This is a genomic window from Sinorhizobium sp. KGO-5, from assembly GCF_036245905.1.
GTDB classification, from domain to species: domain Bacteria; phylum Pseudomonadota; class Alphaproteobacteria; order Rhizobiales; family Rhizobiaceae; genus Sinorhizobium; species Sinorhizobium meliloti_A.
In genome coordinates this window covers 1-57,671 of record NZ_BDIZ01000008.1, presented here as the reverse complement: position 1 = coordinate 57,671, position 57,671 = coordinate 1, and the positions used below count along the sequence as shown (strand labels likewise).

Here is a 57,671-nt window from a genome sequence, read left to right as displayed (position 1 = left end):
GCTCGTAAAGCTGCGAGGGCAGCTCCACGAAATCGCGCGCGACGCCGGTACCCGAAACCGAGGGATAGGTGACATTGGAAAGCATGCCGTGCAGCGCATGGCCGAATTCGTGGAAGAGCGTGCGGGCGTCGTCGATCGAGAGGAGCGCCGGCTTGCCCTCGGCGGGCTTGGCGAAGTTGCAGACATTGTACACGATCGGGATTTCGCCAATTGCGCCGTTCTCGAGCTTCAGCCTGTGCTGCGACTGAAAGGAGCTCATCCATGCGCCGGAGCGTTTCGAGGAGCGCGCGAAATAATCACCGAGGAAAAGGGCCGTGAGCCTGCCTGAGGCGTCGCGTATCTCGAAGACGCGGACGTCCGGGTGATAAGCGGGAACGCCATTCTTCTCGGTTGCGGTGATGCCGAAGAGGCGGCCGGCGACGGCGAAGCAGGCGTCGATGATCTTCTCCAGCTGCAGATAGGGCTTCAGTTCGCTTTCCGAAAAGCTGAATTTCCGGGCCCTGAATTTTTCCGCATAGTGTCGCCAGTCCCAAGGCATGACCTCGTGGTTGCGGCCCTCTTCGGCAATGAGCGTGGCGAGTTCCGCCTCCTCTTCCCGGGCCCGCGCCACCGCCTTTTCCCATACCTGCATCAGCAGGCCGTTCACGGCTTCAGGGGTCTTCGCCATGGTGTTGTCGAGCTTCAGCGCCGCATAATTCTCATAGCCGAGCAGTTTCGCCTTCTCCGCCCGGAGAGCGAGCGTTTCGGCGATGATGCCGCGATTGTCGGTCTCGCCGCCATTTTCGCCGCGCGCCGTCCAGGCCCTGAAAGCCTGTTCACGCAGTTCCCGTCTTTCGGAGAAGGTCAGGAACGGCTCGATGATCGAGCGCGACAGCGTGACCGCATATTTATCTTCCTCGCCGCGCTCGCGCGCGGCCGCCGCCATCGCATCTCTCAGGAAATCCGGAATCCCCGCCAGGTCCTCTTCGCTCGACAGGATGAGCGCCCAGTCCTTCTCGTCTGCGAGAACGTTCTGCCCGAACCTGGCGCCGAGGCCGGCGAGCTTCTCCTTGATCGCCGCGAGACGCTCCTGCTCGGGCTTGTCAAGCTTGGCGCCCGCTTTCACGAAGCTCTTCCAGTGCCGTTCCAGAACGCGCATGGCTTCGACATCGAGGCCGAGCTCTTCCCGTTTCTCCCAGAGTGCGTCGATGCGGCCGAAGAGTGCCGGGTTGGTGCCGATCTTCGAATAATGGCGCGACATTTTCGGTGCGATCTCGCGCTCCAGCGCCTGAATCACCTCGTTCGTATGGGCGCCCGCCTTGCTCCAGAAGAGAGCGGAGACGCGCGAAAGTTCATCGCCGGCGATTTCCAGCACGGCGACGGTGTTGTCGAAGGTGGGCTCCTCCGCATTGTTGGCAATGGCCTCGATCTCCGCCTCGTGACTCGCCAATGCCGCATCGAAGGCAGGCGCGAAATCCTCGTCCATGATCGCCTCGAACCGGGGCAGGCCCTCGTGTCCGGTCCAGTTGACGAGGGCGGGATTGAGCGAAGCGCTGTCGGTCATCAGGATTCCTTTCGAATGCGGGAGCGCGGCGAAAACCGCAAAGCAGGTGCTTGAAGTGGTCGATCGGCGCCGGACCGTCAAGGTTTGCGCAGGGCGAAAAGGCCGGGCGCTGCTTGCCAGGCCGCCTGCGGAAAGGCACCGAAAAGAAGCGTTTCCGACATGGTGAAATCCCCGGTTGAGTTCAGCCATTCGAGCGCCGGCGCGCGATTCCGTCAAGCGGAAACAGGGTAGCGGTGACACCGGAGCACGCACAATTCTTTCGCAGACGCAATTTCCCTTGATACGAAGTTGCGCTAAGAACCCGGCCGAGTTTTCACGCGAGAAGGACTATCCATGACTGTGCGCAATCTCTTCCTTCTGCCCGGCGACGGCATCGGCCCGGAAGCCATGGCGGAAGTCCGCAAAATCATCGCTTACATGAATGCCGAGCGAGACGCCGGCTTCGTGACGGACGAGGGGCTTGTGGGTGGCTCGGCCTATGACACCCATGGCGCGGCGATCTCCGAAGCGGATATGGCGAAGGCGCTTGCCGCCGATGCGGTGCTCTTCGGCGCCGTCGGCGGACCGAAATGGGATGCGGTGCCCTATGAGGTGCGGCCGGAAGCCGGGCTCCTGCGCCTGCGCAAGGACCTCGAGCTTTTCGCCAACCTTCGCCCCGCCATCTGCTACCCGGCGCTTGCCAACGCATCGTCGCTGAAGCCCGAGCTGGTCGAGGGCCTCGACATCCTCATCGTGCGCGAGCTGACGGGCGGCGTCTATTTCGGCGAGCCCAAGGAGATCATCGATCTCGGCAACGGCCAGAAGCGCGGCATCGACACGCAGGTCTACGACACCTACGAGATCGAGCGCATCGCCGGGGTCGCCTTCGAACTCGCCCGCACCCGCAACAATCGCGTCTGCTCGATGGAAAAGCGCAACGTGATGAAGTCGGGCGTGCTCTGGAACCAGGTCGTGACCGAGACGCACAAGGCGAAGTATTCCGACGTCCAGCTCGAGCACATGCTGGCGGATGCCGGCGGCATGCAGCTCGTGCGGCAGCCGAAGCAGTTCGACGTGATCGTCACCGACAACCTTTTCGGCGACATGCTGTCCGACGTCGCCGCCATGCTGACAGGCTCGCTCGGCATGCTGCCCTCCGCCTCGCTCGGCGCTCCGGATGCCAAGACCGGCAAGCGCAAGGCGCTCTACGAGCCGGTGCACGGCTCGGCGCCGGACATCGCCGGCAAGGGGGTCGCCAATCCGATCGCCATGATCGCTTCCTTCGCCATGTGCCTGCGCTACTCCTTCAACCTCGTGAAGGAAGCCGACGGCCTGGAGAAGGCGATCGCCAACGTGCTCGATCAGGGCATCCGCACCGGCGACATCATGGCGGAAGGTTGCCGGAAAGTCGGTACGGCCGAGATGGGAGACGCGATCCTCGCCGAGTTCAAGAGCCTCTCGGCCTGACGACTGCGCCTTCGCTCGCGGCCCGAATAGTCGAACCGCACCTCCGGCCTTGCCGGGGGTGCTTCGCGTTTACGGGGTCTTGATTTTGCCGGCCGAGCCTTCACATCCATAAGGCGAAGGAAGGAGCAAAATGAACCGACCGCTTTCACTGACCGTCTGGATCTGGCTGATGACGGTCGTCCTCGTCGTCGCCTTCACCCCGTTCGACCCGCATCTTTCCGAATGGGCGCAAGGTCTGCCGGAGGAGATCGTCGGCTTCAACCGCGCCATCACCGATATCGGCACCTTCGCCTGGATGATCTACAGCTCGGCCCTGCTGCTGCTGATCGCCTTCGTCGTCCGCCGATCCTCCGCGCGCGACACCTTGCGGCAGAGGGCGCGCGCGGCGCGCAATCTGTCCGCCTATTTCCTACTGACGATCGGCACGGCGAGCGCGCTGGTGCACGGCCTGAAATTTCTGATCGGCCGCGCCCGTCCCGAGCTCCTTGCAGATTACGGCCCCTACAGCCTCACGCCCTTTACCGGCGACACGCTGTTCGAAAGCTTCCCGTCGGGACATTCCACGGCGGCCGGCGCCTTCTTCGGCGCCTTCGCGATGGTGATGCCGCAGCTTCGGCCGCTGTTTCTGCTGCTGGCCCTGCTTGTCGGCATCTCGCGCGTCGTGGTCGGCGCGCATTACCCGAGCGATGTCGCCGCCGGCCTGCTGCTCGGGCTCTGGGTCGCGCTGATGATGGCTTTCCTCTTTGCCCGGCAGGGCTGGCTGTTCAAGCGCGGTGCGGCCGGCTGGCCTGTGCTGAGGCATGTGGAGCACGAGGCCGAGGAAAGGGAAGCCGAGTAAATCGAAAAAAAGCCGGCGCGGAAGCCGCGCCGGAGTCAGGAGAGCTGTTGAGTTGGCGGAATGGGAAACACGCTCCCATCCCGCTCCCGTCCGCCGGCTCATTCCATCGTGTGGATATCCCGGTCCTTCGTCTCGGGCAGGAACAGAAGACCGATCACCAGCGTGATGCCCGCGAAAACGATCGGGTACCAGAGGCCGTAGTAGATATCGCCCTTTGCCGCGCTCATCGCGAAGGCCGTTGCCGGGAGCAGCCCGCCGAACCAACCATTGCCGATATGGTAGGGCAGCGACATGCCGGTATAGCGGATGCGCGTCGGGAAGAGTTCGACGAGCAGCGCCGCAATCGGGCCGTAGACCATCGTCACATAGATGACGAGCACGGTCAGTACAGCAATGATCACCGTCCAGTTGACGCGGGCCGGGTCGGCCACCATCGTGAAGGCGCCGCCCTTGTCTATGCTGTAGACCGCCATTTCGGTGGCGCTGCCGACTTCTTCCTGGGTGAGCAGCTTGTCGGCGACGAGCTTGTCGGCCGGCACCATGGCCTTTTCGCCGGCGCGCACGGCAGCGGCGTCGAGGCCAAGTTCCGGATTGGCAGCGACGAAGGCGTCGAGCTTCGATTCCGGAACCTTGGCAACGCCGCGCACCAGCGGATAGCCCGCGGCCTGCAGCGCCATGTTGATCTGCTTACCGAAAGCCGCTTCCTCGGCCTTCGCCTTGTCGCCGGCCGCAACGGCGTCAAAGCTGGTGATCGTCGTTTCGCCGATCTTCACCGTCGCCGGTGTCCCCGCAGCCGCCGTGGTCACGACGTCATAGGGAACCGAGTTCTTGGTCAGGAAGGCGGTGGCGATGTCGCAGGAGGTGGTGAACTTCGCCGTGCCCGTCGGGTTGAACTGGAACCTGCAGTCGCCCGGAGCCGCGGTGACGGTGGCGCGAACGTTCTGCTGCGCTTCCGCAAGCGCTGGGTTGCCGGCCCAAGTCATCGCCTTGAACAGCGGGAAGTAGGTGAGCATGGCAAGCAGGAGGCCCGCCATGATGATCGGCTTGCGGCCGATCTTGTCCGACAGCCAGCCGAAGAAGACGAAAAAGCCTGTGCCGATAAGGAGCGAGGCGGCAACCATCAGGTTTGCCGACTGGCCGTCAATCTTCAGAATGCTCTGCAGGAAGAACAGCGCGTAGAACTGGCCGGAATACCAGACCACGGCCTGGCCAACGACCGCGCCGAAGAGCGCCAGAAGGGCGATCTTGGCGTTGCGCCACTGGCCGAAAGCTTCCGTCAGCGGCGCCTTCGAACCCTTGCCCTCTTCCTTCATCTTCTTGAAGGCAGGAGACTCGTTCATCTTCAGGCGGATCCAGACGGAGACGCCGAGCAGCACGAAAGAGAGCAGGAAGGGTATGCGCCAGCCCCACTCGGCAAAAGCTTCCTTGCCCAGCATGTACTGGACCAGAAGGATAACCACCAGCGAGAGGAAGAGACCAAGCGTCGCCGTCGTCTGGATCCACGAGGTGAAATAGCCGCGGCGGCCGTGCGGCGCATGCTCTGCCACATAGGTCGCGGCACCCCCGTATTCACCGCCGAGCGCAAGACCCTGCAGGAGGCGGAGCCCGATCAGGATGATCGGAGCCGCAATGCCGATCGAGGCGGCACCGGGCAGGACGCCGACGAGGAAGGTCGACAGGCCCATGATCAGAATGGTGACGAGGAATGTGTATTTGCGGCCGACGAGGTCGCCCAGGCGGCCGAAAACCAGCGCGCCGAACGGCCGGACAAGGAAGCCGGCGGCGAAGGCGAGAAGCGCAAAGATGTTGCGCGTGGTCTCGGGATACTGGCTGAAGAAGGTTGCACCGATATAAACGGCAAGCGAACCGTAAAGATAGAAATCATACCATTCGAAGACGGTACCGAGCGACGAGGCGAAGATGACCTTCTTCTCCTCGCCGGTCATCGGGCCGGCTTTTGTGCCGCCCGCTGTCACGACGTTTGCCATTTTGATTCCTCCACTCCAAAATCGGTCTATTGGAGCGCCCATTCCCCGGTCCGGACATTCCTCCCTGAACGTCGGGTCCCCTTTGACATCCGGGCGTGGTGCGCCTCGCAACAAGATGTCAGAAAAGTGGCACGCGAGGCAGGGATGCTTTGGGCTTATGACTTTCGTCTAATGCCGGGGTCACCATGCTCGCGCCCGCACATCACGAAGTCTTCAATCGTGCCGCGGGCAAGCGCTGCCTTGCGTGACGACCACTAGGGAGCCTCCGCGGCTTGACTCTTGCCGAAAAGCCGGTAAGAGCAGCGGCGAACGAGGAAACCGCCATGGGACCGAAGGGTTCGTCCATCGCTGCGCTGAATTTGCCGGCCCATACCGCCGGGCGGATCAGCCATTTCTCGCTCGCGCGCAAAACCACGGCCAAAACGACGACGAAAACCGTCTGACGTCTCTGGCCCTCCGCTCTCTCCCCGGTAAGGCCGGGGACAGGAACTTCGCGGTCGCACCGCGCAGTTTCCCCCTCCACCAAACGAGGAGAGACAGAAAGAGAGCTTAGATCATGGGTTTCAAAATTGCTGTCGCAGGCGCCACCGGCAATGTCGGCCGGGAGATGCTGAACATTCTTTCCGAGCGCGGCTTTCCGGCCGACGAAGTGGTGGCGCTCGCCTCCTCTCGCTCGATCGGCACCGAGGTCTCCTACGGCGACAAGACGCTGAAGGTGACGAACCTCGACACCTATGATTTCTCCGACACCGACATCTGCCTGATGTCGGCCGGCGGCGCCGTCTCGCAGAAATACTCGCCGAAGATCGGCCGCGAGGGTTGCGTCGTCATCGACAATTCCTCGGCCTGGCGCTACGACGCCGATGTTCCACTGATCGTACCGGAAGTGAACGCGGACGCGATCGCGCAGTTCTCCAAGAAAAACATCATCGCCAATCCGAATTGCTCGACGGCGCAGCTCGTGGTGGCGCTGAAGCCGCTGCACGACCACGCCCGGATCAAGCGCATCGTCGTTTCCACCTATCAGTCGGTTTCCGGCGCCGGCAAGGACGGCATGGACGAGCTCTTCAACCAGACCCGCGCTGTCTTCGTCGCCGATCCGATCGAGAGCAAGAAGTTCACCAAGCGCATCGCCTTCAACGTCATTCCGCACATCGACGTCTTCATGGAGGACGGCTACACCAAGGAAGAGTGGAAGGTACTGGCCGAAACCAAGAAGATGCTCGACCCGAAGATCAAGGTGACCTGCACGGCCGTGCGCGTCCCGGTCTTCATCGGTCATTCGGAATCGGTCAATATCGAATTCGAAAACGAGATCACCGCCGACGAGGCGCGCGAGATCCTGCGCGAAGCGCCGGGCTGCCTGGTCGTCGACAAGCATGAGAACGGCGGCTATGTGACGCCTTACGAATGCGCCGGCGAGGACGCGACCTACATCTCGCGCATCCGCGAGGATGCGACGGTCGAAAACGGCCTCAACATGTGGATCGTCTCGGACAACCTGCGCAAGGGCGCGGCGCTCAACGCGGTGCAGATCGCAGAGCTGTTGATCAACCGCGGCCTGATCAAACCGCGCAAGCAGGCGGCTTGATCGGCCTCGGTCGGGCAAACTTTAAGCCCCGCCTGCTTCGTTACGGCGACAGGCGGGGTTCGCAGTTCGTCGGCGGGCAATGGATTCACGTGAAACCATCGTGCCGGCGACGAGCGGATGACGAAGCGGGAATTTCGAAGGCAACAAATTCGGGCAATCGACGGGGTAATCCATGCATAGGGTGAAGAGCGCAGCAGCGGGCCTGGCGGCCCTGATCTCAACCGTAGTTCTTCCGGCGGACGCCTCTGCGGCGCAGTGCGGCAATGACGGCAGCGGCTTCTCCGCCTGGCTGTCGGAATTCAAGCGCGAAGCCGCCGGGAACGGCATCAGCCCTTCGGTGGTCGACCAGGCGCTCGCCAACGTCTCCTACAGCAGGGCGACGATCCGGGCCGATCGCGGCCAGAAGAGCTTCAAGCTGTCGCTCGACCAGTTCATGCAGAAGCGCGGCGGTCAGGTGATCATTTCGCGCGGCAAGAAGCTGCGGGCGCAGAATGCCAGGCTCTTCCAGAGCATCGAGCAGCGCTACGGCGTTCCCGCCGGCCCATTGATCGCCATCTGGGGCATGGAGACCGGCTTCGGCTCGTTCCTGGGCAAGGAACACACGCTTTCCGCCGTCTCGACGCTCGCCTATGATTGTCGCCGCTCGGATTATTTCACCAACCAGCTTTACGCCGCCCTCCAGCTCGTCCAGCGCGGCGACCTCAGCCCGGCCGCCCGCGGGGCGGCGCACGGCGAGATCGGGCAGACGCAATTCCTCCCGGTGAACGTGCTGAAATACGGCGTGGACGGGGACGGCAACGGCCATGTCGACATGGTCCGCTCCAAAGCGGATGCGCTTGCCTCAACCGCAAATTTCCTGCGCGGCCATGGTTGGCAGCCGGGCGGCGGCTATCAGCCGGGCGAGGTCAACTTCGCCGCCATCCAGGGCTGGAACGCCGCCAGCGTCTATCAGCAGGCGATCGCCATCATCGGCGCCGAGATCGACGGCGGGTGACAGCGCTTTTGCCCCTCACCCGCTGCCGCGACTTCTCTCCCGCTAGCGGGGGAGAAGGGACAGGCCGGCGGACGAGGGGCCTGACTGGCGACCGTTACATTCCCGGTCGGGAAAAATCGCCGGTCTTCGCATCCATGACCCAGAGCTCGCCGGTCGAGATGTCGAACCATGCGCCGTGGAGACGAAGCTTTCCCTTCGACTCGAGAACGTTCACGCAGGGGAACGTCCTCAGATTGGCGATCGAATTGCGGATGGAGACCCGCTCGAGCGCACGCTGTCGTTCCGCCGGAGTCATCACGTCATTGCTCTGGATCTGCTCGGCGGCCGGTTTCAGGAGGTTCATCCAGCGGCCGATGAAATCGCCGGGGGAGAGGGGCTCGGCGTCCGGGTCGAGTGCCGCCTTGATGCCGCCGCAGCGCCCGTGGCCCATGACCACGATGTTGGTGACCCGCAGCGACTGGACCGCGAATTCGAGCGCGGCCGAAGTCGAATGATAATGTCCGTCCGGTTCATATGGCGGCATCATGTTGGCGACGTTGCGCACGACGAAGAGTTCTCCCGGGCCGGCATCGAAGATTGTTTCGGGCGCGGCGCGGGAGTCGCAACAGGCGATGACCATCGTCCTCGGTTTCTGACCGCTCTCGGCGAGCGTTTTGTAGCGCTGCTGCTGTTCGGTGAAGCGACCGCTCATGAAATTGCGGTAGCCGGTCAGAAGATGTTCCGGAAAGCCCTGTATATCCATCGATAACCCCGTTTCATCCACTCGTTCCTGCTGCATCGTCCTGGTGCTCCTGTCTTTGATCGGGATTCAAGGAAACATGCGGGTAGCGTGTCTGAAAGACGCACCGGGAACCATGAAGCGTCGAACTGTTACAGCGTGCTCCGGCCATCCGAAAGGGCGAAATGCGCCTATGAGGCAATTCTTCCATATCTGACGCTATTTCTTCCGCGCCTGGCTCGGATGCATGAGGCGGCGCATCTGCACCATTGCCATCGGCGTCGCGAGGCTCGATGCATCCTGTTCGAGCGTCAGTTCGTCGGAATCGCGCTTGCGGCTTCTCGCGATGATCTCGTAGACGCTGGCGGTCGCCATCTGCAGCGCGCGTTCCTCCGGCAGCCCTTCCAGCAGGCGCGCCAGGAATACGGCCGAGAGCAGATCGCCGGTGCCGTTCGGAGGATTGTCGATCAGTCGGTGCTCGGCAAGCAGCGCATGGCGTCCGGACAGGTAAAGATTGCCCGTGCCGCCGCTCATCATCGGTATCGCCGACGTCACCAGCACGCGTGACGGCCCGAGGTCGACCGCCGCATCGAGGATGGCCGCATTCGTCTCGAGCGAAGCACCTGCCAACCAGGAAAGCTCGAACCGGTTGGGCGTGGCGAGCGTCGCAAGCGGCAGCAGCAGGTCGCGGATGGCGCTGGCGATCTCCACCGGGACGTAGAGGCCGCCCGCATCGCCAAGAATCGGATCGCAGGCATAGAAGAGCGCGGGATTGCGCTGGCGCAGCGCCTTCACGAGGCCGGCAACGGCCGCCGCCTGTTCGGGGGAACCCAGATAGCCGGACAGCACCCCGCGCACCTCGCCGATCCAGGGCGCAGCGACGAGATCGCCGATGATCGAGCGGAAGTCCTCGTCCGGCATGGTCACCCGCGTCGACCGACCGTGTCCCGGATGCCAGGGAAGCACGACCGTCGGCAGGGCCCAGACCCGGTGGCCAAGCATTTCCAGCGCGAAGACGGCAGCCCGGTTGCCCACCGCGCCGCGCACCACATGACTGGAAATGACGATGACGGCACCGGGCGCGGCAGGCGTGTCGGACATTGGGAGACCCCGTTATTCGCTTTCGAAGTGTGATCGCCCGCCCCTCACGGACTGTCAACTGCTGCTCGTGCAGACCCCCGTGACAGAATCTTCGGCGTTTTCGTTCGTTTTTGTTGTTTTTCGGGAAATTTTTGCAAAATTGCCTTCGATTTAAATGGATTTAGATCGAATCTACGTGATTTTCTCCGAAATTCGGCTCCATTTTGCCGAAATCCATCATAAAAACGGTCGCCATTGGGCATGGTTCTGCTAGGTTCAACCATCATGAGTGGAGAGCGATTTCATGGGCGTGAAGCATAATCCGAAGCGGGACCGGCACATCGATGCGGCCCGGGCGGCAGGGTCCAGATTCGGGGCCGAGACACTGCCACCGGAAATCCTCTTCGGCGGAGCGAGCAACGACGACCTCGACCGTTACACGCCTGAGATGCTGGCGCTCACCGCTGCCCACGCACGCAGCGAACTCGCACGCTGGGACGGAGGCAAGCCGCAGGTCTCGGTGGAGACGGTAGCAGGGGTCGCACCGGGTGGTATCGAGGTTTCGATCATCGCGATCACCGAACGCAACATGCCCTTCCTTTATGATTCGGTGATGGGAGAGGTGACGAGCACCCACCGCGACATCCACCTGGCGATCCACCCGATCCTGGTGATGGAGCCCGGCAAACCCGTGAAGCTGTTCGATCCGGACGAGGAAAGCGCGCCCGAGCACCGCGTCAGCCACATTCAAATCCACTTGAGCAGGCTGACTCCGCTGGAGGCACGCTCATTGAGCAAGCGCATCTCGGATGTGCTGGAGCAGGTTCATCAAGCCGTACACGACTGGCCGGCAATGACCGCTCTGCTCGACCAGGCAATGCGGGAGCTCGAAGACTACAACGCTTCCCGCAAGAAGAGCGACCGCGACGAAGCGCTGGCGTTCCTTCGCTGGCTAAGGGATAACAACTTCACCTTCCTCGGCATGCGGGAATATACCTATTCCGGCAAGGGCGAACGGGCGACGGTCGAGCGCGGCAAGGGCAGGGGCCTCGGCATCCTGTCCAATCCGGACGTGCGGGTCCTGCGCCAGGGCAAGGATGCGGTGCTGACCACCCCGGAAATCCTCGCCTTCCTCGAGGGGCCTGACTTCCTGATCGTCACCAAGGCCAATGTGAAGTCGGTCGTCCACCGGCGTGCCCACATGGACTATATCGGCATCAAGCGTTTCGACGCCTCCGGCAACGTCGTCGGCGAACTGCGCATCGTCGGTCTGTTCACCTCGACGGCCTACACGCGGCAGGCGTCGGAGATCCCGCTGCTCAGGCACAAGATCGAGAAGATCGTCGATCATTTCGGCTATGATCCGCAGAGCCATTCCGGCAAGACGCTGGCCAACACGCTGGAAGCCTATCCGCGCGACGATCTTTTCCAGATCGATATCGGGCTGCTCGCCGCCTTCTGCGAACAGATCAACGAACTCGGCGACCGGCCGCGGGTGCGGGTGCTGCCGCGCATCGACCACTTCGACCGCTTCGTCTCGGTCATCGTGTTCGTGCCGCGCGAACAATACGATTCCGACGTCCGCGAAAAGATCGGCGACTATCTGAAAACTGTCTATGACGGCCGGGTCTCGGCCTATTACCCGGCCTTTCCCGAAGGCGGGCTTGCACGCGTCCATTTCATCATCGGCCGCTCGGGCGGCAAGACGCCACGGGTTCCCCAGGCGAAGCTCGAAGAGGCGGTCCGCGCCATCGTCACCCGCTGGATCGATCGGTTCAATCTGCTCGCCCGCAAGGAGGGCACGGAAATATCGGTCGGTGAGGCCTATCAGGCGGCCTTCACGCCCGCGGAAGCCTATGCCGACCTCGGAGACATCGCCGCCTGCACGGCCGGCGACCCGATCCGCATCTCCTTCTACCACCGGCACCAGGAGCGGCCGGATACGCTGGAACTGAAGATCTTCCATGCCGACACGCCCGTTTCGCTGTCGCGCCGCGTGCCGCTTCTCGAAAATCTCGGCTTCCGTGTCATCAGCGAGCAGACCTACGACATCGGCGTGCACGTCCATGGGGACGAGCCCCGCGAGGTCGTCCTTCACGACATGGAGCTGATCCATCGCGACGGGCACACGCTCAACCTCGCCAGGATCGGCCCGGCCCTGGAGGAGGCCTTCCTGGCGGCCTGGAACGGCACGACGGAGGACGACAACTTTAACCGGCTGGTCCTGCTCGCCGGGCTCACCGCCCGCGAAATCACGGTGCTGCGCGCCTATGCGCGCTACCTGCGCCAGGCCGGCATCACCTATTCCCAAGGCTATATCGCCGATACTCTGAACAAGTATCCGACGATCGCCGCCGACATCTTCCGCCTCTTCTCCACGCGCATGGATCCGACGACGGAGGGGAAAGCGCGCACCAAAAAGTGCAACGCCTTGCTGTCGGGCATCGAGGAGGCTCTGTCGGCCGTGCCCAGCCTCGACGAAGACCGGATCCTGCGCCGCTACGTCAATGCGGTCCAGTCGACGCTCCGGACGAACTATTTCCAAAAGGACGCCGAAGGCAGGCCGCGCGCGGTTCTTGCCTTCAAGCTCGATCCGAAACAGCTCGAAGGCCTGCCGGAACCGCGGCCTTTCCGCGAGATTTTCGTCTACGGCACGGAAGTGGAAGGCGTCCATCTGCGCTTCGGCAAGGTGGCGCGCGGCGGCCTTCGCTGGTCCGACCGGGCGCAGGATTACCGGACCGAGGTGCTCGGCCTCGTCAAGGCGCAGCAGGTGAAGAACGCCGTCATCGTTCCGGTCGGCGCCAAAGGCGGCTTCTATCCGAAGCAGCTGCCCGTCGGCGGCAGCCGCGATGAGGTCTTCAAGGCGGGAACGGAAGCGTACAAGACCTATATCCGCACGCTGCTCTCCGTCACCGACAATATCGTCGGTCAGGACGTCGTTCCCCCGGAGGACACGCTGCGGCTCGACGGCGACGACCCCTATTTCGTCGTTGCCGCCGACAAGGGAACGGCAACCTTCTCCGACACGGCGAATGCGCTCGCCCAGGAAGCGGACTTCTGGCTGGACGACGCCTTCGCTTCAGGCGGCTCCGCCGGCTACGACCACAAGAAGATGGGAATCACCGCGCGCGGCGCGTGGGAGGCCGTCAAGCGGCACTTCCGCGAAATGGACGTCGACATCCAGACGACGCCCTTCACCGTCGCCGGCGTCGGCGACATGTCGGGCGACGTCTTCGGCAACGGCATGCTGCTTTCGGAAAAGATCCGGCTGATCGCCGCCTTCGATCACCGCGATATCTTCATCGATCCCGAGCCGGATATCGATCTCTCCTTTGCCGAGCGCAAGCGAATGTTCGCGCTTTCGCGCTCCAGCTGGCAGGACTATGACCGTAAGACGCTCTCGCCCGGTGCGATGATCATTTCGCGTTCGGAAAAACTGGTGACACTCACCCCCGAAGCGATGGCGGCGATCGGCATCGACAAGCCGAAGGCGACGCCCTTCGAGATCATGAGCGCAATCCTGAAGAGCCCGGTCGACCTGCTCTGGTTCGGCGGCATCGGCACCTATGTGCGCGGCACCAACGAGACGGATGCCGAGGTTGGCGACCGTGCCAACGACGCGATCCGCGTCTCCGCCGAGGATGTGCGGGCGCGCGTGATCGGCGAGGGGGCCAATCTCGGCGTCACCCAGAAAGGCCGGATCGGCTTCTCGCTCAATGGCGGGCTTTGCAACTCCGATGCCATCGACAACTCGGCCGGCGTCAATTCCTCCGACGTCGAGGTCAACATCAAGATCGCGCTTGCCTCCGCCATGCGCGAAGGCCGCCTGACCCGCCCCAAGCGCAACACGCTTCTGGCATCGATGACGGACGAGGTGGGACATCTCGTGCTGCGCAACAACTACCAGCAGTCGCTAGCGATCTCGCTCACCGAGATGCAGGGCCTCGCCAACCGCACGCCGCTGGCGCGGCTGATGGCGCGGCTGGAGGCCGACGGCCACCTCAACCGCAAGGTCGAGACCCTGCCGACCGACCAGGCGATGAGCGAGCGCTACCAGGCGGGCCGGCCGCTCACGCGCCCGGAGATCGGCGTGCTGCTCTCCTATGCGAAACTGGTGCTCTTCGACGAGCTGCTCGTCAGCGAGCTTCCGGACGACCCCTATTTCACGGCGACCCTGGAGCGCTACTTCCCCGCAAAGATGCGCAAGGCCTATGCCGGCGACATTCACGGGCACCGGCTGCGCCGCGAAATCATCGCGACCGTACTCGCCAACGAAACGATAAACCGCGGCGGCCCGGCTTTCGTTTCGACGCTGACGGATGCCACCGGCTTCCTCTCCGCCGATGTCGTGAAGGCAGCGGTACTGGCCCTGGATGGCTTCGATCTGCCGCGCATCTACGGCGAGATCGACGCGCTCGACAACAGGATCAGCGGCGTGATCCAGAACCGGCTCTATCACGAGGTGGGGCGTATCTTTGCGCTCGTCGCCGAACGGGCGCTGCGCACCCGCGCCTCCGAGGGCTCCGTGGCCGAAGCGGTTGCCCGGCTTCGCGACGGGCTGCAGAAGCTGCGCGGCACCATGCGGGCGGCGATATCCAGGGAGGGTGCCGAGGAAGCTCGCCTGAGGGCCGCCGGCTTCATCGAAAACGGCGTGCCGGCAAAGCTTGCCGAGGAAATCGCCGAACTGTCGCTCATGACCCTGGTCCCTGAGATCATGCAGATCGCCACGGTAACCGGCGAGCCGCTGAGCCGCACCGCCCAGGCCTATTTCACCGTCACCGAGAGCCTGAGGATCAACCGCCTGCTGGCGGCCGCCGACCGCGTGCCCGCCACCGAGCAGTTCGAGTCGATGGCGCTCTCGCGGGCGGTCGGCGATATCGGCACCGCACGCCGCGATATCACCATCGCCGCCCTGGTCGAGCATAAGGGCGAGCGAAACCCCGTTCTCGCCTGGCAGGATCGCGATCGCCAACGCGTCGCCACTGTCGGCGACCAGCTGAGGCTCCTGACCGAAAAGGGCGAAACGACGCTCGCCAAGGTCACTGTCGCAGCCGGTCTCCTCAGCGATCTTGCACGCGGCTGGACGAAATGACACAGTCCCTCCGGCCATAACTCGGCCGGAGGGACCAATTCCGCCCCGGTCGAAGGTTGTTCTTCATTGCCCTGCCCGCCGCCCACGAACGCGGCGCGCTTGCGCAAGTGCCGGGGAGGGATGAAGTGGATATCGCGGCTGGGCGAATGGAGGAGCGGCCTCGGACTTCCCGTCTCGGCATTGCCGGCTGGATGCTGTTCGACTGGGCCGCGCAACCCTTCTTCACCGTGATCACCACCTTCATCTTCGCGCCCTATTTCGTTTCCCGGCTAACGGCCGATCCCGCCCATGGGCAGGCGGTCTGGGGCTATACGCTGACCATTGCGGGGATCGTGATCGCTCTACTTTCGCCGGTCCTCGGCGCCATTGCCGATGCGGCCGGCCCGCGAAAGCCGTGGATCGCCTTTTTCGCGGCCGTGAAGATCATCTCGCTCGCCCTGCTCTGGAACGCGGCGCCGGGCTCGTCCCTGATCTATACGGCGGTCTTTCTTGCGCTGGCGACGGTGGCCGCCGAATTTTCCATCGTCTTCAACGATTCGATGATGACGCGGCTCGTCAGCGAAAAGGAAGTGGGGCGCATCTCCAACATCGCCTGGGGCCTCGGCTATCTCGGCGGCATGATCGTGCTGATCGCCGTGGTCGCGCTGATTGCCGGGAACCCGCAGACCGGCAAGACGGCGATCGGACTCGAACCTCTGTTCGGGCTCGATCCGGCAAAGGGCGAAGACGCCCGCATCACCGGCCCCATTTCCGCCGCCTGGTACATGGTTTTCATCCTGCCGATGTTCCTCTTCACGCCGGATGCGACCAGGGCAACGATGTCGATGGCGAAAGCAACCGCTCGGGGCTTCGAGGAACTGAAGGGCACGCTTGCCGAACTCAAGGAGAGGGCCGGCATCTTGCGGTTCCTGATTGCCCGAATGATCTTCCAGGACGGCGTCAACGGACTGCTCGCGCTCGGCGGCACCTTCGCGGCCGGAATGTTCGGATGGCAGACGATGGAACTCGGGCTATACGGCATCATCCTGAACGTCGTGGCGATTTTCGGCTGCCTTTATGCGAGCAGGCTCGATGCACGGCTCGGCTCCAAGACGATCGTCGTCGCAAGCCTCGTCTCATTGACGATCGCCACGCTCGGCATCGTCTCCACGCGGCCCGGTTTCACGCTCTTCGGGCTTGTCCCGCTTGGCTCGACGGACTCGGGCGGCCTCTTCGGCACCGCCGCCGAAAAGGCCTATATTCTTTACGGCCTGCTCGTCGGCGTCGCCTTCGGGCCGGTCCAGGCCTCGTCCCGATCCTACCTCGCGCGCAGTGTCTCGCCCGACGAAGCCGGGCGCTATTTCGGTCTTTACGCCCTTTCCGGCCGCGCCACCTCGTTCCTGGCGCCCGCCTCGGTCGCGACGATCACGCTTATGACCGGTTCGGCCCGGATCGGCATGATGGCGCTGGTGGCCTTTTTCGCCGTCGGTCTCGTGATCCTCCTGCGGACCCCCTATCCGGCGCACCGGCCGCGATAGGAATGTCGAGCAGGAGGCCGGAGCGGGATGTGGTTTTCCTCCGCATCCGGCGTCTTAACGTCTTGGAATAGATCACGTTCATGTTTCAGGTCGAAACGACCTAAGGAGGGTTGCAATCTCTCCTCATCCTCATTCCTGTACTTGTCACAGGGATGAGAGCAGCGCCGCGTCTGCGGCGCGGGAAGCGTTCTTTCAGCCCAAGAACTTGGTCTGGCTGGATTTCTGTGACGGGCACAGGAATGAGGAAATCAAATAAGCCGCGGCGGTATCTTAAGGCGTTAGAGCACTTCCAGGTGTCACGGTTTTCCGCCCGGAAGTGCATTAGACAAAAGGGCTCTAGTGCCGGAAATGCCGCATGCCTGTGAAGACCATCGCGACATTGTGTTCGTCCGCCGCCGCGATCACTTCTTCGTCGCGCATCGAACCACCCGGCTGGATGACGGCGGTTGCGCCGGCCGCGATGGCTGACAGAAGACCGTCGGCGAAGGGGAGGAAGGCTTCCGAGGCGACGGCCGAACCGCGCGTCAGCGGCTCGGCGAGGCCGAGCGCCTTGGCCGCTTCTTCTGCCTTTATGGCAGCGATGCGGGCGGAATCGACGCGGCTCATCTGGCCGGCGCCGATGCCCGCCGTCTGGCCGTCCTTGGCATAGACGATGGCGTTGGACTTGACGTGCTTCGCCACCTTGAAGGCGAACTTCATGTCTTCGAGCTCCTGTGCCGTCGGCGCACGCCTGGTGACCACCTTGAGCTCCAGGTCCTCTACCATACCGTTGTCGCGCGTCTGGACGAGCACACCGCCGGCGACCGTCTTCGCCGTCAGGCCGGGCGTGCGCGGATCCGGCAGGCCGCCGGTCGCAAGCAGCCGCAGGTTCGGTTTGCGGGCGATGACGGCTTTCGCGTCGTCGCTGACCGACGGCGCGATGATGACCTCGGTGAAGAGTTTGACGATCTCTTCCGCAGTCTCGGCGTCCAGTTCCTGGTTGAGCGCGATGATGCCGCCGAATGCCGAGGTCGAATCGCAGGCGAGCGCCCGGCGATAGGCTTCCGCGAGCGAGGGCGCGGTCGCAACGCCGCAGGGATTGGCATGCTTGATGATGGCGCAGGCCGGTGCCTTTTCCGGCAGGAATTCCGCCACCAGTTCGAAGGCGGCATCGGTATCGTTGATGTTGTTGTAGGAGAGCTGCTTGCCCTGCAGCAGCGCCGCCGTAGCCACTCCCGGCCGTTTCTCGCCGGTGACGTAGAATCCGGCTTTCTGGTGCGGGTTTTCGCCGTAGCGCATCTCCTCCCTGAGCACGCCGCCGAGAACCCGGTGGCGCGGCATGGGCGTGTCGAGCACCTCGGCAAACCAGTTGGAGATCGCCGCATCATAGGCGGCCGTGCGGGCATAGGCCTTGGCCGCCATCTTCTGGCGGAAGGCGTAGCGCGTCGTCCCGTCTGCGATTTCCTCGAGCAGCGGCGAATAGTCCGCCGGGTCGGTGACGATCGTCACATAGGCATGGTTCTTGGCCGATGCCCGGATCATTGCGGGGCCGCCGATATCGATATTCTCGACCGTGGTCGGGTAGTCGCCGCCTTTGGCGCGGACGTCTTCGAAGGGATAGAGATTGATGACGGCGAGATCGATCGCGGTGATGCCGTGCGCGCTCATGGCATCCGCATGCTCCGCGTCGTCGCGGATCGCGAGAAGACCTCCATGGACGCCTGGGTGAAGGGTCTTGACGCGCCCGTCCATGATTTCCGGAAAGCCGGTCAGCTCCGAGACGTCGCTGACGGGAAGGCCGGCATCGGCAAGCGCCTTGTGCGTACCGCCGGTCGATACCAGCCGTATGCCCTTGTCGTTGAGGGCGCGGGCGAGTTCGACGATGCCCGTCTTGTCGGAGACCGAAAGGAGGGCGGTTTTGATCCGGACCTCGTCCGGGGCGGGGATTTTCTTGGAGGCGACAGCCATCGACCTTGCTCCTTTGGCAGCGCCGGACGCGTAGGGAGGAAGTTCCGGCGATTGGGATGGCTGCCCGTTAGCATAGCTTGTTGCCGGAAGGAACCTTCGGCGCCGCAACAACGGGAAAATAGGCCCGGCGCAGTTTCGGGGTCATCCCTCCCGCGTGAAAGTCCACTGGATCTCCGGCTGCGAGGCGGCGGAGAAGGTCACGCTTATCTGCGACGAGGCGCGAACGCCGGAGGGATCGGCGAAGAAGATATCCTCCTCAATCGCGAGCGCACCGTCGCGACAGGCGAAGAGCCATGTCTCTCCGTCGGGCGCCGTCAGATAAATCTCGCTCTCGCTGTGCCGGCGCATGCCGATTGCCGGATGGATGTGGAAACGGGCGACCGCGGCCGCGTCGTCGTCATTTGCCGGATCGCTGCCATCCTCCAGCAGCAGGCGGTCGCGGCCGCGGATCAACCGCCCGCCATTGAGAATTCCGATGTCGCGCTCGTGGATCAGGCCGAAGGGCGCAAGGTAGCCGTCGTGACTCGCTTTGACCTGCTCGATGCTTCCCGGCTCGTCCTTTCTCTCGACCGTGACGCGCGAGGGGCCGCTGATCATGATCGGGCCCAGAAACCGCGACTGCGAAAAGCGGCAGGAAGACGTGTCGTCGACGGTGACGGTGGAATGCGCGGCGGTCGTGCGCGCCATCTGCCTGAATCGTTCGCCGGCGAATTTCGGCGCGCCGGAGTTGACGACGAAGCGATTTCTGCCGGAGGACATCTCGAAGGAGAGGCAGCCGGCATGGACGGTTCGCGACAGGTCGACCGAAAGCGGACGCCCAGTGTCCATGATGATGACGGTATCGCCCATCGACAGGCGTTCGTAATGGGCGTGCGGCAACGACCGGAACGGCTCGCCGGACGTCTCGTCATATCTGAGCACCGAGGCGAGCTCATGGGCGAGAACCGATGTCGCGCCGTTGAAGAGGGCGAGCTCCCCGCTCTGGTGGCGGAAGAAGCGGAGCGCCGGATACATGCGGTCGATGCAGGGGATGAGCCTCGAAGGCACGTCGTGGCCGAGATTGACATAGGTCTGGCGCAGCGGCAGCAGATCGAGCAGCAGCTCGAGCCCGGCCCGGGGGTTTCGGGAGAAATGCGCCCCGTCAGGCAGAAGCTGCCGCTCCAGCTCCAGATCCAGATTGCGCGACGCCTTGCGGATAGCCGAAGCCGTAGCCGGCATCGAAACGGAGGCCATGGCGAGTGCCAGGCGAACCCTCAGGCGCGCCTCTCCGTCGGTCACGGTCTCGGCGACATTCCGGAGGTAGCGGACCTGAAGGGCAAGGCTTCTCAGGAAGCGGCGATAGAAACCGTGCTCGGCATTACGCAGCACCACCGGCGAATGGGACAGCCAGGCGATGACGCGCTGCGCGACCACATCCGCTTCCCACGAGATTTCGCCGATGCTTCGGCCATGGCTGCCGATCCAGTCGTCCATGATCTGGCGCAGCCTGATCGAGCCGGCCTCGTCCTGGATCGCCCGCATGTGCCTCAGCCAGCCGAAGGAATGAAGGCGAACCGCGAACTCGTGCGACGGCAGGTCGATTTCGAAAGGCGACTCGCCTTCGGTATCCAGGACGCGGCCGGCGAGCGGAAAGCGACCCGCGAGAATCTCTTCGGCGGCGAAGGGATCGATGGCCCGAAGATCCGTGGGTGCGACGATCAGACGGGCGGGCGTAGAGCCTGCAACGCGCAGCGCCGCCGTCTTTCCGCGCGAAAGCAGGCGCGCCAATCGGCGTTGGCCTTCGCGCAAATACAAATATAGGAGCCTTGTTTTACTGGAAAACGTCATCGGCGCCCGTGGGTTTCCTCTTCAACCGGAGCCGATTCGAGGATCATGCAGAAGATCGGAATCGTGCGGGAAAGATCATTAAATATTTATCAACCCTATCGCCATTGATAGGCGGGCCGTCCGAGGGCGTCAATTGTCAAAGCAAAACAGTCTGTTGATGAGCGCCCTCAGGCTCCCTCACGGCGCAGCACGGCGGCATAAAAACCATCGAGGCCACCGGCGAAGGGCGGTTCCAGAGGAAGCATCGCAGGTGTCGTGCGGAACTCTCCAAGCGGGGTGATCGCCTTTTCGAGCCCCGGCCAATCGGCTGCGTCGATCGGCACCCGTTCGCATCCGCCGTCGGCGACGACGCGGGCGACGACCTCCTCGCCCTCCAGCGGGTCGAGCGAGCAATTGGAAAAGACGATGAGGCCGCCGGGCTTCACCAGGGTAAGCGCATGCCGCAGCAGCCGTTCCTGCAGCCTGGCAAGCTTCTCGACGTCCGGCGGGCCTTTCGTCCAGAGCACGTCGGGATGCCGCCGGGTGGTGCCCGTCGAGGAGCAGGGGGCGTCGAGAAGCGCCGCGTCAAAGAGCTCTTCCGGCCGGAACTCGGCCATGTCGCTCTCCTTGGTCCGGGCCTCGAAGCCCAGCCGCTCGAGGTTCGCCTTGAGCCGCCGCAACCGGCTTGACGACTGATCGAGCGCAGTCACCTCCGCCCCCGCGAGGACAAGCTGCGCCGTCTTGCCGCCGGGCGCAGCGCAGAGATCGACCACCTTTTTCCCGTGAATATCGCCGAAAAGGCGGGCCGGAATGGAAGCAGCCGCGTCCTGGACCCACCAGGCCCCTTCCGAAAAGCCTGAAAGCGACGGGATCGAACCGGAGAAGTCCTGAAGACGAACGGAGCCGGTCGGCAACACGGTGCCAGCGAGCCGTTCCGCCCAGGACGCCGCATCGGATTTCACGGTCACGTCAATGGCGGCGGGAACGAGCTGCGCCTCGGAGATGCGCTCGGCCTGGTCGGGACCGTAACAGGCGACGAGCCTGTCGAAGAACCAGCCGGGCATCGCCGGCACTTGCTGCAGCTTTTCGAGAATTTCGTCCTTTTCACGCGAAAGCCGCCGCAATACGGCGTTGACGAGGCTTGCGAAGCGGCGGTTGCGCGGGTCGGACTGGGCCTGTTCCACTGCGAGATCGACTGCCGAATGATCCGGAACCTCGAGATAGAGAATCTGCGCGGCGGCAACGGTAAGCACGTGTTCGAGAGCCCGCGCACCCTCGGGGAGAGGCGTTTGCAGAAGCGAGTCGATGGCCGCGCGAATGCGCGGCAGATGGCGGAGTGCCGAGTTGAGAATGGCGCGCACCAGCGCGCGATCTGCTTCGCTCAACTCGCGATAGGCCGGGTTCCCGCGCTCCGGATCGAGCATTCCGTCGAGCGGCGTCTTGCGGTCCACCACCGCTGCCAGGATCTTGGCAGCCGCCTGGCGGCTCTTCAAGCCCGGTTTGGCCGCGGCATCGGCGTCGGGCCGGGCTCCTCCCGCTCTTGAGCGATTGTGCTCGCGGGATCGTTTCGGACGTGAATCGTTCTTGCGGTTTTCGGGCATCAGGACCAGGGGCCTTTCGGCGGTTCGGAACCACCGCGACCCCAGCCGGTTCTCGGGACAGAGCGCGATTTGCGCCCTGCATTATCAGGGCGGACCGGCGCCGTCGAGCCCGTGGACGTCTCGCGGGCCATTCTCTCCAGAGCCGCCACCCGGTTCTCCGTGTTCGGATGGGTCGAGAACAGATTGTCCATCCGCTCGCCCGAGAGGGGATTGATGATGAACATATGCGCCGTCGCCGGATTGCGCTCGGCGTCATTGTTATGGATGACCTGCGCGGCACCGGCGATCTTGCGAAGCGCCGAGGAAAGCCAGAGTGGATTGCCGCAGATCTCCGCGCCGCGGCGGTCGGCGGAATATTCGCGTGTACGGCTGATCGCCATCTGTACCAGCATGGCCGCGAGCGGGGCGACGATCATCGCGATCAGCACGCCGATGAAGCCGAGCGGATTGTTGTTCTCGCGGTTGCCACCGAAGAAGAAGGCGAAATTGCCAAGCATGGAAATCGCACCGGCGAGCGTCGCCGTCAGCGTCATCGTCAAAGTGTCGCGATACTGGATATGGGCGAGCTCATGCGCCATAACCCCGGCAACCTCTTCGTAGGAGAGCGAATGCAGCAATCCCGTCGAAGCGGCGACCGCAGCGTTCTCGGGATTGCGGCCGGTGGCGAAGGCATTCGGCTGCGGGCTGTCGATGACGTAGACGCGCGGCATCGGCAGGCCGGCATTCTTCGCCAGATCGCGGACAATGCCGTAATATTCCGGCGCGCTGCGCTCGTCCACCTCCTGCGCCCGGTACATCCGCAGGACCATCCGGTCGGAATTCCAGTAGGAGAAGAAGTTCATGCCCGCGGCGATGACGAGGGCGATCATCATGCCACCGCGGCCGCCGATGACATAGCCGACGGCCATGAAGAGGACGGTCATGAAGGCAAGCAGCATTGCCGTGCGCATGAGGTTCATGAATGAGCTCCAACCATATCGGTGTCCTTTCCGCGCCTCCTGGAAAGCCGCTTGCAGCCGCTTCGTTCCATTCGGTACGCGCAAAGGTTTCACGTGAATCAAGCGTTTCCGTTCACACGGAAGTGCCTATATGATGGGTATAAACGGCCAGCTCTTCAATATCGTTACGGAAACCGCGACCGGTATGCAGAACGACAACGACAATTCTCCCGACCGCCCCAAACGTCCGCTTTCCCCGGCAGCGCTGCGCGCTCTGAAGGAGGCCGAAGAGAGGCGACGTGCCGAAGCGCCGAAGGATATGCCGGCGGAACTGGGCGGACGCGGCGGCCTCGACCCGGCTCGCTTCGGCGATTGGGAGATCAAGGGCCGCGCGATCGATTTCTGAGGGCAGGTCGTTTCAATTTCGTTTCGGTAGCGAATCGAGCGCTGCGTTCGGGGCTGGTGGAGGGCGGGGTTGAGCCCCTCATCCTAACCTTCTCCCCGCAATGCCCCTTCGCCCCGCTTGCGGGGAGAAGGTGCGGCAGCGGGATAAGTGGCTCTCGCCACCCAGCTCACATCACGCGCGGTTCTGACGATTGGCGATCAGGTCGTCGACGACACCTGGATCTGCGAGGGTCGACGTGTCGCCGAGCGAACCGAAATCGTCCTCGGCGATCTTGCGGAGAATCCGGCGCATGATCTTGCCCGAGCGTGTTTTCGGCAGGCCGGGGGCGAACTGAATCTTGTCCGGCGTCGCGATCGGCCCGATCTCCGAACGGACGTGCTTGACGAGCGCCTGGCGCAGTTCGTCGTCTCCGACCTCGCCGGCCATCAGCGAAACGTAGCAATAGATGCCCTGACCCTTGATCGGATGCGGATAGCCGACGACCGCCGCCTCGGAAACGAGGTTGTGCGAGACGAGCGCCGATTCCACCTCCGCCGTGCCGAGCCGGTGGCCGGAGACGTTCAGCACGTCGTCGACACGGCCGGTGATCCAATAGTAGCCGTCCTCGTCGCGGCGGCAGCCGTCACCCGTGAAATACTTGCCCTTGTAGGTGGAGAAGTAGGTCTGGATGAAGCGTTCGTGGTCGCCATAGACCGTCCGCATCTGCCCGGGCCAGCTGTCGGTGATGCAGAGGTTGCCGTCGGCCGCGCCCTCTACGACCTTGCCGTCGCTGTCTACGATCTGCGGCTGGACGCCGAAGAAGGGCCGCGTCGCCGAGCCGGGTTTGAGATCGGTGGCCCCCGGCAGCGGCGTGATCAGTATGCCGCCGGTCTCAGTCTGCCACCAGGTATCGACGATAGGGCAACGCTCGTCGCCGACAACGTGATAGTACCACTCCCAGGCTTCCGGATTGATCGGTTCGCCGACCGTTCCGAGCAGGCGCAGCGAAGAGCGTGAGGAGCGCTTGACGAAATCGTCGCCCGCTCCCATCAGCGAGCGGATCGCGGTCGGCGCGGTGTAGAAGATGTTGACCTTGTGCTTGTCGACCACTTCCCAGAATCGTCCCGCGTCGGGGAAGTTGGGCACGCCCTCGAACATCAGCGTCGTCGCCGCATTGGCGAGCGGCCCGTAGACGATGTAGGAGTGGCCGGTGACCCAGCCGACATCGGCCGTGCACCAGTAGATGTCGCCGTCCCGGTAGTCGAACACGTATTGATGTGTCATCGAAGCGTAGACGAGATAGCCGCCGGTCGTGTGCAGCACGCCCTTCGGCTTGCCGGTAGAGCCGGACGTATAGAGGATGAAGAGCGGGTCCTCCGCGTTCATCTTTTCCGGCGGGCAATGCGGCTCCACCGTCGCGGTCTCCTGATGATACCAGAGATCGCGGCCCGGAGCCCAGCCGACTTTGCCGCCGGTGCGGCGCACGACCAGGACCTTGCTGACCATTACGTGCTGCCTGGCAGCGATATCGACCGCCGTATCGGTATTCTCCTTGAGCGGAATCGGCTTGCCGCCGCGCAGGCCCTCGTCGCAGGTGATCACGAAGGTGGACTCGCAATCGACGATTCGGCCGGCCAGCGCCTCGGGCGAAAAGCCGCCGAAAACGACCGAATGGATCGCGCCTATGCGCGCGCAGGCGAGCATCGCATAGGCCGCTTCGGGGATCATCGGCATGTAGATGGTGACGCGGTCGCCCTTCTTGACGCCGTGCTTCTTCATGACGTTGGAAAGACGGCAGACCCTGTCGTACAGCTCGTTATAGGTGATCTTCTTGTCGAGATAGGGATTGTCTCCCTCCCAGATGATCGCGGTCTTGTCGCCGTGCGTCTTCAGGTGGCGGTCGATGCAATTGTAGGACACATTGGTCAGTCCGTCTTCGAACCACTTGATCGAGACATCGCCCTCGAAGGAGGTATTCTTGACCTTTGTATAGGGCTCGAACCATTCGATCCGCTTGCCGTGCTCGCCCCAAAACTTCTCCGGATCGGCAACGCTCTCGCGATACCATTCGAGATAGGTCGCATTGTCGAGCAGCGTGCGGTTCTTGGCCGCTTCTAGGACCGGGTAGGTCTTGACGTCCATAACTTTCCTCCCTGCGCATTTCTGGTCAGATCATGGGCGGATACCGGCGGAAAACTGCGCACAGAGTTCCTCATTCCGCCCTGGATCGGCTCCCACCGGTCCTTTGCGACAATTCATAAGCAGGTCGCTTCCGGTCCGCAATTAGACAAAAGCACATTTGAAAGTGAAGAATTGCAATTTCGAGACAAGAACGGTATAGAACCCCCAATTCCCGGAAATGAGTGGTAGACTCCACGGCCCGCGACACCGGCGCGGACGGACAAAAGGACTATATCCATGGCTCAGCAACTGCTTATGCCCAAGGCAACAGCCGTCTGGCTGGTTGACAACACCGCACTCTCGTTCGACCAGATCGCGCAGTTCTGCAAGCTGCACCCGCTCGAGGTCAAGGCGATTGCCGACGGTGAATCGGCGCAGGGTATCAAGGGCCTCGATCCGATCGCTACCGGCCAGCTTTCGCGCGACGAGATCGCACGCGCCGAAGGAAATCCGAATCACAAACTCAAGCTTTCGGAGCCGAAGGTCCGCGTCCCGGACTCCAAGCGCAAGGGCCCGCGCTACACGCCGGTCTCCAAGCGTCAGGACCGCCCGAACGCCATTCTGTGGCTGGTCCGCAACCATCCGGAACTGAAGGACGCGCAGATCTCGCGTCTTGTCGGCACAACGAAGGCGACGATCGAGCAGATTCGCGAGCGCACCCACTGGAACTCCGCCAACCTGACGCCGATGGACCCGGTGACTCTCGGCCTCTGCTCGCAGATCGACCTGGACCTGGAGGTCGAGCGCGCCTCCAAGGGGCGCCCGCTTCCTTCCGCAGCCGAGACCGGCGCGACGCTCGAATCCGCGCAGGAGACCGAGAAGCTCGACTACGGCCACGATCGCGAAGAGGAGAAGGAAATCGACGCCGATGCCGTCTTCGCCAAGCTGAAGTCGCTGAAGTCGGACCGCAAGGACGACGAGGAAGACGACTACTGATCGGTTCGCCATCTGCGAGATGAGAAAACCCGGATCGCAACATCCGGGTTTTTTATTGACCGTCGCTGACGGAAAACCGTTACACGCTTTCGTGGAAGTGCTCTAAACGCCAATCCCCTTGGACCGCAACAGTTCGGTAATCTCGTCGAGGATCGACGGATCGTCGATCGTCGCCGGCATCGTCCAGGGCTGGCGGTCGATGATCTTCTGGATCGTCGAGCGCAGGATCTTGCCGGATCGCGTCTTTGGCAGCCGCTTGACGCAGACCGCCGTCCTGAAGGCGGCGACCGGCCCGATGCGCTCGCGCACGAGGCCGATGACCTCCTTCTCGATTTCTTCTGTTTCACGGGAAACATTGGCGTTGATGACCAGGAAGCCCGCCGGCACCTGCCCCTTGAGGGGATCGGCGATGCCGATCACGGCGCATTCGGCGACATCCGGATGGCTGGCGCAAACCTCTTCCATGGCCCCCGTCGACAGCCGGTGTCCCGCAACGTTGATGATGTCGTCGGTCCGCGCCATGATGAAGATATAGCCGTCCTCGTCGAGATAGCCGGCATCCGCCGTTTTGTAGAAGCCGGGATATTCCTCGAGATAGGCCGCATGGAAGCGGTGATCGGCATTCCAGAGCGTCGGCAGGCAGCCGGGCGGCAAAGGCAGCTTGATCACGACATTGCCGAGCGCGCCGGTTTCCACCGGGTGGCCCGCGTCGTCGACGACCTGCACGTCGTAGCCGGGGAGGGGAACCGCCGGGGAACCGTATTTTACCGGCAGGAGGCCGAGACCCAATGGATTGCCGGCGACGGGCCATCCTGTTTCCGTCTGCCACCAGTGATCGATCACCGGAACCTTCAGCGCCCGTTCCGCCCAGCGGATCGTGTCCGGGTCGGCCCGCTCGCCCGCAAGATAGAGCGCCCGGAACCGCGACAGGTCGTAACGGCCTGCATGGACAGCTTCCGGATCCTCTTTCCGGATCGCTCGCAGCGCCGTCGGCGCGGTGAACATGACGGCGACGCCGTGTTCGGAAATCACGCGCCAATAGGTTCCGGGGTCGGGCGTCCCGACTGGCTTTCCTTCGAAGAGGATCGACGTGCAGCCGTTGAGGAGCGGCCCGTAGACGATGTAGGAATGACCGACCACCCAACCGATGTCGGAAGCCGCCCAGAACACGTCGCCGGCATTGACGCCGAAGAAGTTCTCCATCGACCATTTGAGCGCGACCATATGGCCGCCATTGTCCCGCACGACGCCTTTCGGCTGGCCGGTCGTCCCGGACGTATAGAGGACATAAAGCGGATCGGTGGAGGCAACCGGCGTGCAAGAGGCTTCCTCACCGGCGTCTCTGGCCTGCGCAAGCGCCTCGGCGAAATCGATGTCGCGGCCGCGAATCATCGAGGCGGCGAGCATATAGCGCTGATAGATCAGGCAATGGGCGGGCTTGTGCCTGGCCGTTTCGATCGCCTGATCGAGCAGAGGCTTGTAGGCGACGGTCCGACCGGGCTCCAGCCCGCAGCTTGCCGAGACGACGAGCTTTGCCTGGCAATCATCGATGCGCATGGCGAGTTCGTTGGCGGCAAAGCCGCCGAAAACGACAGAATGCACCGCGCCGATCCGCGCTGCCGCGAGCATGGCGATCGCCGCCTGCGGAATCATCGGCATGTAGATGATGATGCGATCGCCCTTGTCGACGCCCAGATTGCGGTAGATCGCAGCCATTGCCTTCACATCGGCGAGCAGGTCCGCATAGGAGATCCTCTCGATCCGGCCGGTGACGGGGCTGTCATAGATAAAGGCCGGCTGCTCGCCTCGGCCGGCCTCGACATGCCGGTCGAGGCAGTTGTGGCAGGTGTTGGTGACGCCATCCGGAAACCAGTGGCCATAGGTGCCGCCGGCAGGCTCGAAAATGCGCGCCGGCCGCTCGAACCAGTCAATCACCGCTGCGGCATCTGCCCAGAAGCCGTGCGGATCGGCTTTCCACGCGGCATACACTTCGGAATAGCGGCTCGCCATATCCGTTTCCTCCCACTCGCTCTCCGGACGAGAAGCCCGGTTCCTCCACTTCGCAAGATAGGCGAACGGAGGTAAACGGGAACCCCGACGAAAGGGTAATGGGATTGGAGCTCAGCGTGCTCCGAAAATGGCGGAGCCTACCCGCACTCCGGTGGCGCCGAAGGCGATTGCCGTTTCGAAATCGCCCGACATGCCCATGGAGAGCCTGGAAAGGCCGCACTGATCGGCAAGCTTGGCGAGCAGGGCGAAGTGCGGTCCCGGATTTTCGTCCAGCGGGGGAATGCACATCAGTCCTTCGATGTTCAGAGCCAACTCGTCACGGCAAAGCCCGACGAAAGCGGCCGCGTCGTCCGGCGCGATGCCAGCTTTCTGCGGCTCGAGACCCGTGTTCACCTGAACATAGAGGCGGATATCGCGCCCCTGGCGCTGCATTTCGGCGGCGACCGCGCGCGCGATCTTCTCCCTGTCGATCGTCTCTATGACGTCGAAGAGCGCAACGGCGTCTGCAGCCTTGTTGGATTGCAGCGGACCGATCAGGTGCAGCTCGATGTCCGGGGTCTCACGCTTGAGCGCGGGCCATTTCGCTTGCGCCTCCTGCACGCGGTTCTCGCCGAAGAGGCGCTGGCCAGCCTCAATCACCGGCCGGATCGTCTCGGCGTCGAAGGTTTTCGACACGGCCACCAGACTGACGGCATTTTCCGAACGCTTCGCCGACTTCTCACTTGCGCGAATCCGGCTCAGCACTTCGTTCAGCCGTTCCTCGACTTCCATTCCACGCTCCCGTTCAAGATCGTCTAGACATCTTCGCTTGCGGCTTATTGAAACTTGCAACGCTTGCCAAGTCCAGCGCAACCCGGAGCGGGCGGGTTCGCTTTGGGCGCGGCGTTATCCTTCCCGCGCTTGGAATGCCAAATCGAAGGGATCGCCCGGCGAATCCTTCTAAACTTGACGCTTGGGGCGTTTCGTGGTGAAGGTCACGCCAGCTATCACGCGCGGGCGCTCGCGCCCGGCAGAATTTCCGGAACATCGACAAAGACATGGCTACCGAACGATATAATCCGCGCGATGCCGAACCGCGCTGGCAGCACCAATGGGAAGCGGGCAAGGTCTTCGAGACGAAGAACGACGATCCGCGCGACAAATATTACGTCCTGGAGATGTTCCCCTATCCGTCCGGGCGGATCCACATGGGTCACGTGCGCAATTACACGATGGGCGACGTGGTCGCCCGCTACAAGCGCGCCCGCGGCTTCAACGTGCTGCACCCGATGGGCTGGGACGCCTTCGGCATGCCGGCGGAAAACGCTGCCATGGAGCGCGGCGTTCATCCGGCGAGCTGGACCTACCAGAACATCGCCTCGATGAAGGCGCAGCTCAAGGTCATGGGGCTTTCGCTCGACTGGAGCCGGGAGTTTGCGACCTGCGATCCCGAATATTACCAGCGCCAGCAGCATCTTTTCCTCGATTTCCTGGAAAAAGGCCTGGTCTACCGAAAGCAATCGAAGGTCAACTGGGACCCGGTCGACAATACCGTGCTCGCCAACGAGCAGGTGATCGAAGGCCGCGGCTGGCGCTCCGGCGCGCTCGTTGAACAGCGCGAGCTGACGCAATGGTTCTTCCGCATCACCGACTTCAGCCAGGATCTGCTCGACGCGCTCGACACGCTCGACGAGTGGCCCGAAAAAGTGCGGCTGATGCAGAAAAACTGGATCGGCCGTTCGGAAGGGCTGTCGGTGCGGTGGGAGCTCGATCCGGCGACGGTCCCCGGCGAGGAGAAGGAAGTCACCGTCTATACGACGCGGCCCGATACGCTGTTCGGCGCCTCCTTCCTGGCGATCTCCGCCGATCATCCGCTCGCCAGGGATGCCGCGGCCAAGAACGCCGAGATCGAAGCCTTCTGCGAGGAATGCCGGCGCGCGGGCACGTCGCTCGCCGCACTGGAGACGGCGGAGAAGAAGGGCATCGACACCGGCATCCGCGCGCGACACCCCTTCGATCCGAACTGGGAGCTGCCGGTCTACATCGCCAATTTCGTGCTGATGGACTACGGCACCGGCGCCATCTTCGGCTGCCCTTCGGGCGACCAGCGCGACCTGGATTTCGCCCGCAAATACGATCTGCCGGTCGTTCCGGTGGTGATGCCGAAGGATGCCGATCCGCAGACCTTCACGATCGGCGACGAGGCCTATGACGGCGACGGCGTGATGATCAATTCGCGCTTCCTCGACGGGCTTTCGGCGCAAGAGGCGTTCGAGACCGTCGCCTCCAGACTCGAAAACGATCTGCTGAACGGCACGCCGCGTGGCGAGCGCAAAGTCAATTTCCGCCTGCGCGACTGGGGCATTTCCCGCCAGCGCTACTGGGGCTGCCCGATCCCGGTCATCCATTGCGACGACTGCGGCGTCGTTCCGGTGCCGAAGGCAGACCTGCCCGTGACGCTGCCGCCGGACGTGACCTTCGACAAGCCCGGCAATCCGCTCGACCGTCACCCGACCTGGCGTCACGTCGCCTGCCCGCAATGCGGCAAGGACGCACGCCGGGAAACCGACACGATGGATACCTTCGTCGATTCCTCCTGGTACTTCACCCGCTTCACGGCGCCCTGGGAGGACAACCCGACGGATCCGAAAGCGGCCAATCACTGGCTGCCGGTCGACCAGTATATCGGCGGCATCGAGCATGCGATCCTGCATCTGCTCTATTCGCGCTTCTTCACCCGCGCGATGAAGGCGACCGGCCACGTGGCCCTGGACGAGCCTTTCAAGGGGCTGTTCACGCAGGGCATGGTCGTCCACGAGACCTATAGCCGCGGCGAAGGCGCGCAGCGGGAATGGATCACGCCCGCCGAAATCCGCGTCGAGGAAACAGACGGACAGCGGCGCGCGGTCCACATCGAGACCGGCGAGGAAATCGCCATCGGATCGATCGAGAAGATGTCGAAGTCGAAGAAGAACGTCGTCGACCCGGATGACATCATCGGCTCCTACGGGGCCGATACTGCACGTTTCTTCGTGCTCTCCGATTCGCCGCCGGATCGCGACGTTATCTGGTCCGAAGCAGGCGTCGAAGGCGCCCATCGCTTCGTGCAGCGCGTCTGGCGACTTCTGACCGAGGCCGCGGAGAAGCTGCGTGCCGTCGATGCCGCACCGGCAAGCGGAGGCGAGGGGCTTGCCGTGTCCCAGGCCGCGCATCGCACTCTCAAGGCGGTAGAGGCCGACTATGACAAGCTCGCCTTCAACAAGGCGGTCGCTCGCATTTACGAACTGGTGAACGCCATGGCCGCCCCGCTGACGCAGGTCGCGAGCGGCAAGGCGGACAACGCTCTGACTGCTGCGGTAAAGGACGCCGCCACGATCCTGATCAACCTGATCGCGCCGATGATGCCGCATCTTGCGGAAGAATGCTGGCGGGAGATCGGCGGTAAAGGTCTGATCGCCGAGATGCCCTGGCCGAAATTCGATGCTGCGCTCATCGTCGAGAACGAGATCACGCTCCCGGTCCAGGTCAACGGGAAAAAGCGCGCCGATTTGACAATCGCGCGCGACGCAGATCAGAGTGCGATCGAAAGCGCCGTGCTCGCGCTCGACGCCGTAAAAGCCGCGCTCAACGGCGGCAGCCCGAAGAAGATCATCGTCGTGCCTCAGAGGATCGTCAATGTCGTTGTCTGATATAGCTGGCTTCCGTCTTCGGTCCTTGGGCTTCGTAGCCGGCGCATTGTCGCTCGCGGCACTTGGCGGCTGCCAGGTCAGGCCCCTCTACTCCGACGGTCCTACCGGTGCGACCTCTGTCGCGCTTGCCGCGATCGAGATTTCGGAAGCCGACGATCGCGTCGAGCAGGAAGTCCGAAATGCCCTCGTCTTCCTGACGTCGCGTGGTCAGGGCGAACCGGTCAATCCGCAATATCATCTGGCGCTCAGCGTCTCGCACCGGACGATGGGCGTGCTCTACGAGAGCACGGATCTCGACAATGACGACGACGACGCCGGAGCCGGCCGCATTGTCGTGAAAGCGGACTACAACCTGACCAAGACCGCCACCGGCGAGACCGTGAAGTCAGGGAACCGGACGGCCGTCGCTTTGGTCGACTTCCCCCAGCAGGAATTCGCCAAGATACGCGCCGTGCGCGATGGCGAGAATCGCGCCGCCAAGGAACTGGCGGAGATCATCGGGGCCGACCTCGCAGCCGCTCTCGGCCGCTGATCCGTTCGTCAGATGAGCGAGGTCAAGTCGCACGAATTCGATAATTTCCTGCAGCGATCTGCGGCGATCTACCGGCTTTTCCTGCTCTACGGTCCCGATCGCGGCCTCGTCTCGGAACGCGCGTCCGAACTCGCCGGCAGCTTCGGCCTTCCTCTCGATGATCCTTTCGCCGTCGTCAAGCTTGATGCCGGGTCATTGCAGGGCGCGGGAAGCGTGCTGGACGAAGTCAATGCCATCGGTCTTTTCGGCGGCGATAAGCTGGTCTGGGTGCGCGGTGCGTCCGCTGAGAAGGCGCTCACCGAAGCGCTGCAGATTCTCGCGACCGACCCGCCCGCCGGCGCCCGGCTCATCATAGAAGCGGGCGACCTCAAGAAGGGGGCGGCGCTCAGGAAAGTGGGCGAGACTTCCCGCTCCGTCGCTTCGATCGCCTGCTACAGCGACGACGCCAGGGGCCTGCAAGCACTTGTCGACAAGGAACTTTCGGAAGCGGGCCTTCGCATCGGTCCCGCCGCACGCGAACGTCTGGTGGAGGCGCTCGGGGGCGACCGCATGGCATCGCGCAACGAGCTCCGGAAACTCGCCCTCTATTGCCGCGGCAAGGATTTGGTCGACGAGGACGACGTTCTCGGCATCGTCGGCGACGCCAGCGCCATTTCGGTCGATGATGCGGTCGATGCGGTATTGAAGGGCGACGCCGACGCGCTGCTGCACGCGATGAAGAAGATCACGACATCCAAGACGCCGCCTTTCCTCGTGCTTCAGGCCTGCCTGAGGCAATTCCAGCAGCTCGACGTGATGCGTGCCGAAATGGATGCGGGCCGCCAGTCCGCGGGTCAGGTCGTCGCAAGCCTTGGCCGCGGCCTCCACTTCCGCCGCAAGCCGGTTGTCGAAGCGGCGCTGAAACACTGGACCGCTCCGGCGATCCGGCGCGAATTGGGCCGCCTGCAGGCGACCATCTATCAAAGCCGCAGCCGCCAGAGCCTCGAGGAAAGTCTGGTGATCCAGAATCTCCTGGCGATCACGATCCAGTCTGCGCGGCGTTGAGGGTGTTCGTCAACGCCGCTCGAGCAGCCGGCAAATCTCTTCCAATTGGTCGAGCGTCTTGTATGTAATCTTGAGATGCCCGCCGCTGGCCTTGTGGTTGACGCTCACTTCCAGGCCGAGGCTATCGGACAGGGTGCGCTCCAGCGCCAGCGTATCGGCGTCCTTCTCCTCGCGCTGGCGGCCCTTTGCGTAGTTGGGATCGTTCTGCGATTTGATGTCGTTCTGCGCCAGCCGTTCGGCCTCGCGGACCGAAAGACCTTTCGAGACGACCGCACGCGCCAAGGCCACCGGGTCCGATGTGGGTATAAGCGCGCGGGCGTGGCCCGCGGAAAGGCTGCCATCGGAAAGCATGTCGCGCACGGGCTCCGGCAGCTTCAGAAGGCGAAGGCTGTTCGCAACATGGCTCCGGCTCTTGCCGATGATGTCGCCGAGATCGTTCTGCGTGTAGCCGTGTTCCGCGATCAGTTGCTCGTAGCCCAGGGCCTCTTCGAGGGGATTGAGGTCGGAGCGCTGAACGTTCTCGACAATGGCGATCTCCAGCGCCGTCCTGTCGTCGACATCGCGCACGATGACCGGTATTTCGGTGAAGCCCGCAAGTTGCGCCGCGCGCCAGCGCCTTTCACCGGCAATGATCTCATAGCGGTCGTGACCGACGGTGCGCACGACGACCGGCTGAACGATCCCGTGCTGGCGGATCGAGCTTGCAAGGTCCTGAAGCTCAGCCTCGTCGAACTGCCGGCGGGGGTTGCGAGGGTTGCGGGAAACGAACTCGATCGGGATCCGCCGATCGGCGCTGATTGCGGCGGCCGGAGCCGCGCCGGTGTGCAGCGGCTGGTCCATTTCGCCGATCAAGGCGGCAAGGCCGCGACCCAGACGCCTCTTGGAGCTGTCATCGTTCATCTGACACCTGATTAGTTACGCTACCGAAACGATTAAGCGGCCTTCCGCTGCCTCTCGCGCTGAATGACTTCCGAGGCCAGTTGGAGATAAGCCTGACTTCCGGCGCATTTGAGATCATAAAGAATGGCCGGCTTGCCGTAGGAAGGGGCCTCGGACACCCGCACGTTGCGGGGAATGAGGGTATGATAAACCTTATCTCCCAAATGCAAGCGAACGTCACTGACGACTTGCTGGGCAAGATTGTTCCGGGAATCGAACATGGTCAGCACGATTCCCTGAATGTCGAGGCCTGGATTCACCGTCTGCCGCACCTGCTCGACCGTCTCCAGCAGCTGGCTCAAGCCTTCGAGGGCAAAAAACTCGCACTGCAATGGTACGAGAACCGAATGCGCGGCTGCCATTGCATTCATCGTCAAAAGATTGAACGATGGCGGGCAGTCGACCAGCACATAGGAATAAGCAAGAGCATCCACCGAAGCCAAAGCCTTTCGGAGCCGGAAAACCCGATCCGATTCCTTGGAAATCTCCATCTCGACGCCGAGCAGATCCATGGTCGAAGGCACGATGGCCAGATTTGGCACCGCCGTATCCTGAGCAATCTGGCCGATCGAATGGGTTCCCATCATCAGCTCGTAGGAAGACAGATGCCGGGCACGACGCTGGATACCCAGCCCGGTGCTGGCATTGCCTTGCGGATCGAGATCGACGATCAGCACCCTTTCACCGATGGCGGCGAGCGCCGTAGCAAGATTGATGGCCGTCGTCGTTTTGCCGACGCCGCCCTTCTGATTGGCAATAGTGATGATCCGATTCTTTGGGCCAAACATGTTTCGCTCGCCTATCACTTCGTCCGACGTGAAAGATTTGCAATCTCGAGCACAACCGAATCCGGCTCGACGACACTTGCATGTTTTATCAGATCGAATTGAAAGCGGCTAACGGCTTTGTCGACTTCCTGCTGATAATCCCGCCCTTTGTGAAAGAATGCCACCGTTTTGGAGCCTTCCATGAGCATCCATGGCGCACAATGATCGAGCAATTGGCTCAGATCGGCGAGCGCACGCGCCGAAATCGCGTCGCAATTCGGGATTTCAGCGGGTGCCGCTTCGATTCGAATCGGATGAACGGAACCCCTGGCACCGGTTTCCCTGAGCGCGACGCGTAAAAAGGCAGCCTTCTTGTTATTGCTCTCGACCAGGTGAACCCATCCGTTTTCTGCCTCGGAAAGACAAATGGCCGTAATGACACCGGGAAATCCTCCGCCGCTTCCGAGATCGACCCAAGTCTTCGGAACAGGGGAGAGTTGATAAAGCTGAAGGCTATCGAGGATGTGGCGCTGCCATAGATCCCCCAGCGTCGAGGGGGCGACGAGATTGATCGATCGCGCCCATTTCTGGAAGAGGGAGGCAAAATGCTCGAGCTTTTCGACCGTTTCACGTGAAACACGCAATCCGTTCAGTGCCGGAACTAGACTCGCTTGCATTGTATACCCTATCCACCCACACGTTGTGCCTGGCGATCCTGCCTTCGTAGCCAAGACAGAATGAGAGATATCGCCGCGGGCGTCACGCCATCGACCTTCATAGCCTGGGCGAGGTTCCGCGGCTTGTGTTGTGCCAACTTTTGCTTCAGCTCGTTCGAAAGGCCGGGAAGCACGTCGTAGTCAAAATCATCGGGTATGGTCGTATTTTCGTCACGCCTTACACCGGCAATGTCAGTGGCCTGGCGATCCATATAGACAGCATAGGCCGCATCGATCTCCAGCGCCTCGACCACCCCGGCCGGAATGTTTTGAAGTTCGGACCACACCGGTTTCAAAGCGGCGATCGACTGATCCGGATAAGAGAGGATATCGAAAGCGGTACGACGCTGGCCGTCCTGATTGAGCTTCAGGCCGAAACGCTTGCCCTCGCTTGGCGTGACCGAAAGTGACTGCAGGAGCCTGCGTCCCGTCTCGAAGGAATGCTTCCATGCCTCGAAGCGTTGACGACGTGCGTCGCCGACACATCCGAGGGCAATGCCCGCTGGCGTCAGCCGCATATCGGCATTGTCTGCGCGCAATGACAGCCTGTATTCTGCCCGCGACGTAAACATGCGATAGGGTTCGCTTATCCCCCGCGAGGTCAGGTCATCGATCATCACGCCAATATAGGAGTCCGTGCGGCTGAAGACATGGGGAGCTCGTCCGCTCGCGCGAAGCGCGGCATTCAAACCGGCAACGAGGCCCTGAGCTCCGGCTTCTTCATATCCCGTCGTGCCGTTTATCTGACCCGCAAGATACAGTCCGGGCATTTTGCGCACGCCCAGGGAAAGTTCCAGCTCCCGCGGATCGACATGATCGTACTCGATCGCGTAACCCGGCTGGAGAATCTTGACCTGCTCCAGACCGGGAATCGTACGAATGAAGGCGTCCTGCACATCCTCGGGAAGGGAGGTCGAAATCCCGTTCGGATAGACGGTGTCATCGTCTAGTCCCTCCGGCTCCAGAAAGATCTGGTGTCCATCTCTCTCGCCGAAGCGGACGATCTTGTCCTCGATAGAGGGGCAGTAGCGTGGGCCAACGCCTTCGATCTGTCCCGAATACATCGCGGACTGGTGGATGTTATCGGCGATAATCTTATGCGTCGCATCCGTGGTCCGCGTCACGCCGCAATCGATCTGGCGATTGATGATTGCATCGGTCATGAAGGAGAACGGGACTGGATTTTCGTCCGGACCTTGCCGCCCGACGCGGTCCCAGTCGACCGTGCGTCCGTCCAGGCGCGCCGGCGTGCCAGTCTTCAATCGACCAAGCTGCAGGCCGAAGCGCCGCAGTGTCTCAGAGAGACCCAGGGAGGGTTCCTCGCCCACTCGACCGGCGGGTATCTTGCGCTGGCCGATATGAATGAGGCCCTTTAGAAACGTGCCGGTCGTGAGAACGACGGCTGATGCGCGAAAGACTCGGCCGTCCTTCATAATCACGCCACGAACCACACCGTCTTCGGTCAACAGGTCGAAGGCATCCCCTTCGATCACCGAGAGGTGCTCGATCCCGTCGATCTCCCGCTGCATCGCCTCGCGATACAGCTTGCGGTCTGCCTGAGTACGGGGTCCGCGCACTGCGGGCCCCTTGCGCCGGTTGAGAAGCCGGAACTGAATACCCGCGGCATCGGCCACACGTCCCATGAGGCCGTCGAGCGCATCGATCTCCCGTACGAGGTGGCCCTTGCCCAACCCGCCGATCGCGGGGTTGCAGGACATTACTCCGATCGTATTCCTTTTATGTGTGATGAGAACCGTACGGGCGCCGAGCCGCGCGGAAGCAGAGGCAGCCTCGCAACCTGCGTGGCCTCCACCGATCACAATGACATCATAGTCCATCTCAGACATGCTCCAGCCTAGCTTGCTCAGCTTCCGCCTTGATTGTCAGTTCATGCCGTCGAGTCAAGGGCGTTTCACGTGAAACGCCCGAGGCGACTCGCCTGCGTTGTATCCGTCGTGTTATTTTCCGATACAGAACTCGGAGAATATCACGTCCAAAAGGTTCTCCACATCGACCCGCCCAGTAATCTTACCCAGGGCATCTCCTGCTTGCCGAAGCTGCTCAGCACGCAGTTCGAGTTCGGAAGAACTCAGGCTCCGCTCCAGCGCCGAATTGGCCTGTCGCAGACAATCGACGTGGCGCTTCCGGGACGGCATCGCGAGGGCTGTCTTACCGGCCAGATCGGGGAGATGCGACTGCAGTGCCGCCAATAGATCGGCCATGCCTTCACCGGTCCTCGTGGAAAGAAAAATGTCCGCATCCGATGCAGCCCATCGTGGTGAGGGGCGGTCGACCTTGGTTGCAACCCGAATGACGGGGACCGTTTCCGGAAGAGCCTCATGAAGCCGGAATGCTCCCGGTTTTTCCGATAACAGAAGGACAAGATCGGCATCGGCGATAACCTGCCGGGCTCTCCGAATACCCTCCCGCTCCACAAGCTCATCCGTTTCACGAAGTCCCGCCGTATCGAAGAGTTTAACTGAGAATCCGGCTAACGAAAGATCTACGGACAGAACGTCGCGTGTCGTTCCTGCAACCTCCGTCACGATAGCGATGTCCCTTCGGGCCAGTGCATTCAGCAAGCTCGACTTGCCTGCGTTCGGCTCACCGGCAATGACGATCTTGAGCCCGTCCCGGATGATTTCGGCCAGGCCGGCGCGCGCGATATGGCCATCGATTTCCTGCCGGAGTCTGCCGATATCCTCCCAGATCGCGGCGCTGACGGAACCCGGCACATCGTCTTCATCCGCAAAGTCGAGCTCTGCCTCGATCATTGCCCGCGAATGGGTCAGCCGTCGGGCCCAACCGGCATAGAGTGCGGATTGTCCGCCGCCGGAATGCTCTATGGCGAGACGACGCTGCATTTCCGTCTCTGCAGCAATCAGGTCGGCCAGCCCCTCCACCTCCACCAGATCAAGCTTGCCGTTCTGAAAGGCCCGCCTTGCGAACTCTCCGGCCTCAGCATGCCGTAGCCCCTCAGTTGCGGCGAGCTCCTCGAGGATGGCGCTTACCACGGCTCGTCCACCGTGAACCTGCAATTCGCAGCAATCTTCACCGGTGAAAGACGCTGGCGCCGGGAAATAGAGCACCAAGCCGCTGTCCAGCGTTTCACCGTTTCGAGTCCGAATCGTTCTGAGCGCCGCGATGCGTGGCGCAGGCAGGGCTCCGCAAAGTCGCACCAGCGCATCAGCAGTCGCCGGACCGCTCACACGTATAATGGCAACGCCTGCAGGCAGCGAGCCGCTCGAAAGAGCGTAGATCGTATCGGTGGATGGCATCGGCTTACCGGTTTACGCAATGACCAGCAGGTTTGACGCCGGCCATACCCGCCATTTCGGCACATTGAACATTGGGGATCGGGCAGAGCCTCGGAAGCGCAATTGGTGCGACACTCGTCCGGCTATGCGAAGCCGCCTTATGCACCGAGCCGCGCTCGAAATCAAGTGTCGCTCTGTTTGGGCGCATATCCACCTCGGCGTTTCACGTGAATCACTCCCGTCCCGGGATCACGGCCGATAGGGGAAAACGGCGGCAGAAGGAAGTGCTCCATCCCGGATACGCGAGAGGCCGGCGCTGGGCGGCGCCGGCCTCTCGGCTGAGAAAGAGAGTCTTGCTCTTACGTATTCATCGAGTCGAAGAAGTCGCCGTTGGTCTTCGTCTGCTTCAGTTTGTCGATGAGGAACTCGATCGCGTCGGTGGTGCCCATCGGCGCGAGAATGCGGCGCAGCACGAAGATCTTCTGCAGGTCCTGACGCGGGACCAGGAGGTCCTCCTTACGCGTGCCGGACTTCAGAATGTCCATGGCCGGGAAGATGCGCTTGTCGGCGACCTTGCGGTCGAGGACGATTTCCGAGTTGCCGGTGCCCTTGAACTCTTCGAAGATGACTTCGTCCATACGGCTACCGGTGTCGATCAGAGCCGTTGCGATGATCGTCAGCGATCCGCCTTCCTCGATGTTGCGGGCCGCGCCGAAGAAGCGCTTCGGACGCTGCAGGGCGTTTGCGTCGACACCGCCGGTCAGTACCTTGCCCGATGAGGGAACGACCGTGTTGTAGGCGCGGCCGAGACGGGTGACCGAGTCGAGCAGGATCACCACATCGCGACCGTGTTCGACGAGGCGCTTGGCCTTTTCGATCACCATCTCGGCGACCTGGACGTGGCGTGTCGCCGGCTCGTCGAAGGTCGAGGACACCACCTCGCCCTTGACCGAGCGCTGCATGTCCGTCACTTCCTCCGGTCGCTCGTCGATCAAAAGGACGATCAGGTAGCATTCCGGATGGTTCGCCGTGATCGAATGCGCGATGTTCTGGAGAAGCACCGTCTTACCGGTGCGCGGCGGCGCGACGATCAGGCCACGCTGGCCCTTGCCGAGCGGCGCGACTAGATCGATGACGCGCGCGGAGAGATCCTTGGACGTCGGGACCTCGAGTTCCATCTTGAAGCGCTCGTTCGGATAGAGCGGCGTCAGGTTGTCGAAGTGAACCTTGTGGCGGATTTTTTCCGGATCGTCGAAGTTGATCGTGTTGACCTTCAGAAGTGCGAAATAGCGTTCGCCTTCCTTCGGCCCGCGGATCGGGCCCTCGACCGTGTCGCCGGTCTTCAATGAGAAGCGGCGGATCTGCGACGGCGAAATGTAGATATCGTCGGGACCGGGGAGATAGTTCGCATTCGCCGAGCGCAGAAATCCGAATCCGTCCTGCAGGACCTCGACGACGCCCTCGCCGATAATCTCGATCTCCTGCTGAGCCAGCATTTTGAGGATCGCGAACATCAGCTCCTGCTTGCGCATCGTGCTGGCATTCTCCACCTCGAGCTCTTCGGCAAAGGCCAGGAGGTCGGTCGGCGTCTTGTTCTTAAGTTCTTGAAGCTTCATTTCAGCCATGAAGGGTCCGTGCTTGATAGGGGATTGGGAGCCGGCGCGATTTGTCAGGGAGCTGCGAGGGGGGAAGAGGCAGGCTCTAAAACTTCGTCACAGGCCACAGGAAGAAGGAGATGAGGGAAAATAGCGATTCACGTGAAGCGCCGCAAGGGGTCGCGGCAAATTAGCAGCAACTATTGCAGCTGCGAATCGATTGAATTCAAAATGGTTTCACCACGACGAGGATGACGATGGCGATCATCAGCAGGGTTGGCGCCTCGTTCATCAGCCGCCAATAGCGCGCGTCGCGGCGATTCTCGTCCCGCTGGAAGGCTTTCACCGCGCGGCTGAAATGCACATGCACCAGCGTCAGCAGGAAAACGCAGAGAATCTTCGCATGCAGCCAGCCGCCCATAAAGCCGTAGACGCTCCAGGCGAGGTAAAGTCCGAGCACCCAAGAGATCATCATGGCCGGATTCATGATGACCTTGAGCAGTCGCTGTTCCATCATCTTGAAGGTCTCGGACTGTTCCGATCCGGGCGCTGCATCGGTGTGATAGATGAACAGACGCGGCATGTAGAGCAGCGCCGCCATCCAGGAGATGACCGCGATGATGTGGAGCGCCTTGATCCAGAGGTAGAGGTCGTCCGGCTGCCCGGCGAAGAGCCCGATCAACAAAGCCGCAAAGGCTGCGACCGCGATCGTCGCACGAAGGCGCGCCCGTTTACCCGGAACGCTGTCGGTTTGGCGTTCCCCTCTCATAGCTGCCCTTTCATCGCGACCCTCGAACGCGGGCGACGAGTGCGGCAACGTGATCCGGATCGGCGTCCGGCGTTATGCCGTGGCCGAGATTGAAGATCAGCGGCCCCTGGCCGAGGACGTCCAGGATGCGATCGGTTCCATGCTCCAGCGCCGCGCCACCTGCCACGACCCGTACCGGATCGAGATTGCCCTGAACGGGCCCGTCCTTCTGCAATTCGGCGGCGAAGGAGAGCGGCACCGACCAGTCGAGGCCGATCGCATCCGCACCGGTCGCCTGCCGATAATTCTTCAGCAGAAGGCCCGCACCTTTCGCGAAAGCGATGATTTTCGCAGAGGGGTGGCGCGCGCGGACTGATGCGATCATCCGCCGGACGGGCTCGATCGCGAAACGCTGAAACTCCTCCTCGCCGAGCACACCGGCCCAGGAATCGAAGATCTGCACCGCATCGGCGCCGGCATCGATCTGCTCTACCAGATAGTCGGCGGAAATATCGGCGAGCAGCGTCAGAAGCCGCTCGAAAGCCTTAGGATGACGGTAGGCGAAAAGACGCGCAGGCGCCTGGTCCGGCGTCCCGCGGCCGGCGATCATATAGGTCGCCACCGTCCAGGGCGCCCCGCAGAAACCGAGGAGCGTGGTGTCCGTCGGCAGTTCGCGTCTCAGCCGGCCGACGGTCTCGAAAACAGGAGCCAGGTGAGCGATGACGCCATCGGGTCTCAGCCGGCCAATCCCGTCCTCGTCGATCGGGTCCATCCGTGGCCCCTGTCCCTCTTCGAAGCGGACATTGCGCCTGAGCCCATCGGGCACCACGAGAATATCGGAGAAAAGGATCGCGGCGTCGAAGCCGTAGCGGCGGATCGGCTGTAAGGTCACTTCGACCGCGAGATCCGGCGTGTAACAGAGGTCGAGAAAGCTTCCGGCCGTCGCACGCACCGCCCTGTATTCGGGGAGATAGCGTCCTGCCTGTCGCATCAGCCAGATGGGGGGAGGGGTGAGCGTTTTGCCGCTCAAAACCTCCAGCACTTTGCGATGCGTTCCGCTCACTTGCCGCTTCCTAATCTAAAAATAAAACTGAATTTATAAGGTTTCTATTTCTTAGAGTCGGTGGGTATCAAGGATTAAAATCGATCCTCACCCTATCCAGTCCGCCTCAATCTCCCGCAAAAAGGCGGGAGGGATTCCGGCCAATTTGCGCGTTGAGCGGGGAAACCCGGGAAAACACTGCAGAGTCAGTCCTTTGCCGGCGGTCTGGAGTTTGCGGTTCCTGTGGATGAGGAGTCGATCCGCGTGACAATTTGTCGTGGCCATGAGTCTTGTCCACATGCCTGGGCAAGAGATTTCCGGTTCGGTGTCAGATGTGAACAAGTCGCCGCTTTTCCACTTGCCTGAAGCCAGGCGCCGCCGTTAGCTGTTTTTGTCCCGCCTTATCAACAGACCGCGGAGAATTGCGTGGAGAACCGCAAAAACTACTTCCATCTGCATCTGATCTCCGATTCGACCGGCGAAACTCTGATCGCCGCCGGTCGAGCGGCTGCTGCGCAATTCCAGACCTCCCATGCGCTGGAACACGTCTATCCGCTGATCCGCAACCGGAAGCAGCTGATGCAGGTCATGGACGCGGTCGACGGGGCACCGGGGATCGTCCTCTACACGATCGTCGACCGGGAACTTGCGGGCCTCATCGATCAGCGATGCCGCGAGATCGGCGTGCCCTGCGTCTCGGTCCTCGACCCGATCATCGAACTTTTCCAATCCTATCTCGGCTCGCCCTCGCGCCGCCGCTCCGGCGCGCAGCATGTCATGGATGCCGAATATTTCGCCCGGATCGAGGCGTTGAACTTCACGATGGATCATGACGACGGTCAGATTCCCTCCGATTTCAACGAGGCGGATGTGGTCCTTGTGGGTGTGAGCCGCACGTCGAAAACACCGACGAGCATCTATCTCGCCAATCGCGGTATAAAGACGGCGAACATTCCGATCGTGCCGGGCGTGTCCCTGCCCGATGCGCTCCTGAAGGCGACGAAACCGCTCATCGTCGGGCTCATCGCTTCGGCCGAGCGCCTCTCCCAGGTGCGGCAGCATCGCGTGCTCGGAACGACGCAGAACTTCCACGGGGAAGATTATACCGACCGGGCGGCGATCGCCGAGGAGCTGAAATATGCCCGCTCGCTTTGCGCGCGCAACAACTGGCCGCTGATCGACGTGACGCGGCGCTCGATAGAGGAGACTGCCGCCGCAATCGTTGCCCTGCGGCCGCGGCTTAGATAGAGCGCGCCGCAAGAACAGCTTGCAGACCGCGAACACGGAACCGGAAAAATGAAACCCTTACTCGTATTGGCCTCGGCCAGTCCTTTTCGTCGCACTCTGCTTGCGAATGCAGGATTGGCCTTCGAGGCCCGGGCCGCCGCGATCGACGAGCGTGCGCTCGAGCAGCCGCTGGAAGCGTCTGGTGCTTCGCCGGCCGATGTCGCCCTGGCGCTTGCCGAAGCCAAGGGGAAGGAGGTCGCACGGCATTTTCCGAACGCCCTTGTCATCGGTTCGGATCAGACGATGTCGCTTGGAACCCGCGTCTATCACAAGCCCCGGGACATGACGGAAGCCGCCGAGCATCTCCGGTCGCTCTCGGGCAGGACGCACAGTCTCAACAGCGCGATCGTTCTCGTGCGCGGCGACGAGGTCGTTTGGCGGCACGTCTCGACTGCGAAGATGACCGTGCGGCCATTGAGCGATGGCTTCATAGATCGACATCTTGCAAGGGTGGGCGAGAAGGCGCTGACAAGCGTCGGCGCCTATCAGCTCGAAGGCGAGGGCATCCAGCTCTTTGAGACCATCGAGGGCGACTATTTCACCATACTCGGCCTGCCGATGCTGCCGCTTCTCTCCAAGCTCCGCGAACTGGGTGCGATCGATGCATGATTCACGTGAAACATTTGTTAACCATGCCTTTGTAACCGGCTATCCGGTGAAGCATTCGCGATCGCCGCTCATTCATGGCCATTGGCTGAAGCAGTTCGGAATTCGGGGAAGCTACCGGGCCCACGAGGTCACGCCCGAGGCCTTTCCCGATTTCATGCGGCAGATCAAGGAAGGAAGAACCGACTTCTGCGGCGGAAATGTCACGATTCCGCATAAGGAGGCCGCCTTCCGGCTGGCCGATCGGCCGGACGAGCTCAGCGCCGAACTCGGAGCGGCCAACACCCTCTGGCTCGAAAATGGAGAAATCCGCGCGACGAACACCGACGGGCGTGGCTTCGTCGCCAATCTGGACGAGAACGCCAAAGGATGGGACCGCATCTCGGCCGCGGTGATTCTCGGTGCCGGCGGCGCCAGCCGGGCGGTGATCCAGGCGATCCGGGACCGAGGGGTCAAGACGATCCATGTGGTGAACCGCACCCCCGAGAGGGCGAGGGAACTGGCCGATCGCTTCGGCACGGCGGTGCACGCACATTCGATGGCGGCGCTTCCCGAGGTCGTTTCAGACGCCGGCCTCTTCGTCAACACGACCTCGCTCGGCATGAACGGCGAGCCGGCGCCGGCGATCGACTTTTCGGGCCTGGCGCCAGACGCCGTCGTCACCGACATCGTCTACGTGCCATTGAAGACACCGCTGTTGCGGCAGGCGGAAGAACAGGGCTTCCGCACCGTCGACGGACTTGGCATGCTTCTCCATCAGGCAGTGCCCGGATTCGAGAAATGGTTCGGTCTGAGGCCGGTCGTCGACGAAACGCTAAGACAGATCATCATCAGCGATATGGACAGGCACGCATGATCATCGTCGGGCTTACCGGCTCCATCGGAATGGGAAAATCGACCGCTGCGGGCATGTTCCGGGAACTCGGCGTGCCGGTGAACGATGCCGACGAAGTGGTGCATATGCTCTATAGCGGCGAAGCGGTGGCGCCGGTCGAAGCGGCCTTTCCGGGCGTCGCCAAGGGCGGCGTCATCGACCGGGCCGAGCTTTCGCTTCGGCTTGTTGCGGCGCCCGAGCGGCTGGCCGAGCTGGAACGGATCGTCCATCCGCTGGTGCGCGCCAAGGAGCAGGAGTTCATTGCGCGGCACAGAGCGGACGGTGCGCCTTTCGTGCTGCTCGATATTCCGCTCCTCTTCGAGACCAAGGCCGAGGCGCGCCTCGACCGCATCGTCGTCGTGACCTGCGATCCGGAGATGCAGAGGGAACGCGTCATGAAGCGCCCGGGAATGACCGCCGAGAAGTTTGCGATGATCCTCGAGCGGCAGGTGCCCGACAGCGAGAAGCGCGCCCGCGCCGACTATATCGTCGACACCAGCGACAGCTTCGACGTCACACGGCAGCAGATCCGTGCGATCGTCGATGATTTGCGGGCGGCTTAACCTTCGCAACCCCCCCTGACCCTAGCCGTCTCCCGCATGCGGGGAGAGGGAACGAGTACGACGCTGCCGCGAGTTTCCTTCGCCCGCATGTGGGGAGAAGGTGGCCGGCAGGCCGGATGAGGGGCGGCGATGGCCTTCAATTGCGCAGCAAATAACATTAAGAATGGAGGGCAGCTTCGGGTGATTCGTCCCGAAACATCGTCCACAGGGCTCCCGCATGCGTGAAATCATCTTCGATACGGAAACGACCGGCCTCGACAACCGCGAGGACCGGGTAATCGAGATCGGCGGAATCGAGCTCGAGAACCAGTTTCCGACGGGGCGCACGATCCATATCTATATCAATCCGGGGGAGCGCAAGGTTCATCCGGAAGCCCTGGCCGTCCACGGCATCACCGACGAGTTTCTGAAAGACAAGCCGCCCTTTGCCGATGTCGCCCGGGAGATCGTCGATTTCTTCGGCGATGCCCGTTGGGTCGCCCACAACGCCACCTTCGATATCGGCTTCATCAATGCGGAGTTCGAGCGGCTCGGCCTGCCGCCGATCGGCAGCGACCGAGTTATCGACACTCTGGCTCTTGCCCGCCGCAAGCACCCGATGGGACCGAATTCGCTCGATGCGCTCTGCCGTCGCTACGGTATAGACAACTCCCATCGAACCAGGCACGGGGCCCTGCTCGACTCCGAGCTGCTTGCCGAGGTCTATATCGAGATGATCGGCGGCCGCCAGGCCGCGCTTGGTCTCGTGATGACGGAGACGGATGGCCGGTCGATGGAGGCCGACGACGGACCGGTCGTCGTCATCAAAAGGGAGCGGCCTTTGCGGCCACGATTGACGGAGGCAGAAATCGCTGCCCATGCGGCGCTCGTCGCGAAGATCGGCGCGAATGCGATCTGGGAGAAATACAGCGAAGCCGACTATGCCCTCAGATCGGAAGCCGTTTAGAGCACTTCCAGGAAAAGTGTCTAACGGTTATCCGTCCGCAAGTGCGTAGGATCAAATGCTCCAGGCCTGTCCGTATCGCGGCGCTGCGGGTCTCTCAAGCGAATCGCGTTGGCCGGGCATAAAAAACCCGGCTCGGTGAGCCGGGTCTACCAGTCGTTCGGACCGATCAATTGGCCGTGTCGTTGGTATTTGCCACCTGCGCGCGGACCTTTTCCTCAGCCATGCGCTGGGCAAACATCTGCGCGAAATCGATGGGATCGATCATCAGCGGCGGGAAGCCGCCGTTGCGGGTGGCGTCGGCCACGATCTGTCGCGCGAAGGGGAACAAGAGGCGCGGGCACTCGATGAAGAGCAGCGGCAGCATGTGCTCCTGCGGGAAGCCGGCGACGCGGAAGACGCCGCCATAGGCGAGTTCGACGTTGAAGAGCATCTTGTCGCCGTCCTTGGCCTGGGCGCTCAACGACAGGACAACGTCGAAATCATTCTCCGCCAGCGGATTGGCATTGACATTGACATTGATGTTGATCGACGGGGAGCGGTCGCGAGCCTGCAGCGAACGCGGTGCGCCGGGGTTCTCGAAGGAGAGGTCCTTGACGTACTGGGCCAGGATATTGAGCGACGGGCTCTGCTGCTGCTGGGCACTGCCGTTGCCGTTGGATGCGGTATCAGTCGTCATAAGAGTTTCCTCGGACTTCGAAATGGTGAGGCCATCTAACATTTAGGGCTTGGGCTTACAACCCTCGTGGCCCGGCCCGGCCCGACGCAAGAGCACATCCGGCCCTTCTTTGGAAAGCGGATTATAGACCCGATTGGAGCCGGGATCAGAAAAAGTGAAGCTCGGATCAATGAGGCAGACGATCCGGTGGCGGCGGGTCGTCTTCGTCCTTTGTCTTGCGCGAAAATTCGTCCTCGTCGAGATCGATCGTCAGCGGCCCGCGGCGCTCCTCGCGTGAGGTTCCAGCGGATTGCGGGCCAGCGGATTGGGGGCCAGAGGACCGGGAACCGGAGGATTGGGGCCTGGAGGCACGATAGAAGCCGGTTGCGCTGCTCAAAATCGTCATCCGGCTGCGCAGGAAGCCGGCGATGGCGCGTCGGACCGGGGGCAGAAAGATCAGAAGGCCGACGAGGTCGCTGATGAAACCGGGCACGATCAAGAGGATAGCGGCGATGAAGATCAGCACACCGCCGAGAACGTCCAGCCCCGGATCGTTGCCCGTCCGTGCCGCCTCCTGCACGCGCCGGAGCATGCCGAAACCCTGGATGCGCAGGAGCATGATGCCGGCGACGGCACTTGCGAAAACGAGAAGAAGCGTCATCGCCACGCCGATCTCGCGCCCGACGGCGACGAAGCCAGCGATTTCCGCAAGCGGCAGCCCGAGAATGACAAGCGGGATCAGGAAACGCATCGCCCGTGCTCGCAAGAAGGTGAGTGCAATTGTCCGGTCTCCGGTTTATGGGTGCGACATCGTCGTTTGAATGGTCTATCCTTCCGGACTATATGGAACAGTACGAGAAATTCTAACAGCGGTTCCGGGTGGAAATGGGCTCTTTTGATTTCATCACATTTTTTTTCCTGATCGCTGCCGTGGTCATCTTCCTGCAATTGCGTAGCGTCCTAGGTCGCAGGACCGGCAGCGAGCGGCCTCCTTTCGATCCCTACTCTCCACGGGATATCGCCCAAGGGCCGGAAGCCAAGGATAACGGCAAGGTCGTTCAGCTTCCCCGTCGTGAGACGGCGGAAGACGAGTCGCGCTATGCCGCGATCGAGACCGTCGCCAAGGCCGGGACTCCGCTGAATGCCCAACTCCGGGCTATGACCGACGCGGATCCCAACTTCAATCCCACCGAATTCCTCAACGGTGCGAAGATGGCCTACGAGATGATCGTCATGGCCTTTGCCGATGGCGATCGTAAAACTCTCAAGGGTTTGCTGTCCCGCGAAGTCTATGAGGGCTTCGAGGCCGCGATTGCGGAACGAGAGGCCAAGGGCGAAGTTGTCAAGTCGACCTTCGTCGGCATCGATAAGGCCGATATCGTGCACGCGGAGATCAAGGACGCCGAGGAAAACATAACGGTCAGGATCATCAGCCAGCTTATTTCCGCGACCTACGACAAGCAGGGCAAACTGGTCGACGGAGACGCCGATTCGGTTGCCGAAGTGAACGACCTGTGGACGTTTGCGCGCGATATCCGTTCACGCGACCCGAACTGGAAGCTGATCGCCACCGAATCGGAAAACTGACCGGGAAGCGGGCGGCCATGACTTTTCATCTCGAGCCGGTCTCCTATTCGGAGCTGCCCGGCTGGTCTGCGGACGACCCGGCACCGGTGATCGCTTCGCTTCGGCGCTGTCACCGGCATGTAACGGAGGTGAAGCCGTACAAGACCGGCTCGCTCGGTATTTCGGTCGCCGACCTCCTGCCCGCTTTCGACGCGGCAGGCAGCGATTTCTCCGATGCGGCCGCCGCACGCGGATTTTTCGAGGCCCAGTTCGTTCCGTTCCGAATCCGCCCGGAAGAGAAAAGGACCGGCTTCGTCACCGCTTTCTACGAACCCGAGGTCGAGGTACGGGCTGAGCCGGATGCGGAGTTCCGCTTTCCCTTCTACCGGCGTCCCTCGGACCTCATCGATATCGACGACATAAACCGGCCGGCAGGAATGGACCGATATTTCGCCTTCGGCCGCTGTTGCGACGGCAGGATCGAGGAATATCCGGACCGACGCGCGATCGAAGAAGGATTTCTCGCCGGCCGCGGTCTGGAGATCGCCTATGCCCGCTCCAAAGTCGACGTGTTCTTCGTCCATGTGCAGGGCGCCGCGCGGCTGATCTATCCGGACGGATCCCGCCGCCGCATCACCTACGCCGCCAAAACCGGGCATCGCTTTTCCGCCGTCGGGAAACTGTTGATCGATCGCGGCGAGATCGACGCCGCCACCGTGTCGATGGCGAGCATTCGCGACTGGCTGGCGGCCCATGCCGACAAGGCGGACGAGGTTCTGTGGCATAACCGGTCCTTCATCTTTTTCCGCGAGGCGCCGGTCGAGGAAGAGGGGCTCGGCCCCGTGGCGGCTGCCAAGGTGCCGCTGGAGCCGGGACGCTCGCTTGCTGTCGACCGCCTCATCCACACATTCGGCGTTCCCTTCTACGTCGCGAGCGAAACCCTGCTCCATCTCGACGGCGGACATCCCTTCGGGCGCCTGATGCTCGCGCTGGACACCGGCTCGGCCATCGTCGGCCCGGCGCGCGGCGATATCTTCACGGGCTCCGGCGACCGGGCGGGGAAACTCGCGGGTTCCGTGCGCAACGACGCAGACTTCTTCATTTTCGTGCCCCGCGCGGCCGCGGCCCGATATCGCGCGCAGTCCAGCCATGGCTAAGGACAAGAAGCTTTCCACCGAGGACCGCATTCTCTGGGGGAAGGTCGCGCGTTCGGCGCGGCCCATGCCCGGGCGGTTGGACGCTCTGGAGGAGCTGCTGGGCGGGACCGCGGAAATCAAGGCTGTACCTGGCCCGGAGGCGACGCCTCCCTCGAGCACGCCCGAAAGGGCCGGCAGGGGCTTTTCACTCAGCCGCGACAAGGCAGAACACCCCCCTCATCATCCGCTGGAGCGGCCGGTCAAACGCAAACTGGCGAAGGGCCGGCTGACGCTCGAGGCGAGGATCGACCTGCACGGCATGATTCAGAGCGAGGCGCACGGACTGCTGCTGCAGTTCCTCCTGAGGGCGCGCGACCGCGGCTTGAGGCATGTCCTCGTCATCACCGGCAAGGGGACGTCGCTCGGCAGCGACGGCGCCCTGAAGCGAGCCGTGCCGCTCTGGTTCTCGCTTCCCGAGTTCCGGCCCTTGATATCGTCCTACGAACCGGCCGCCCGCAATCACGGCGGCGAGGGCGCGCTTTATGTGCGGCTGGCGCGGGCGAAGGGAGGCGCCTCATGACTCCCTTCGGCGAGGCCGTACGCGAACTTCGCCGGCGCAAGGGCGTGTCTCAGAAAGAGATGGCGGCTGCAATAGGGGTTTCGCCCGCCTATCTCTCGGCTCTCGAACACGGCAAGCGGGGAGCGCCGAGCTTCGACTTCCTCCAGCGCGTTGCCGGCTATTTCAACGTGATCTGGGACGAGGCCGACGAACTCTTCCGGATAGCGCATCTTTCAGATCCGAAAGTCGTGCTCGACACGTCCGGCCTTCCGCCCGGTCACACTGCCTTCGCCAACCGTTTGAGCATGGAGATTCGCGGCCTGTCGGCGGAGACGATTCGGGCACTGGAAGATGTTTTGGAAAAAGCCACATTTCCTGATAAGGACAGGGGATGAAAGCCCATTCCGGCCGCGATCTTCGCGTCGGGATTTGGAACAATTGGACAAATTTTCTATAGTCCGCGAGGCATCTCGCGCTGTGATTCGCAATGAATCGCGACGTCCGAAAACCTGGAAAGATCTGAGCCCGAATGACCGATATTTCTGAGACCGAAGCCGGCGCAATCGCCGAATATGGTGCCGATTCCATCAAGGTGCTGAAAGGCCTCGATGCAGTGCGCAAGCGCCCGGGCATGTATATCGGTGACACCGACGATGGCTCAGGTCTGCACCACATGGTCTACGAGGTCGTGGATAACGCGATCGACGAGGCGCTTGCCGGCCATGCGGACATCGTAACGGTCACGCTCAATCCCGACGGTTCCGTCACGGTGACGGACAACGGTCGCGGCATACCGACGGACATCCACCGGGAAGAAGGCGTCTCGGCGGCGGAAGTCATCATGACGCAGCTTCATGCCGGCGGAAAATTCGACCAGAATTCCTACAAGGTCTCCGGTGGCCTGCACGGCGTCGGCGTTTCGGTCGTCAACGCCCTCTCCGTGTCGCTGAAGCTCAAGATCCGCCGGTCGGGCAAGATCCACGAAATGAGCTTCACCCACGGCGTTGCCGACGGGCCGCTCAAGGTAACGGGCGACGCCGGCAGCGAGACCGGAACCGAGGTCACCTTCACGCCGAGCGAACAGACCTTCTCGAACATCGAGTTCGAGTTCGGTACGCTCGAGCATCGCCTGCGCGAGCTCGCCTTCCTGAATTCCGGCGTCCGCATCGTGCTGACCGACAAGCGCCATTCCGACATTCGTCGGGAAGAAATGATGTATGACGGCGGTCTCGAGGCCTTCGTCGCCTATCTGGACCGGGCGAAGAAGCCGCTCGTGCAGAAGCCGGTGTCGATCCGCGGCGAGAAGGACGGCATCACCGTCGAAGTGGCAATGTGGTGGAACGACAGCTATCACGAGAACGTGCTGTGCTTCACCAACAACATTCCGCAGCGCGACGGCGGCACGCATATGGCCGGCTTCCGCGGTGCGCTCACGCGTCAGATCACCTCCTATGCCGACACGTCCGGCATCACCAAGAAGGAAAAGGTATCGCTCACGGGCGACGATTGCCGCGAGGGGCTGACGGCTGTGCTGTCGGTGAAGGTTCCCGATCCCAAATTCTCCTCGCAGACCAAGGACAAGCTGGTGTCCTCGGAAGTCCGCCCCGTCGTCGAAAGCCTGGTCAACGAGGCCCTGAGCGTCTGGCTCGAAGAACATCCTTCCGATGCCAAGATTCTCGTGGGCAAGGTCGTGGAGGCCGCCGCCGCGCGCGAAGCTGCGCGCAAGGCACGCGAGTTGACGCGCCGAAAAGGTGCGCTCGATATCTCGTCGCTGCCCGGCAAGCTCGCCGATTGTTCCGAGCGCGACCCGGCCAAATCCGAACTCTTCCTGGTGGAGGGCGACTCGGCAGGCGGCTCGGCCAAGCAGGGCCGCTCGCGTGAAAACCAGGCGATCCTGCCACTGCGCGGCAAGATCCTCAACGTCGAGCGCGCGCGTTTCGACAAGATGCTGTCGAGCCAGGAAATCGGCACGCTGATCACCGCGCTCGGCACGTCGATCGGCAGTGACGAGTTCAACGCCGACAAGCTGCGCTATCACAAGATCATCATCATGACGGACGCCGACGTCGACGGCGCCCACATCCGCACGCTGCTGCTCACCTTCTTCTTCCGGCAGATGCCGGTGCTGATCGAGCGCGGCCACCTCTATATCGCCCAGCCGCCGCTCTACAAGGTGGCCCGCGGCAAGTCCGTCCAGTATCTCAAGGACGAGAAGGCGCTTGAAGATTATCTGATCAACATGGGCCTCGAGGAGGCTTCGCTCGAACTCGCTTCGGGCGAAGTGCGCGTCGGCCAGGATCTCCGCGAGGTCATAAACGATGCGCTGCGACTACGCTCGCTGATGGATGGGCTCCACTCCCGCTACAATCGCTCGGTCGTGGAGCAGGCTGCCATCGCCGGAGCGCTCAACGTGGAACTCAACGGCGAGCGCGACGAATATCAGTTGATCGCCGCCGAAGTGGCCCGCCGGCTGGATGTCATCGCCGAGGAGACCGAACGCGGATGGGAGGCAACGGTGACGGCGGAAGGCGGGCTGAAGCTCGAGCGCATGGTGCGCGGCGTCAAGGAAGCGGCCGTGCTCGACATGGCGCTGATCGGTTCTTCGGATGCACGCCATATCGATCAGCTCAAGGCACGGCTTAAGGAGGTCTATGGCGCTCCGCCGGTGCTGCGCCGCCGCGACGGCACGCAGGAGATCAGCGGTCCGCGCGCCCTCCTCGACGCGATCTTCGCCGCCGGCCGCAAGGGGCTCACCATGCAGCGCTATAAGGGCCTGGGCGAAATGAACGCCGAGCAATTGTGGGAGACGACCCTCGATCCGAACGTCCGTTCGCTGCTGCAGGTCAAGGTTACCGATGCGACGGATGCGGATGGTCTGTTCTCGCGCCTGATGGGCGACGAAGTGGAGCCGCGGCGCGACTTCATCCAGGAAAACGCACTGAGCGTCGCCAATCTCGATATCTGACGCGCACGTATAGGCGCGGCACTTTGATCATGGTTCCGACGAGAGCAAGGCGATCCACGCCCTGCTCTCGTCTTTCGGAAGCTCGATCGCTCGCGGATCATTCGCCCGTGAAACGTCCTTCGAAGACGAATTCGCTGACGGGCTTGCGCTGGCTTGGTTTTTCGCGTTCCCGCAGATCGTCCGGCAGGGTGGAAGGATCCGCAATCCTGCCGATCGCGACGGCTGCCTCGACCCGGTAGTGCTCCGGAACACCGAGCACCTGCATGGCCTTCTCTCTGTCGACCCCCGCCATCGCATGGGCATGCCATCCGGCGAGCTGCGTCTGCAGCGCGAGCGCGAACCAGGACGCTCCCGTGTCGAATGCGTGCGTATAGGCCGGCCTCAGCTCGCCGGTCGATGTGACCCTGTGGGTCTTCGAAAGGATGATGACCAGGGCAGAGGCGTTTTTCGCCCAGCGCTGATTGCCCTCGTCGAGCGTCGACAGCAGGCGAGCGAAATGCCCGGTGCCGTGGCGGGCGTAGACGAAGCGCCAGGGCTGAAGATTGCTGGCCGAAGGCGCCCAGCGCGCGGCTTCGAAGAGCGCGAGCAGATCCTTTTCTCCGATCTCCTCGCCTGTGAAGGCGCGCGGCGACCAGCGCTCCAGAAAGATCGAGTGGATGGGGTGATCGGCTCTTCTATGGTTGATTTCTGTCACGAAGGAACATCCTTATTTCTTGCAGATACGCACCTGTCCGACGCATCGCCATTCCTGCGCGTCAGCTCAGCAGGCGCGAAGGATCCGTAAACCGCAATCATGTGATTGTCGAACCGGCGAAAAAAGCTGTATAAGTTCTGTAGATTTTTTGAGGAAGGACTCGACATGAATCTGAAAGACCCGTCGCTGTTTCGCCAGGCTGCTCTCGTAGGCGATACCTGGATCGAAGCCGACCCGAAGAATGCGATCGAGGTGAACAATCCGGCGACTGGCGAAATCATCGGCCGCGTTCCGAAGCTCGGCGCCGCCGAGACCAGAACGGCGATCGAGGCCGCGGCGCGGGTGCAGAAGGAATGGGCGGCGCGGACCGCCAAGGAGCGCTCGGCGGTGCTGCGCCGCTGGTTCGAGCTGATGATCGAAAACAAGGACGATCTCGGCCGGATTCTGACGATGGAGCAGGGCAAGCCGCTCGCGGAGGCGACCGGCGAGATCGTCTACGGAGCGAGCTTCATCGAATGGTTCGCGGAAGAGGCGCGGCGTGTCTATGGCGACCTGGTTCCCGGTCATCAGAAGGATAAGCGCATTCTGGTGATGAAGCAGCCGATCGGCGTCGTCGCCGCGATCACGCCGTGGAATTTTCCGAACGCGATGATCACTCGCAAGGCCGGGCCGGCCTTTGCCGCCGGTTGCGCCATGGTCTTGAAGCCTGCCGCGCAGACGCCGTTTTCGGCGATCGCCATCGCCGTGCTCGCCGAGCGCGCGGGCATGCCGAAAGGCCTCTTCAGCGTCATCACCGGCTCAGCGCGCGAGATCGGCGCCGAGATGACTTCGAACCCGACCGTCCGCAAGCTTACCTTTACCGGCTCGACCGAGGTCGGCGCAGAGCTCTATCGCCAGAGCGCGGCCACGATCAAGAAGCTTGGCCTGGAACTCGGCGGCAACGCCCCGTTCATCGTTTTCGATGATGCCGATCTCGATGCGGCGGTCGAAGGCGCGCTGATCGCCAAGTTCCGCAACAATGGCCAGACCTGCGTCTGCGCCAACCGCATCTATGTGCAGGACGGCGTCTACGAGGCGTTTTCGGAGAAACTCGCCCAGGCCGTCGGCAAGCTCAAAACCGGCAACGGGATGGAGGACGGCGTCATCCTCGGACCGCTGATCGACCAGCCGGCGCTGAAGAAGGTCGAGGAGCACGTGGCGGATGCGCTTGCGAAGGGCGCGCGCGTGGTGCAGGGCGGCCGTCGCCATTCGCTCGGCGGCACCTTCTACGAAGCGACGGTGCTGGCCGACGTGACCCAGTCGATGGCGGTCGCGCGGGAAGAGACATTCGGCCCGGTGGCGCCGCTCTTCCGCTTCAAGGACGAGTCGGATGTGATCGCACAGGCGAACGACACCGAATTCGGCCTTGCCTCCTATTTCTATGCCAAGGACCTCGCCCGCGTCTTCCGCGTGGCGGAAGCGCTGGAATATGGCATGGTCGGTGTCAATACCGGCCTGATCTCCACGGCGGAGGCACCCTTTGGTGGCGTCAAACTCTCGGGCCTCGGTCGCGAGGGGTCGAAATACGGCATCGAGGAATTCATGGAGATCAAATATGTCTGCCTCGGCGGCATCGCCTGAGGCGGCGCTCCCTCGAAAAACCGGCTGGAAAGTTCTGGCCGGTTTTTTCTTTTGCCGGTAAGAGGCTGGGAAGCACTCGGTCGCCGCCGGCCGATTGCGGCAGACACACTCGGACGCAGAAGGAGAGCAATCGATGCCCGCCCCGAAAAACACCTTCAAAGCGGCGATCCGCGAAAACCGCTTTCAGCTCGGTCTCTGGGTGGCGCTCGCCAGTCCCTATGCGGCGGAAGTGGTGGCCGGCAGCGGTTATGACTGGCTGCTAATCGATGGCGAGCATGCGCCGAACGATATTCCCATGCTGGCGGCGCAGTATCGCGCCGTCGCCGGCGGAGGCAGTCATCCGATCGTCCGCCTGCCGGTCGGCGACGCGGTCATGATCAAGCAGATCCTCGATGCCGGCGTGCAGACGCTGTTGATCCCGATGGTCGACAATGTCGAGCAGGCGCGGCAGCTCGTGCGCGCCGTGCGTTACCCGCCGCATGGCGTTCGCGGTGTCGGTGCCGCTCTCGGCCGGGCAACGAACTTCAGCCGCATCGGCGACTACCTCGAAAACGCCAACGAAGAGATCTGTCTGCTGCTGCAAATCGAGAGCCGGGCAGGGCTCGAGGCGATCGACGCCATCGCTGCGCTGGACGGCGTCGACGGCCTGTTCGTCGGTCCGGCGGATCTTGCCGCGGACATGGGGCACCTCGGCAATCCGGGTCATCCGGAGGTACGGACAGCCATAATCGAGGCCTTCGCGCGGATCGAGCGTGCCGGCAAGGCACGCGGGATCATGACCCTCGACCCCGCCCAGGCGCGCGACTATCGCGAGCTCGGTGCCGATTTCATGGCGATCGGCACCGATGTCACCTTGCTCGTCAGCGCAACGGAGCGGCTGCGCCGGGAATTTCTTGGAGAGAGCGGACCGATACGGACGGAATCCGGCTATTGATCGATTCCTCACAAGGACTGGGAAGGGCGTCTCATAAGACGCGCGGGCTGTAGGAAACTTTTTGGAGGACGGCAATCTCTCCTCCGTCCTCATCCCTGTGCTCGTCACAGGGATCCAGCAGCGCCGCGTCTGCGGCGCGGGAAGAGTTCTTTCAGCCCAAGGACTTGGTCTGGCTGGATCCCTGTGACGAGCACTGTTGGGGTGGACGGCTCCCAACGGCATCGCAATGTGCCAGAGTGAGTCGTTAAGACATCAATCGAGGGAGACCGTCCGTGGAGCAGATTATCCGAATTGGCATGGATACGTCAAAGAGCGTTTTCCAGTTGCATGGAGTGAACGCCGCCGAG

46 protein-coding genes (1 of these 46 running past the window's edge) are annotated in these 57,671 nt (G+C 62.6%); 24 read left to right on the top strand and 22 right to left on the bottom strand.

The annotated features are described in order from the left end of the window. A protein-coding gene (locus BHD07_RS25580) for a M3 family metallopeptidase (protein WP_338283665.1) crosses the window boundary here: on the bottom strand, positions 1-1,543 show its 5' portion. 521 nt of this gene lie to the left of the window's left edge; the window shows 1,543 of its 2,064 coding nt (coding positions 1-1,543); the start codon lies at positions 1,541-1,543; its stop codon lies off the left edge, out of view. A gap of 333 nt (positions 1,544-1,876) precedes the next feature. Between BHD07_RS25580 and leuB the strand changes: the two genes are divergently transcribed. Both leuB and BHD07_RS25570 read left to right on the top strand, forming a co-directional pair. After that, positions 1,877-2,989, top strand: coding sequence for a 3-isopropylmalate dehydrogenase (leuB, locus tag BHD07_RS25575; protein WP_100672655.1), 1,113 nt, complete (start codon positions 1,877-1,879; stop codon positions 2,987-2,989). A gap of 130 nt (positions 2,990-3,119) precedes the next feature. Beyond that, positions 3,120-3,827, top strand: coding sequence for a phosphatase PAP2 family protein (locus BHD07_RS25570; RefSeq protein WP_275597109.1), 708 nt, complete (start codon positions 3,120-3,122; stop codon positions 3,825-3,827). A 98-nt stretch (positions 3,828-3,925) separates the two neighbouring features. Here the strand turns inward: BHD07_RS25570 and BHD07_RS25565 are convergent, their stop codons facing one another. Continuing rightward, positions 3,926-5,815 carry an MFS transporter gene (locus tag BHD07_RS25565; protein ID WP_275597108.1) on the bottom strand — a complete coding sequence of 630 codons (1,890 nt, stop codon included), beginning with the start codon at positions 5,813-5,815 and terminating at the stop codon, positions 3,926-3,928. 272 nt (positions 5,816-6,087) lie between these two features. Here BHD07_RS25565 and BHD07_RS25560 point away from each other — a divergent pair, with 272 nt between their 5' ends. The 3 genes from BHD07_RS25560 (at position 6,088) to BHD07_RS25550 (ending at position 8,400) form a co-directional block, all read left to right on the top strand. Beyond that, a complete protein-coding gene (locus BHD07_RS25560; RefSeq protein ID WP_018098718.1) occupies positions 6,088-6,258 on the top strand; it encodes a hypothetical protein in 171 nt (56 codons plus the stop codon). 113 nt (positions 6,259-6,371) lie between these two features. Next, positions 6,372-7,406, top strand: coding sequence for an aspartate-semialdehyde dehydrogenase (locus BHD07_RS25555; protein WP_100672652.1), 1,035 nt, complete (start codon positions 6,372-6,374; stop codon positions 7,404-7,406). Positions 7,407-7,578: 172 nt separating this feature from the next. Next, positions 7,579-8,400 (top strand): lytic murein transglycosylase, encoded by an 822-nt coding sequence (locus BHD07_RS25550; RefSeq protein WP_100672651.1) that lies wholly within the window; start codon positions 7,579-7,581, stop codon positions 8,398-8,400. A gap of 94 nt (positions 8,401-8,494) precedes the next feature. Here the strand turns inward: BHD07_RS25550 and BHD07_RS25545 are convergent, their stop codons facing one another. Together BHD07_RS25545 and pdxY are read right to left on the bottom strand one after the other, a co-directional pair. After that, the gene (locus tag BHD07_RS25545; protein WP_198516755.1) at positions 8,495-9,178 is read right to left on the bottom strand and encodes a carbonic anhydrase; all 684 of its coding nucleotides are present in this window, start codon (positions 9,176-9,178) and stop codon (positions 8,495-8,497) included. A gap of 159 nt (positions 9,179-9,337) precedes the next feature. Next, positions 9,338-10,219, bottom strand: coding sequence for a pyridoxal kinase PdxY (pdxY, locus tag BHD07_RS25540; protein WP_100672649.1), 882 nt, complete (start codon positions 10,217-10,219; stop codon positions 9,338-9,340). 283 nt (positions 10,220-10,502) lie between these two features. Here pdxY and BHD07_RS25535 point away from each other — a divergent pair, with 283 nt between their 5' ends. Together BHD07_RS25535 and BHD07_RS25530 are read left to right on the top strand one after the other, a co-directional pair. Further along, the gene (locus BHD07_RS25535) at positions 10,503-15,290 is read left to right on the top strand and encodes an NAD-glutamate dehydrogenase (RefSeq protein WP_100672648.1); all 4,788 of its coding nucleotides are present in this window, start codon (positions 10,503-10,505) and stop codon (positions 15,288-15,290) included. Between the two features lie 125 nt (positions 15,291-15,415). After that, complete coding sequence (locus tag BHD07_RS25530) at positions 15,416-16,807, top strand: MFS transporter (RefSeq protein WP_338283657.1); 1,392 nt, start codon at positions 15,416-15,418, stop codon at positions 16,805-16,807. A 336-nt stretch (positions 16,808-17,143) separates the two neighbouring features. On the opposite strand, the gene purH is transcribed toward BHD07_RS25530, so the two are convergent. From purH to htpX, 4 genes are all read right to left on the bottom strand, one after another. Further along, a complete protein-coding gene (purH, locus tag BHD07_RS25525; RefSeq protein ID WP_100672646.1) occupies positions 17,144-18,754 on the bottom strand; it encodes a bifunctional phosphoribosylaminoimidazolecarboxamide formyltransferase/IMP cyclohydrolase in 1,611 nt (536 codons plus the stop codon). Between the two features lie 141 nt (positions 18,755-18,895). Continuing rightward, a complete protein-coding gene (locus tag BHD07_RS25520) occupies positions 18,896-20,581 on the bottom strand; it encodes a heparinase II/III family protein (RefSeq protein WP_100672645.1) in 1,686 nt (561 codons plus the stop codon). A 167-nt stretch (positions 20,582-20,748) separates the two neighbouring features. Beyond that, a complete protein-coding gene (locus BHD07_RS25515; protein ID WP_100672644.1) occupies positions 20,749-22,161 on the bottom strand; it encodes an RsmB/NOP family class I SAM-dependent RNA methyltransferase in 1,413 nt (470 codons plus the stop codon). Further along, positions 22,161-23,120 (bottom strand): zinc metalloprotease HtpX, encoded by a 960-nt coding sequence (gene htpX / locus BHD07_RS25510; RefSeq protein ID WP_100672643.1) that lies wholly within the window; start codon positions 23,118-23,120, stop codon positions 22,161-22,163. The genes BHD07_RS25515 and htpX overlap by 1 nt, the downstream gene beginning before the upstream one ends. A 130-nt stretch (positions 23,121-23,250) precedes the next feature. Here htpX and BHD07_RS25505 point away from each other — a divergent pair, with 130 nt between their 5' ends. Beyond that, complete coding sequence (locus tag BHD07_RS25505; RefSeq protein WP_003531755.1) at positions 23,251-23,505, top strand: DUF1674 domain-containing protein; 255 nt, start codon at positions 23,251-23,253, stop codon at positions 23,503-23,505. 171 nt (positions 23,506-23,676) lie between these two features. Here the strand turns inward: BHD07_RS25505 and acs are convergent, their stop codons facing one another. Beyond that, positions 23,677-25,626 (bottom strand): acetate--CoA ligase, encoded by a 1,950-nt coding sequence (gene acs / locus BHD07_RS25500; protein ID WP_100672642.1) that lies wholly within the window; start codon positions 25,624-25,626, stop codon positions 23,677-23,679. A 276-nt stretch (positions 25,627-25,902) separates the two neighbouring features. Between acs and BHD07_RS25495 the strand changes: the two genes are divergently transcribed. Continuing rightward, positions 25,903-26,601 carry a DUF1013 domain-containing protein gene (locus BHD07_RS25495; protein ID WP_018098706.1) on the top strand — a complete coding sequence of 233 codons (699 nt, stop codon included), beginning with the start codon at positions 25,903-25,905 and terminating at the stop codon, positions 26,599-26,601. A 102-nt stretch (positions 26,602-26,703) separates the two neighbouring features. Here BHD07_RS25495 and BHD07_RS25490 read toward each other — a convergent pair whose 3' ends face one another. Both BHD07_RS25490 and BHD07_RS25485 read right to left on the bottom strand, forming a co-directional pair. After that, positions 26,704-28,611 (bottom strand): propionyl-CoA synthetase, encoded by a 1,908-nt coding sequence (locus BHD07_RS25490; protein WP_100672641.1) that lies wholly within the window; start codon positions 28,609-28,611, stop codon positions 26,704-26,706. A 111-nt stretch (positions 28,612-28,722) separates the two neighbouring features. Then, positions 28,723-29,382 carry a YggS family pyridoxal phosphate-dependent enzyme gene (locus tag BHD07_RS25485; RefSeq protein ID WP_100672640.1) on the bottom strand — a complete coding sequence of 220 codons (660 nt, stop codon included), beginning with the start codon at positions 29,380-29,382 and terminating at the stop codon, positions 28,723-28,725. Positions 29,383-29,648: 266 nt separating this feature from the next. Here BHD07_RS25485 and leuS point away from each other — a divergent pair, with 266 nt between their 5' ends. Genes leuS through holA form a run of 3 tightly spaced genes read left to right on the top strand, consistent with a single transcriptional unit; the run spans position 29,649 to position 33,855 of the window. Further along, positions 29,649-32,279: a leucine--tRNA ligase gene (leuS, locus tag BHD07_RS25480; RefSeq protein WP_100672639.1), complete on the top strand. Its 2,631-nt coding sequence runs from the start codon at positions 29,649-29,651 to the stop codon at positions 32,277-32,279. Continuing rightward, positions 32,266-32,811 carry an LPS assembly lipoprotein LptE gene (locus BHD07_RS25475; protein ID WP_100672638.1) on the top strand — a complete coding sequence of 182 codons (546 nt, stop codon included), beginning with the start codon at positions 32,266-32,268 and terminating at the stop codon, positions 32,809-32,811. The genes leuS and BHD07_RS25475 overlap by 14 nt, the downstream gene beginning before the upstream one ends. Positions 32,812-32,823: 12 nt before the next feature. Continuing rightward, positions 32,824-33,855, top strand: a complete 1,032-nt coding sequence (gene holA, locus BHD07_RS25470) for a DNA polymerase III subunit delta (protein WP_100672637.1) — start codon at positions 32,824-32,826, stop codon at positions 33,853-33,855. Between the two features lie 9 nt (positions 33,856-33,864). Here holA and BHD07_RS25465 read toward each other — a convergent pair whose 3' ends face one another. The 8 genes from BHD07_RS25465 to hemE all read right to left on the bottom strand — a co-directional run bounded on the left by BHD07_RS25465 (position 33,865) and on the right by hemE (position 42,940). Further along, positions 33,865-34,755 carry a ParB/RepB/Spo0J family partition protein gene (locus BHD07_RS25465; protein WP_100672636.1) on the bottom strand — a complete coding sequence of 297 codons (891 nt, stop codon included), beginning with the start codon at positions 34,753-34,755 and terminating at the stop codon, positions 33,865-33,867. Between the two features lie 32 nt (positions 34,756-34,787). After that, positions 34,788-35,582, bottom strand: a complete 795-nt coding sequence (locus tag BHD07_RS25460) for a ParA family protein (RefSeq protein ID WP_100672635.1) — start codon at positions 35,580-35,582, stop codon at positions 34,788-34,790. A gap of 14 nt (positions 35,583-35,596) precedes the next feature. After that, positions 35,597-36,238 (bottom strand): 16S rRNA (guanine(527)-N(7))-methyltransferase RsmG, encoded by a 642-nt coding sequence (gene rsmG / locus BHD07_RS25455; protein ID WP_100672634.1) that lies wholly within the window; start codon positions 36,236-36,238, stop codon positions 35,597-35,599. 8 nt (positions 36,239-36,246) lie between these two features. Further along, positions 36,247-38,124, bottom strand: a complete 1,878-nt coding sequence (gene mnmG, locus BHD07_RS25450) for a tRNA uridine-5-carboxymethylaminomethyl(34) synthesis enzyme MnmG (RefSeq protein ID WP_198516754.1) — start codon at positions 38,122-38,124, stop codon at positions 36,247-36,249. A 111-nt stretch (positions 38,125-38,235) separates the two neighbouring features. Beyond that, positions 38,236-39,555: a tRNA uridine-5-carboxymethylaminomethyl(34) synthesis GTPase MnmE gene (gene mnmE, locus BHD07_RS25445; protein ID WP_100672632.1), complete on the bottom strand. Its 1,320-nt coding sequence runs from the start codon at positions 39,553-39,555 to the stop codon at positions 38,236-38,238. A 338-nt stretch (positions 39,556-39,893) separates the two neighbouring features. Continuing rightward, the gene (gene rho / locus BHD07_RS25440; protein ID WP_010970587.1) at positions 39,894-41,159 is read right to left on the bottom strand and encodes a transcription termination factor Rho; all 1,266 of its coding nucleotides are present in this window, start codon (positions 41,157-41,159) and stop codon (positions 39,894-39,896) included. A gap of 196 nt (positions 41,160-41,355) precedes the next feature. After that, positions 41,356-41,898, bottom strand: a complete 543-nt coding sequence (gene hemJ / locus BHD07_RS25435) for a protoporphyrinogen oxidase HemJ (RefSeq protein ID WP_100672631.1) — start codon at positions 41,896-41,898, stop codon at positions 41,356-41,358. A 10-nt stretch (positions 41,899-41,908) separates the two neighbouring features. Continuing rightward, positions 41,909-42,940 carry a uroporphyrinogen decarboxylase gene (hemE, locus tag BHD07_RS25430; protein ID WP_100672630.1) on the bottom strand — a complete coding sequence of 344 codons (1,032 nt, stop codon included), beginning with the start codon at positions 42,938-42,940 and terminating at the stop codon, positions 41,909-41,911. Positions 42,941-43,345: 405 nt separating this feature from the next. On the opposite strand from hemE, the gene BHD07_RS25425 reads away from it, so the two are divergent. The 5 genes from BHD07_RS25425 (at position 43,346) to dnaQ (ending at position 47,195) form a co-directional block, all read left to right on the top strand. After that, positions 43,346-44,167 carry a pyruvate, water dikinase regulatory protein gene (locus BHD07_RS25425; protein ID WP_100672629.1) on the top strand — a complete coding sequence of 274 codons (822 nt, stop codon included), beginning with the start codon at positions 43,346-43,348 and terminating at the stop codon, positions 44,165-44,167. 48 nt (positions 44,168-44,215) lie between these two features. Continuing rightward, the gene (locus tag BHD07_RS25420; RefSeq protein ID WP_338283641.1) at positions 44,216-44,815 is read left to right on the top strand and encodes a Maf-like protein; all 600 of its coding nucleotides are present in this window, start codon (positions 44,216-44,218) and stop codon (positions 44,813-44,815) included. Next, a complete protein-coding gene (locus BHD07_RS25415; protein ID WP_100672627.1) occupies positions 44,808-45,668 on the top strand; it encodes a shikimate dehydrogenase in 861 nt (286 codons plus the stop codon). The genes BHD07_RS25420 and BHD07_RS25415 overlap by 8 nt, the downstream gene beginning before the upstream one ends. Beyond that, positions 45,665-46,249: a dephospho-CoA kinase gene (gene coaE / locus BHD07_RS25410; RefSeq protein WP_100672626.1), complete on the top strand. Its 585-nt coding sequence runs from the start codon at positions 45,665-45,667 to the stop codon at positions 46,247-46,249. Before BHD07_RS25415 ends, coaE begins: the two co-directional genes overlap by 4 nt. A 217-nt stretch (positions 46,250-46,466) precedes the next feature. Further along, positions 46,467-47,195: a DNA polymerase III subunit epsilon gene (dnaQ, locus tag BHD07_RS25405; protein ID WP_100672625.1), complete on the top strand. Its 729-nt coding sequence runs from the start codon at positions 46,467-46,469 to the stop codon at positions 47,193-47,195. Positions 47,196-47,361: 166 nt separating this feature from the next. Here dnaQ and secB read toward each other — a convergent pair whose 3' ends face one another. Both secB and BHD07_RS25395 read right to left on the bottom strand, forming a co-directional pair. Next, positions 47,362-47,871: a protein-export chaperone SecB gene (gene secB / locus BHD07_RS25400; protein WP_026169012.1), complete on the bottom strand. Its 510-nt coding sequence runs from the start codon at positions 47,869-47,871 to the stop codon at positions 47,362-47,364. Between the two features lie 166 nt (positions 47,872-48,037). Beyond that, the gene (locus BHD07_RS25395; protein ID WP_100672623.1) at positions 48,038-48,601 is read right to left on the bottom strand and encodes an FxsA family protein; all 564 of its coding nucleotides are present in this window, start codon (positions 48,599-48,601) and stop codon (positions 48,038-48,040) included. A 134-nt stretch (positions 48,602-48,735) separates the two neighbouring features. Here BHD07_RS25395 and BHD07_RS25390 point away from each other — a divergent pair, with 134 nt between their 5' ends. The 5 genes from BHD07_RS25390 to gyrB all read left to right on the top strand — a co-directional run bounded on the left by BHD07_RS25390 (position 48,736) and on the right by gyrB (position 54,076). After that, positions 48,736-49,437: a Tim44/TimA family putative adaptor protein gene (locus tag BHD07_RS25390; protein ID WP_018098687.1), complete on the top strand. Its 702-nt coding sequence runs from the start codon at positions 48,736-48,738 to the stop codon at positions 49,435-49,437. Between the two features lie 17 nt (positions 49,438-49,454). Then, complete coding sequence (gene mltA / locus BHD07_RS25385; protein ID WP_100672621.1) at positions 49,455-50,573, top strand: murein transglycosylase A; 1,119 nt, start codon at positions 49,455-49,457, stop codon at positions 50,571-50,573. Continuing rightward, positions 50,566-51,132, top strand: a complete 567-nt coding sequence (locus BHD07_RS25380; RefSeq protein ID WP_100672620.1) for a Smr/MutS family protein — start codon at positions 50,566-50,568, stop codon at positions 51,130-51,132. Before mltA ends, BHD07_RS25380 begins: the two co-directional genes overlap by 8 nt. Next, positions 51,129-51,506 carry a helix-turn-helix domain-containing protein gene (locus BHD07_RS25375; RefSeq protein ID WP_003531717.1) on the top strand — a complete coding sequence of 126 codons (378 nt, stop codon included), beginning with the start codon at positions 51,129-51,131 and terminating at the stop codon, positions 51,504-51,506. Before BHD07_RS25380 ends, BHD07_RS25375 begins: the two co-directional genes overlap by 4 nt. A gap of 134 nt (positions 51,507-51,640) precedes the next feature. Further along, positions 51,641-54,076: a DNA topoisomerase (ATP-hydrolyzing) subunit B gene (gyrB, locus tag BHD07_RS25370; protein WP_324762569.1), complete on the top strand. Its 2,436-nt coding sequence runs from the start codon at positions 51,641-51,643 to the stop codon at positions 54,074-54,076. A 97-nt stretch (positions 54,077-54,173) separates the two neighbouring features. Here gyrB and BHD07_RS25365 read toward each other — a convergent pair whose 3' ends face one another. Then, on the bottom strand, positions 54,174-54,770 hold the full coding sequence (locus BHD07_RS25365; RefSeq protein ID WP_100672618.1) for a nitroreductase family protein: 597 nt from the start codon (positions 54,768-54,770) through the stop codon (positions 54,174-54,176). Between the two features lie 165 nt (positions 54,771-54,935). Here BHD07_RS25365 and gabD point away from each other — a divergent pair, with 165 nt between their 5' ends. Together gabD and hpaI are read left to right on the top strand one after the other, a co-directional pair. Next, on the top strand, positions 54,936-56,390 hold the full coding sequence (gene gabD, locus BHD07_RS25360; RefSeq protein WP_100672617.1) for an NADP-dependent succinate-semialdehyde dehydrogenase: 1,455 nt from the start codon (positions 54,936-54,938) through the stop codon (positions 56,388-56,390). A gap of 133 nt (positions 56,391-56,523) precedes the next feature. Next, positions 56,524-57,324, top strand: coding sequence for a 4-hydroxy-2-oxoheptanedioate aldolase (gene hpaI, locus BHD07_RS25355; RefSeq protein WP_100672616.1), 801 nt, complete (start codon positions 56,524-56,526; stop codon positions 57,322-57,324). Positions 57,325-57,671 lie beyond the last annotated feature (347 nt).

Coding starts and splice junctions, on each gene's coding strand:
- leuB (WP_100672655.1), top strand. CDS start 1,877: ATGACTGTGCGCAATCTCTTCCTTCTGCCCGGCGACGGCATCGGCCCG.
- BHD07_RS25570 (WP_275597109.1), top strand. CDS start 3,120: ATGAACCGACCGCTTTCACTGACCGTCTGGATCTGGCTGATGACGGTC.
- BHD07_RS25565 (WP_275597108.1), bottom strand. CDS start 5,815: ATGGCAAACGTCGTGACAGCGGGCGGCACAAAAGCCGGCCCGATGACC.
- BHD07_RS25555 (WP_100672652.1), top strand. CDS start 6,372: ATGGGTTTCAAAATTGCTGTCGCAGGCGCCACCGGCAATGTCGGCCGG.
- BHD07_RS25550 (WP_100672651.1), top strand. CDS start 7,579: ATGCATAGGGTGAAGAGCGCAGCAGCGGGCCTGGCGGCCCTGATCTCA.
- BHD07_RS25545 (WP_198516755.1), bottom strand. CDS start 9,178: ATGCAGCAGGAACGAGTGGATGAAACGGGGTTATCGATGGATATACAG.
- pdxY (WP_100672649.1), bottom strand. CDS start 10,219: ATGTCCGACACGCCTGCCGCGCCCGGTGCCGTCATCGTCATTTCCAGT.
- BHD07_RS25535 (WP_100672648.1), top strand. CDS start 10,503: ATGGGCGTGAAGCATAATCCGAAGCGGGACCGGCACATCGATGCGGCC.
- purH (WP_100672646.1), bottom strand. CDS start 18,754: ATGGCTGTCGCCTCCAAGAAAATCCCCGCCCCGGACGAGGTCCGGATC.
- BHD07_RS25520 (WP_100672645.1), bottom strand. CDS start 20,581: ATGACGTTTTCCAGTAAAACAAGGCTCCTATATTTGTATTTGCGCGAA.
- BHD07_RS25515 (WP_100672644.1), bottom strand. CDS start 22,161: ATGCCCGAAAACCGCAAGAACGATTCACGTCCGAAACGATCCCGCGAG.
- htpX (WP_100672643.1), bottom strand. CDS start 23,120: ATGAACCTCATGCGCACGGCAATGCTGCTTGCCTTCATGACCGTCCTC.
- BHD07_RS25505 (WP_003531755.1), top strand. CDS start 23,251: ATGATGGGTATAAACGGCCAGCTCTTCAATATCGTTACGGAAACCGCG.
- acs (WP_100672642.1), bottom strand. CDS start 25,626: ATGGACGTCAAGACCTACCCGGTCCTAGAAGCGGCCAAGAACCGCACG.
- BHD07_RS25495 (WP_018098706.1), top strand. CDS start 25,903: ATGGCTCAGCAACTGCTTATGCCCAAGGCAACAGCCGTCTGGCTGGTT.
- BHD07_RS25490 (WP_100672641.1), bottom strand. CDS start 28,611: ATGGCGAGCCGCTATTCCGAAGTGTATGCCGCGTGGAAAGCCGATCCG.
- BHD07_RS25485 (WP_100672640.1), bottom strand. CDS start 29,382: ATGGAAGTCGAGGAACGGCTGAACGAAGTGCTGAGCCGGATTCGCGCA.
- leuS (WP_100672639.1), top strand. CDS start 29,649: ATGGCTACCGAACGATATAATCCGCGCGATGCCGAACCGCGCTGGCAG.
- BHD07_RS25475 (WP_100672638.1), top strand. CDS start 32,266: ATGTCGTTGTCTGATATAGCTGGCTTCCGTCTTCGGTCCTTGGGCTTC.
- holA (WP_100672637.1), top strand. CDS start 32,824: ATGAGCGAGGTCAAGTCGCACGAATTCGATAATTTCCTGCAGCGATCT.
- BHD07_RS25465 (WP_100672636.1), bottom strand. CDS start 34,755: ATGAACGATGACAGCTCCAAGAGGCGTCTGGGTCGCGGCCTTGCCGCC.
- BHD07_RS25460 (WP_100672635.1), bottom strand. CDS start 35,582: ATGTTTGGCCCAAAGAATCGGATCATCACTATTGCCAATCAGAAGGGC.
- rsmG (WP_100672634.1), bottom strand. CDS start 36,238: ATGCAAGCGAGTCTAGTTCCGGCACTGAACGGATTGCGTGTTTCACGT.
- mnmG (WP_198516754.1), bottom strand. CDS start 38,124: ATGTCTGAGATGGACTATGATGTCATTGTGATCGGTGGAGGCCACGCA.
- mnmE (WP_100672632.1), bottom strand. CDS start 39,555: ATGCCATCCACCGATACGATCTACGCTCTTTCGAGCGGCTCGCTGCCT.
- rho (WP_010970587.1), bottom strand. CDS start 41,159: ATGGCTGAAATGAAGCTTCAAGAACTTAAGAACAAGACGCCGACCGAC.
- hemJ (WP_100672631.1), bottom strand. CDS start 41,898: ATGAGAGGGGAACGCCAAACCGACAGCGTTCCGGGTAAACGGGCGCGC.
- BHD07_RS25420 (WP_338283641.1), top strand. CDS start 44,216: ATGAAACCCTTACTCGTATTGGCCTCGGCCAGTCCTTTTCGTCGCACT.
- BHD07_RS25415 (WP_100672627.1), top strand. CDS start 44,808: ATGCATGATTCACGTGAAACATTTGTTAACCATGCCTTTGTAACCGGC.
- coaE (WP_100672626.1), top strand. CDS start 45,665: ATGATCATCGTCGGGCTTACCGGCTCCATCGGAATGGGAAAATCGACC.
- dnaQ (WP_100672625.1), top strand. CDS start 46,467: ATGCGTGAAATCATCTTCGATACGGAAACGACCGGCCTCGACAACCGC.
- secB (WP_026169012.1), bottom strand. CDS start 47,871: ATGACGACTGATACCGCATCCAACGGCAACGGCAGTGCCCAGCAGCAG.
- BHD07_RS25395 (WP_100672623.1), bottom strand. CDS start 48,601: ATGCGTTTCCTGATCCCGCTTGTCATTCTCGGGCTGCCGCTTGCGGAA.
- BHD07_RS25390 (WP_018098687.1), top strand. CDS start 48,736: ATGGGCTCTTTTGATTTCATCACATTTTTTTTCCTGATCGCTGCCGTG.
- mltA (WP_100672621.1), top strand. CDS start 49,455: ATGACTTTTCATCTCGAGCCGGTCTCCTATTCGGAGCTGCCCGGCTGG.
- BHD07_RS25380 (WP_100672620.1), top strand. CDS start 50,566: ATGGCTAAGGACAAGAAGCTTTCCACCGAGGACCGCATTCTCTGGGGG.
- BHD07_RS25375 (WP_003531717.1), top strand. CDS start 51,129: ATGACTCCCTTCGGCGAGGCCGTACGCGAACTTCGCCGGCGCAAGGGC.
- gyrB (WP_324762569.1), top strand. CDS start 51,641: ATGACCGATATTTCTGAGACCGAAGCCGGCGCAATCGCCGAATATGGT.
- gabD (WP_100672617.1), top strand. CDS start 54,936: ATGAATCTGAAAGACCCGTCGCTGTTTCGCCAGGCTGCTCTCGTAGGC.
- hpaI (WP_100672616.1), top strand. CDS start 56,524: ATGCCCGCCCCGAAAAACACCTTCAAAGCGGCGATCCGCGAAAACCGC.